55 protein-coding genes and 2 pseudogenes (2 of these 57 only partly in view) are annotated in these 54,921 nt (G+C 71.7%); 31 read left to right on the top strand and 26 right to left on the bottom strand.

Going from position 1 to position 54,921, the window contains the following annotated elements; all coding sequences use genetic code 11:
* The 3 genes in view from ACYQ8Q_RS43380 to ACYQ8Q_RS43390 are tightly spaced (each overlapping or abutting the next) and all read right to left on the bottom strand, a layout consistent with a single transcriptional unit that may run on beyond the window.
* Positions 1-92, bottom strand: the beginning of a protein-coding gene (locus ACYQ8Q_RS43380; protein ID WP_460072759.1) for a hypothetical protein. The gene continues 364 nt to the left of window position 1, outside the view; the window shows 92 of its 456 coding nt (coding positions 1-92); it begins with the start codon at positions 90-92; the stop codon falls past the left edge of the window.
* A complete protein-coding gene (locus tag ACYQ8Q_RS43385) occupies positions 26-178 on the bottom strand; it encodes a hypothetical protein (protein WP_460073749.1) in 153 nt (50 codons plus the stop codon). Before ACYQ8Q_RS43385 ends, ACYQ8Q_RS43380 begins: the two co-directional genes overlap by 67 nt.
* A complete protein-coding gene (locus ACYQ8Q_RS43390) occupies positions 178-492 on the bottom strand; it encodes a DUF4158 domain-containing protein (RefSeq protein WP_460072761.1) in 315 nt (104 codons plus the stop codon). The genes ACYQ8Q_RS43385 and ACYQ8Q_RS43390 overlap by 1 nt, the downstream gene beginning before the upstream one ends.
* Before the next feature lie 313 nt (positions 493-805).
* Here ACYQ8Q_RS43390 and ACYQ8Q_RS43395 point away from each other — a divergent pair, with 313 nt between their 5' ends.
* From ACYQ8Q_RS43395 to ACYQ8Q_RS43405, 3 genes are all read left to right on the top strand, one after another.
* The gene (locus ACYQ8Q_RS43395; protein ID WP_460072763.1) at positions 806-1,414 is read left to right on the top strand and encodes a hypothetical protein; all 609 of its coding nucleotides are present in this window, start codon (positions 806-808) and stop codon (positions 1,412-1,414) included.
* Between the two features lie 255 nt (positions 1,415-1,669).
* On the top strand, positions 1,670-3,088 hold the full coding sequence (locus tag ACYQ8Q_RS43400; protein WP_460072765.1) for a DEAD/DEAH box helicase: 1,419 nt from the start codon (positions 1,670-1,672) through the stop codon (positions 3,086-3,088).
* Between the two features lie 358 nt (positions 3,089-3,446).
* Complete coding sequence (locus ACYQ8Q_RS43405) at positions 3,447-4,130, top strand: hypothetical protein (protein ID WP_460072766.1); 684 nt, start codon at positions 3,447-3,449, stop codon at positions 4,128-4,130.
* A gap of 58 nt (positions 4,131-4,188) precedes the next feature.
* Here the strand turns inward: ACYQ8Q_RS43405 and ACYQ8Q_RS43410 are convergent, their stop codons facing one another.
* From ACYQ8Q_RS43410 to ACYQ8Q_RS43425, 4 genes are all read right to left on the bottom strand, one after another.
* On the bottom strand, positions 4,189-5,211 hold the full coding sequence (locus tag ACYQ8Q_RS43410) for a winged helix-turn-helix domain-containing protein (RefSeq protein ID WP_460072768.1): 1,023 nt from the start codon (positions 5,209-5,211) through the stop codon (positions 4,189-4,191).
* 300 nt (positions 5,212-5,511) lie between these two features.
* Entirely contained in the window at positions 5,512-7,071 is a 1,560-nt protein-coding gene (locus tag ACYQ8Q_RS43415) for a DUF4139 domain-containing protein (RefSeq protein ID WP_460072770.1), read from the bottom strand.
* A gap of 8 nt (positions 7,072-7,079) precedes the next feature.
* On the bottom strand, positions 7,080-9,311 hold the full coding sequence (locus tag ACYQ8Q_RS43420; protein WP_460072772.1) for a DUF4139 domain-containing protein: 2,232 nt from the start codon (positions 9,309-9,311) through the stop codon (positions 7,080-7,082).
* A 184-nt stretch (positions 9,312-9,495) separates the two neighbouring features.
* Positions 9,496-10,740, bottom strand: coding sequence for an MFS transporter (locus ACYQ8Q_RS43425; RefSeq protein ID WP_460072773.1), 1,245 nt, complete (start codon positions 10,738-10,740; stop codon positions 9,496-9,498).
* A 127-nt stretch (positions 10,741-10,867) separates the two neighbouring features.
* Here ACYQ8Q_RS43425 and ACYQ8Q_RS43430 point away from each other — a divergent pair, with 127 nt between their 5' ends.
* Positions 10,868-11,803 carry a LysR family transcriptional regulator gene (locus ACYQ8Q_RS43430; RefSeq protein WP_460072775.1) on the top strand — a complete coding sequence of 312 codons (936 nt, stop codon included), beginning with the start codon at positions 10,868-10,870 and terminating at the stop codon, positions 11,801-11,803.
* Positions 11,804-11,836: 33 nt separating this feature from the next.
* On the opposite strand, the gene ACYQ8Q_RS43435 is transcribed toward ACYQ8Q_RS43430, so the two are convergent.
* Positions 11,837-12,178: a hypothetical protein gene (locus ACYQ8Q_RS43435; protein WP_460073785.1), complete on the bottom strand. Its 342-nt coding sequence runs from the start codon at positions 12,176-12,178 to the stop codon at positions 11,837-11,839.
* Positions 12,179-12,392: 214 nt separating this feature from the next.
* Positions 12,393-12,713, bottom strand: a pseudogene (locus tag ACYQ8Q_RS43440) (MFS transporter); the annotation flags it as partial.
* Here ACYQ8Q_RS43440 and ACYQ8Q_RS43445 point away from each other — a divergent pair.
* Positions 12,595-12,924 carry a hypothetical protein gene (locus ACYQ8Q_RS43445; RefSeq protein ID WP_460073787.1) on the top strand — a complete coding sequence of 110 codons (330 nt, stop codon included), beginning with the start codon at positions 12,595-12,597 and terminating at the stop codon, positions 12,922-12,924. The pseudogene ACYQ8Q_RS43440 and the gene ACYQ8Q_RS43445 overlap by 119 nt on opposite strands.
* Positions 12,925-12,980: 56 nt before the next feature.
* Here ACYQ8Q_RS43445 and ACYQ8Q_RS43450 read toward each other — a convergent pair whose 3' ends face one another.
* Positions 12,981-13,700, bottom strand: coding sequence for an HAD family hydrolase (locus ACYQ8Q_RS43450; RefSeq protein WP_460072776.1), 720 nt, complete (start codon positions 13,698-13,700; stop codon positions 12,981-12,983).
* Between the two features lie 609 nt (positions 13,701-14,309).
* Here ACYQ8Q_RS43450 and ACYQ8Q_RS43455 point away from each other — a divergent pair.
* The 4 genes from ACYQ8Q_RS43455 to ACYQ8Q_RS43470 all read left to right on the top strand — a co-directional run bounded on the left by ACYQ8Q_RS43455 (position 14,310) and on the right by ACYQ8Q_RS43470 (position 16,418).
* Positions 14,310-14,495, top strand: coding sequence for a hypothetical protein (locus ACYQ8Q_RS43455; RefSeq protein ID WP_460072778.1), 186 nt, complete (start codon positions 14,310-14,312; stop codon positions 14,493-14,495).
* Positions 14,488-14,793, top strand: a complete 306-nt coding sequence (locus ACYQ8Q_RS43460; protein ID WP_460072779.1) for a hypothetical protein — start codon at positions 14,488-14,490, stop codon at positions 14,791-14,793. Before ACYQ8Q_RS43455 ends, ACYQ8Q_RS43460 begins: the two co-directional genes overlap by 8 nt.
* Positions 14,784-15,308, top strand: coding sequence for a hypothetical protein (locus ACYQ8Q_RS43465; RefSeq protein WP_460072780.1), 525 nt, complete (start codon positions 14,784-14,786; stop codon positions 15,306-15,308). Before ACYQ8Q_RS43460 ends, ACYQ8Q_RS43465 begins: the two co-directional genes overlap by 10 nt.
* Positions 15,309-15,590: 282 nt before the next feature.
* A complete protein-coding gene (locus ACYQ8Q_RS43470) occupies positions 15,591-16,418 on the top strand; it encodes a class I SAM-dependent methyltransferase (protein ID WP_460072782.1) in 828 nt (275 codons plus the stop codon).
* A gap of 217 nt (positions 16,419-16,635) precedes the next feature.
* Here ACYQ8Q_RS43470 and ACYQ8Q_RS43475 read toward each other — a convergent pair whose 3' ends face one another.
* Together ACYQ8Q_RS43475 and ACYQ8Q_RS43480 are read right to left on the bottom strand one after the other, a co-directional pair.
* A complete protein-coding gene (locus ACYQ8Q_RS43475) occupies positions 16,636-16,992 on the bottom strand; it encodes a hypothetical protein (protein WP_460072784.1) in 357 nt (118 codons plus the stop codon).
* Positions 16,993-17,862: 870 nt separating this feature from the next.
* Positions 17,863-18,648 (bottom strand): ATP-grasp domain-containing protein, encoded by a 786-nt coding sequence (locus tag ACYQ8Q_RS43480; RefSeq protein WP_460072786.1) that lies wholly within the window; start codon positions 18,646-18,648, stop codon positions 17,863-17,865.
* 285 nt (positions 18,649-18,933) lie between these two features.
* Between ACYQ8Q_RS43480 and ACYQ8Q_RS43485 the strand changes: the two genes are divergently transcribed.
* A complete protein-coding gene (locus ACYQ8Q_RS43485) occupies positions 18,934-20,454 on the top strand; it encodes a serine/threonine-protein kinase (RefSeq protein WP_460072787.1) in 1,521 nt (506 codons plus the stop codon).
* Entirely contained in the window at positions 20,451-20,594 is a 144-nt protein-coding gene (locus tag ACYQ8Q_RS43490; RefSeq protein WP_460072789.1) for a hypothetical protein, read from the top strand. Before ACYQ8Q_RS43485 ends, ACYQ8Q_RS43490 begins: the two co-directional genes overlap by 4 nt.
* A 22-nt stretch (positions 20,595-20,616) precedes the next feature.
* On the opposite strand, the gene ACYQ8Q_RS43495 is transcribed toward ACYQ8Q_RS43490, so the two are convergent.
* Positions 20,617-21,510 (bottom strand): MBL fold metallo-hydrolase, encoded by an 894-nt coding sequence (locus ACYQ8Q_RS43495; RefSeq protein WP_460072791.1) that lies wholly within the window; start codon positions 21,508-21,510, stop codon positions 20,617-20,619.
* Between the two features lie 84 nt (positions 21,511-21,594).
* Positions 21,595-23,364 carry an eCIS core domain-containing protein gene (locus ACYQ8Q_RS43500; protein WP_460072792.1) on the bottom strand — a complete coding sequence of 590 codons (1,770 nt, stop codon included), beginning with the start codon at positions 23,362-23,364 and terminating at the stop codon, positions 21,595-21,597.
* Between the two features lie 1,308 nt (positions 23,365-24,672).
* Between ACYQ8Q_RS43500 and ACYQ8Q_RS43505 the strand changes: the two genes are divergently transcribed.
* A complete protein-coding gene (locus tag ACYQ8Q_RS43505) occupies positions 24,673-25,089 on the top strand; it encodes a hypothetical protein (RefSeq protein WP_460072794.1) in 417 nt (138 codons plus the stop codon).
* 135 nt (positions 25,090-25,224) lie between these two features.
* Here the strand turns inward: ACYQ8Q_RS43505 and ACYQ8Q_RS43510 are convergent, their stop codons facing one another.
* The 3 genes from ACYQ8Q_RS43510 to ACYQ8Q_RS43520 all read right to left on the bottom strand — a co-directional run bounded on the left by ACYQ8Q_RS43510 (position 25,225) and on the right by ACYQ8Q_RS43520 (position 27,111).
* Positions 25,225-26,022, bottom strand: a complete 798-nt coding sequence (locus ACYQ8Q_RS43510; protein ID WP_460072796.1) for a ferritin-like domain-containing protein — start codon at positions 26,020-26,022, stop codon at positions 25,225-25,227.
* Between the two features lie 142 nt (positions 26,023-26,164).
* The gene (locus ACYQ8Q_RS43515; protein ID WP_460072797.1) at positions 26,165-26,848 is read right to left on the bottom strand and encodes an SMI1/KNR4 family protein; all 684 of its coding nucleotides are present in this window, start codon (positions 26,846-26,848) and stop codon (positions 26,165-26,167) included.
* 32 nt (positions 26,849-26,880) lie between these two features.
* Complete coding sequence (locus ACYQ8Q_RS43520; RefSeq protein WP_460072799.1) at positions 26,881-27,111, bottom strand: hypothetical protein; 231 nt, start codon at positions 27,109-27,111, stop codon at positions 26,881-26,883.
* Positions 27,112-27,648: 537 nt separating this feature from the next.
* Here ACYQ8Q_RS43520 and ACYQ8Q_RS43525 point away from each other — a divergent pair.
* Genes ACYQ8Q_RS43525 through ACYQ8Q_RS43535 form a run of 3 tightly spaced genes read left to right on the top strand, consistent with a single transcriptional unit; the run spans position 27,649 to position 28,595 of the window.
* Entirely contained in the window at positions 27,649-27,888 is a 240-nt protein-coding gene (locus ACYQ8Q_RS43525; protein WP_460072801.1) for a hypothetical protein, read from the top strand.
* Positions 27,888-28,265 (top strand): fic family toxin-antitoxin system, toxin component, encoded by a 378-nt coding sequence (locus ACYQ8Q_RS43530; protein ID WP_460072803.1) that lies wholly within the window; start codon positions 27,888-27,890, stop codon positions 28,263-28,265. The genes ACYQ8Q_RS43525 and ACYQ8Q_RS43530 overlap by 1 nt, the downstream gene beginning before the upstream one ends.
* Before the next feature lie 48 nt (positions 28,266-28,313).
* The gene (locus ACYQ8Q_RS43535; RefSeq protein WP_460072804.1) at positions 28,314-28,595 is read left to right on the top strand and encodes a hypothetical protein; all 282 of its coding nucleotides are present in this window, start codon (positions 28,314-28,316) and stop codon (positions 28,593-28,595) included.
* A 40-nt stretch (positions 28,596-28,635) separates the two neighbouring features.
* Here the strand turns inward: ACYQ8Q_RS43535 and ACYQ8Q_RS43540 are convergent, their stop codons facing one another.
* The 7 genes from ACYQ8Q_RS43540 to ACYQ8Q_RS43570 all read right to left on the bottom strand — a co-directional run bounded on the left by ACYQ8Q_RS43540 (position 28,636) and on the right by ACYQ8Q_RS43570 (position 34,306).
* Entirely contained in the window at positions 28,636-29,046 is a 411-nt protein-coding gene (locus tag ACYQ8Q_RS43540; protein ID WP_460072806.1) for a hypothetical protein, read from the bottom strand.
* Entirely contained in the window at positions 29,031-29,387 is a 357-nt protein-coding gene (locus ACYQ8Q_RS43545; RefSeq protein WP_460072808.1) for a hypothetical protein, read from the bottom strand. Before ACYQ8Q_RS43545 ends, ACYQ8Q_RS43540 begins: the two co-directional genes overlap by 16 nt.
* 624 nt (positions 29,388-30,011) lie before the next feature.
* Positions 30,012-31,151, bottom strand: coding sequence for a lytic polysaccharide monooxygenase auxiliary activity family 9 protein (locus ACYQ8Q_RS43550; protein WP_460072810.1), 1,140 nt, complete (start codon positions 31,149-31,151; stop codon positions 30,012-30,014).
* A 209-nt stretch (positions 31,152-31,360) separates the two neighbouring features.
* Positions 31,361-31,558: a hypothetical protein gene (locus ACYQ8Q_RS43555; protein ID WP_460072812.1), complete on the bottom strand. Its 198-nt coding sequence runs from the start codon at positions 31,556-31,558 to the stop codon at positions 31,361-31,363.
* A gap of 112 nt (positions 31,559-31,670) precedes the next feature.
* Positions 31,671-32,105 carry a VOC family protein gene (locus ACYQ8Q_RS43560; protein WP_460072814.1) on the bottom strand — a complete coding sequence of 145 codons (435 nt, stop codon included), beginning with the start codon at positions 32,103-32,105 and terminating at the stop codon, positions 31,671-31,673.
* Between the two features lie 346 nt (positions 32,106-32,451).
* Positions 32,452-33,435: an Acg family FMN-binding oxidoreductase gene (locus tag ACYQ8Q_RS43565; RefSeq protein WP_460072816.1), complete on the bottom strand. Its 984-nt coding sequence runs from the start codon at positions 33,433-33,435 to the stop codon at positions 32,452-32,454.
* Between the two features lie 166 nt (positions 33,436-33,601).
* Complete coding sequence (locus ACYQ8Q_RS43570; protein WP_460072817.1) at positions 33,602-34,306, bottom strand: response regulator; 705 nt, start codon at positions 34,304-34,306, stop codon at positions 33,602-33,604.
* 315 nt (positions 34,307-34,621) lie between these two features.
* Here ACYQ8Q_RS43570 and ACYQ8Q_RS43575 point away from each other — a divergent pair, with 315 nt between their 5' ends.
* The 10 genes from ACYQ8Q_RS43575 (at position 34,622) to ACYQ8Q_RS43620 (ending at position 47,012) form a co-directional block, all read left to right on the top strand.
* Positions 34,622-36,112: an APC family permease gene (locus ACYQ8Q_RS43575; RefSeq protein WP_460072819.1), complete on the top strand. Its 1,491-nt coding sequence runs from the start codon at positions 34,622-34,624 to the stop codon at positions 36,110-36,112.
* A gap of 25 nt (positions 36,113-36,137) precedes the next feature.
* Positions 36,138-37,352, top strand: coding sequence for an arginine deiminase (locus ACYQ8Q_RS43580; protein WP_460072820.1), 1,215 nt, complete (start codon positions 36,138-36,140; stop codon positions 37,350-37,352).
* A 19-nt stretch (positions 37,353-37,371) separates the two neighbouring features.
* Entirely contained in the window at positions 37,372-38,373 is a 1,002-nt protein-coding gene (gene argF / locus ACYQ8Q_RS43585; RefSeq protein WP_460072822.1) for an ornithine carbamoyltransferase, read from the top strand.
* 4 nt (positions 38,374-38,377) lie between these two features.
* The gene (locus tag ACYQ8Q_RS43590) at positions 38,378-39,301 is read left to right on the top strand and encodes a carbamate kinase (protein ID WP_460072824.1); all 924 of its coding nucleotides are present in this window, start codon (positions 38,378-38,380) and stop codon (positions 39,299-39,301) included.
* Between the two features lie 460 nt (positions 39,302-39,761).
* Positions 39,762-40,391: a hypothetical protein gene (locus tag ACYQ8Q_RS43595; RefSeq protein WP_460072826.1), complete on the top strand. Its 630-nt coding sequence runs from the start codon at positions 39,762-39,764 to the stop codon at positions 40,389-40,391.
* A 152-nt stretch (positions 40,392-40,543) separates the two neighbouring features.
* The gene (locus tag ACYQ8Q_RS43600; protein ID WP_460072827.1) at positions 40,544-41,449 is read left to right on the top strand and encodes a universal stress protein; all 906 of its coding nucleotides are present in this window, start codon (positions 40,544-40,546) and stop codon (positions 41,447-41,449) included.
* 56 nt (positions 41,450-41,505) lie between these two features.
* Positions 41,506-42,528 carry a zinc-dependent alcohol dehydrogenase gene (locus tag ACYQ8Q_RS43605; protein WP_460072829.1) on the top strand — a complete coding sequence of 341 codons (1,023 nt, stop codon included), beginning with the start codon at positions 41,506-41,508 and terminating at the stop codon, positions 42,526-42,528.
* 5 nt (positions 42,529-42,533) lie between these two features.
* Positions 42,534-43,433 (top strand): universal stress protein, encoded by a 900-nt coding sequence (locus tag ACYQ8Q_RS43610; RefSeq protein ID WP_460072830.1) that lies wholly within the window; start codon positions 42,534-42,536, stop codon positions 43,431-43,433.
* 99 nt (positions 43,434-43,532) lie between these two features.
* The gene (locus tag ACYQ8Q_RS43615) at positions 43,533-46,256 is read left to right on the top strand and encodes a bifunctional acetate--CoA ligase family protein/GNAT family N-acetyltransferase (RefSeq protein ID WP_460072831.1); all 2,724 of its coding nucleotides are present in this window, start codon (positions 43,533-43,535) and stop codon (positions 46,254-46,256) included.
* Between the two features lie 12 nt (positions 46,257-46,268).
* On the top strand, positions 46,269-47,012 hold the full coding sequence (locus ACYQ8Q_RS43620) for a CBS domain-containing protein (protein ID WP_460072833.1): 744 nt from the start codon (positions 46,269-46,271) through the stop codon (positions 47,010-47,012).
* 6 nt (positions 47,013-47,018) lie between these two features.
* Here the strand turns inward: ACYQ8Q_RS43620 and ACYQ8Q_RS43625 are convergent, their stop codons facing one another.
* Positions 47,019-47,600 carry an Rv1733c family protein gene (locus tag ACYQ8Q_RS43625; RefSeq protein WP_460072835.1) on the bottom strand — a complete coding sequence of 194 codons (582 nt, stop codon included), beginning with the start codon at positions 47,598-47,600 and terminating at the stop codon, positions 47,019-47,021.
* A 179-nt stretch (positions 47,601-47,779) separates the two neighbouring features.
* Between ACYQ8Q_RS43625 and ACYQ8Q_RS43630 the strand changes: the two genes are divergently transcribed.
* The 6 genes and pseudogenes from ACYQ8Q_RS43630 to ACYQ8Q_RS43655 all read left to right on the top strand — a co-directional run bounded on the left by ACYQ8Q_RS43630 (position 47,780) and on the right by ACYQ8Q_RS43655 (position 54,295).
* On the top strand, positions 47,780-48,787 hold the full coding sequence (locus ACYQ8Q_RS43630; RefSeq protein WP_460072836.1) for an Acg family FMN-binding oxidoreductase: 1,008 nt from the start codon (positions 47,780-47,782) through the stop codon (positions 48,785-48,787).
* Between the two features lie 83 nt (positions 48,788-48,870).
* Positions 48,871-49,941: a zinc-dependent alcohol dehydrogenase family protein gene (locus ACYQ8Q_RS43635; protein ID WP_460072837.1), complete on the top strand. Its 1,071-nt coding sequence runs from the start codon at positions 48,871-48,873 to the stop codon at positions 49,939-49,941.
* 107 nt (positions 49,942-50,048) lie between these two features.
* A complete protein-coding gene (locus tag ACYQ8Q_RS43640; protein WP_460072839.1) occupies positions 50,049-50,489 on the top strand; it encodes a pyridoxamine 5'-phosphate oxidase family protein in 441 nt (146 codons plus the stop codon).
* A gap of 70 nt (positions 50,490-50,559) precedes the next feature.
* Positions 50,560-51,390 carry a universal stress protein gene (locus ACYQ8Q_RS43645; RefSeq protein ID WP_460072841.1) on the top strand — a complete coding sequence of 277 codons (831 nt, stop codon included), beginning with the start codon at positions 50,560-50,562 and terminating at the stop codon, positions 51,388-51,390.
* Between the two features lie 48 nt (positions 51,391-51,438).
* Entirely contained in the window at positions 51,439-52,293 is an 855-nt protein-coding gene (locus ACYQ8Q_RS43650; protein ID WP_460072843.1) for a universal stress protein, read from the top strand.
* A gap of 283 nt (positions 52,294-52,576) precedes the next feature.
* A pseudogene (locus ACYQ8Q_RS43655) lies at positions 52,577-54,295 on the top strand (sensor histidine kinase).
* A gap of 520 nt (positions 54,296-54,815) precedes the next feature.
* On the opposite strand, the gene ACYQ8Q_RS43660 reads toward ACYQ8Q_RS43655, so the two are convergent.
* Positions 54,816-54,921, bottom strand: partial view of a CBS domain-containing protein gene (locus ACYQ8Q_RS43660; protein WP_460072845.1) — the final stretch only. Its footprint extends 551 nt past the window's final position; the window shows 106 of its 657 coding nt (coding positions 552-657); its start codon lies beyond the right edge, outside the window; its stop codon occupies positions 54,816-54,818.

Genomic DNA, 54,921 nt, shown 5'->3' on the forward strand with positions numbered 1-54,921 from the left:
CCCTCGGGGACGACCAGCAGCGTCTTCAGCGCCGGTGCGAGCTCTTGGCCGACACGGTGCGCGGCCCGCGCGCCACGGGCTGGTACAAGCACCGCTCGGTCGTCGTGCGGGCCTCCGACACCTGCCGGGCCAGCACCAAGCCCCCCGGCAGCAGCACCCGGTGGCGGCGCAACCACATCACCGCGTGATGGAACAGCGCCACCGGCCCCTCGGCATGCGTCCGCGCCCGCCCGTACGGGAAACTTCGGAACGCGCCGCTCCGGGTACCGCTTCACACGACGTGTCCTCGATGCCGAGTGGTACGGCCAGGTACTTCACGACGTCCCACGGCACGGCCAGCGGGTCATCCCCGAGGAACCGGCCGATCCAGCGGACCGTCCAGATCTGCACCGCCATGCCCAGCCGGTACCCGTCCGAACGGCGTAGCGCGATCAGATCACGGTCCGCGTCGTCCAGGAAGAAGGAGCGCTCCGGCTCCGCACGCGTCGGCACCTCGGCGAGGGCGCCGTACGCCTCGGCCTGTGTGCTCGCCGACCATGATCAATCTCAGCGGCGCTTCCTGTACCGCAACTGGTCACGCTCGTCTACGGCAACCCGCCGCGCCTGTACGGCAAGACCATCACCACCGTCAGCAGCCTCTACGGCAGCGTGCCGCAGGGCGCCCAGTTCGCAGCCGACCGCACCAACGCCGCCTGACCGGCCGACGCGACGGTCTCCCTCTTCCTCCGTCGCCCACCGGAGGTCCTGCCTGCCCCCATGGTCACCCTCCGCCGCCGGTGACGAGCGGGGCTGGGACGATGCCCCCGTGAACTACTTCCTGTCTGCCGGCCTCGGTCCTGATCATGACCGGAGACATGTCCCGGAACCCCGGCCGGCCGAGCCCGGGCAGTGGCCGAAACTGGAGGCCGCGCTCGCTCTGGTCAACCGAGACCTGATGGCGACCCTGCCCGGTCAGGAGCCGCTGATCCTGATGGTGGACCCGCCTCGGCAGCCCTCGACCCCGAGCGGAATCGCCGGCGGACAGGTCTATGTGGCGATGTCCGACGGCCGCTGGCACGGCAATCCGGTGAACGCGTGCGACCTGGACGAGGGCGACCCGCCGGAGCCGCACGACGCGGCGACGGTCCTGACCGTGGTCGCGGATGCGGCGCAGTCGACCGTGATGGAGTTGCTCTGGCAGGCCTGGCCGGTCTGCCAGGAACACAAAACCGGAATGCACCCTCGTCCCGCCGGGACCACTGACGACCGGTACGAGGCCGGACCGGACGCGGCCGGCCCACCGGTGTGGTGGTGCAGGGGCCGCGACGGCACGAGCCACGACGTTTCCCCGGTGGGCGAGCTGGCCGCCACCCTGCCCGGCAAGCAGCGGCGCGCACTGCGGCACAGCGAGCGCAAACGGGACGCCCGTCCGTAGCCGCGTGGCGGGCACATGGCCGCCGAAGCCCCGCCGAGGTCCCGGCGGAGGCTCACCGGGACGGTGCCGATCGTGCAGCAGAGCGACCTGCCACGATCAACGGCGTTGCGACCTGGTGCCGGGCGGCGGCACACGTCGCGCACCGGCGTCCGGCCGCGCGCTGGTAAAATGGGGGAACGCTTCGACACCGCCGGGGCCCGTACCGAGGGGTACGGGCCCCGGCGCGTTCCGGAGACCCGACCAGAAAGGCTCCCCATGGACGCGAAGCAGCCGGACCCCGTGCTCGCCCCCCGCCCCGATGATTCCCCGCAGGGGACCGAGCCCCGTACGGACGCCTCGGCCCCGCGGAAGGCGTCCCCGGGCCTGCCGCCGACCACGTCCTTCGACGCTCTCGGACTGCCCCCGGTGCTGGTGGAGACGATGAGCGGCCTGGGGGTGACGGAGCCCTTCCCGATCCAGGCGGCCACCCTGCCCAACGCGCTCGCGGGCCACGACGTCCTCGGGCGGGCACGGACCGGCTCCGGCAAGACGCTGGCGTTCGGCCTGGCCCTGCTCGTGCGGACCTCGGGGCGGCGCGCGGAGTCGAAGCGGCCGCTCGCTCTGGTGCTCGTACCGACCCGGGAACTCGCCCAGCAGGTGAGCGACGCGCTGGCGCCGTACGCGCAGGCGCTGAAGGTACGCCTCACGACCGCGGTGGGCGGGCTCTCCATCAACCGGCAGCAGGCGGCGCTGCGGGCGGGCGCCGAGGTCGTCGTCGCCACGCCGGGACGACTGACCGATCTCGTGTCCCGCCGCGACTGCCACCTCAACCACGTACGGATCACCGTGCTGGACGAGGCCGACCAGATGTGCGACCTGGGGTTCCTGCCGCAGGTCTCGGACATCCTGGACCAGGTCCCCTCCGACGGGCAGCGGTTGCTGTTCTCGGCCACGCTCGACCGCGACGTCGAGCAGTTGGTGCGGGGCTACCTGCACGAGCCGGTCACCGTGTCGGTCGACCGGGCGGCGGGCTCGGTCGCCACGATGGAGCACCACGTGCTGAACATCCATGCCGCCGACAAGTACGCGACCGCCACCGAGATCGCCGCACGGGACGGCCGGGTCCTGATGTTCCTGGACACCAAGGCCGGTGTGGACCAGTTCACCCGTCATCTGCGGGCCAGCGGAGTCCGCGCCGCCGCCCTGCACAGCGGAAAGTCCCAGCCCCAGCGCACGCATGCGCTCGCCCAGTTCAAGGAGGGCGGGATCACCGTCCTCGTGGCCACCAACGTCGCCGCGCGGGGCATTCACATCGACGCGCTCGACCTGGTCGTCAACGTCGACCCGCCGGCCGATGCCAAGGACTACCTGCACCGAGGCGGTCGCACGGCACGCGCCGGGGAGTCCGGGAGGGTCGTCACCCTGGTCACGCCCAACCAGCGGCGCGAGGTGAACCGGATGATGTCCGAGGCCGGGATCCGGCCCATGGTCACGCAGGTGCGCTCCGGTGAGGAGCGGCTGACCGCCATCACCGGCGCGAAGCGCCCGCCGACCGGGACCAAGCCCGGCGGCGGCAACGCCCCCTTCCGCGGCCTCGGCACGCGCCCGGGCCGCGCCAAGGAGTCCCGCAAAGCGGCCGAGGCCCGCAGGACCGCGGAGGCTCGCGCGGCGGCACGGGTCCGCAAGGGCCGCTGACGCCGAACCGGCGGCGCCTCGCCTCCCCTTCACCTCCCCTTGCCCGATGACCCGGACTCATCGGCGGCCGCGGAGCCGCCGTACCAGCTCCCGGGCCTGAGCGCGGCGGCGTGGGTCGGCCGCGGACCGGCGTACCTGTTCGATCGTGCGCCGCCCCTGTGGGCTCCTCACGAATGCCTTGATGCGTGCGACGACTCCGGCCACATGACCCCCTCCGCCTGGATGATCCGTTCTTCTGAGACACCGTCGTCCTCTCGACTACCCGGTGAGCGATGGTCCATCCCGACCCCCGGTTGGCCGGAAATCGTTTGTGTCTGCGACAGTCACCGCGAACTGCCGCCCACCAGACAGGAACGTCATGGCCACCTCCAAGAAGTCGAACCGGCACAGACCCGGCACCCTTCTCCGTACGACCGTGATCAGTGCCCTTGCCGCCGTCCTCACGGTGGTGCTCACGGCCTGCAACGGAGATGGGACCTCGACGGCAGCCCCCGCCGGCGGGATGACCACGAAGGCAGAGTCGACCGGCGGCGCGCAGACCGCTTCCCCGTCGGCCGGCGCCAAGCCCGCGGACCAGTCCACGACGGGCACCGGCAGCGCCGGTTCGCCGGATTCCGCGGCTCCTCAGCCCGCCCCCTCGGCCCCCGTACCGGCCGGCCCGCTCGCCTCCGCCAGTACGGACGATGACGACGGTTGCGACCACAAGATGCCCATCTCACCCGACGAGGTGGCCGTCTACCGTTACACCCCCGAAGGGGGCTCCCTGAGTCTCATCGTCAAGTACGGCAACTGGGGCTGCGCCCCCGCGGACTCCGACGGCGCGCCGTTCGAGACGGTGGGCAAGGAAACGTACATGGCCATGGACCAGGCGGCGTACGTCACCGTCACCACCCCCATCGTGGAGAGCACCGAGAACCAGCACATCGGCGTCCAGGAGTTCCTGGACTGGCTGGAAGCCAACCCGAACAGCGGACTGGTGTTCACGTACCACCTGGGCGCAGACGGGGCGATCGACCGTCTGGACGAGGAGTTCACTCCCTGAGAGACCACGCCGTGGTCCGTGCCCTACGGCCAGGTGCTCGCCGCCCGGAGGCGGACGTTCAGGGCGTCCGGGGCGGCGAACCTCCGTTCAGGAGGTCGAGTCCCAGCAGACTGGGGTTGTGCAGTGCTGTGTTGCCGAGCCGGACGGTGGTGACGAGCCCCGCATCCCGCAGGACGGTGGCGTGTTCGCTGGCGCTGGAAGGGGCCAGGCCGGCGAAGGCCGCGAGCTCGCGCGTCGAGCAGCCGGGGTGCTCGGCGATGGTGGTGAGGACGACGGCTCGTGTACGCCCGAGCAGGGCGGCGAGGGGAGCGGAGCCTGTGGTGCGCGCTTCCCTGGGCGCGAAGGTCGTGAACCGGCGTAGCGGCTGGTCATGGCGGGCGGGGTAGGTGATGGCGGGCTGGGGCTCGGCGTCGTAGTGGATGACGGGTGACGCGAGCATCAGTGAGGGCACGAGCAGCAGGCCTCGGCCCTCCAGACGGAGGTCGTACTCGTTGGTGTCCCCCGGCGTGGGAATTTCCAGCACCGGAGCATTCCAGCGCATCCGTCGCGGATTGGCCTGGCTCAGCAGGTGCTCCACACCGCCGTGCAGCATCTGCCGCATACGCACCGATCGGTCGGCTGCGAGGACGTCGGTCATCTCCGCCCAGTACGGGGCGAGAAGAACGTCATGGAGAGCGGCGAGACCGTCGCACAGCTCGCCGAGGAAGGCGGGGTCGGTGAGGCGGTGTGTCAGAGGCGGGACCGCCCCGGCCCTGTTGTGGGGGAGGATCGTGTCCAGCGCTGTGCGAATCTCACGGGCGGGTGTGGCCCGTACCTGTTCGATGAGTTCCGCGGGTGAGCCGGTCCGCGGCGCACCGATGAACGTCGGTGACCAGCCGACGCGCGGAATGAAGCCGAGGGCCAGCCGGGCCGCGGCAGGCAGTTGTCCGAACGCATGCCGGCGCCAGGCGCTCAGGCGGGCCGACGGCCTGCGCTCTTGCAGGGCCCGCGCGGCCTGCTTCAGCTCCAAGAGGGGCATCGGCGCTTCAGCCACCCGTGTGCGGGCCAGGTCCTCGGCCGTGAAGTGGATACGAAAGACCATGGTGCCCCCCGGCAGGGTGACGCGCGGTGCTGATGATCCTGCCGTTGTGCCGTTGTTCGGGCCAGACCGAATCAGGTCGTGGCTCCCGCGACGGCAAGCCAATCTGGACGTGGCCGGACGGCCGTGACACACAGGGGAAGCCGCGGCCGTCCGGCATCGACGCGGCGCCGTCCGCGAAGCGGTACGGAGTAGTTCCCCGGGGGCGCCGCCTCCAGCCCTCCGCCCACGCCACGTCGCCCACTTCGACGACGACGGCGATCGGCTCTTCTGACGCGACCTTCGACGCGGCCCCGCCCGTCGTCAGAGACCGGCCACCTTGGCGCTCGCCGACAGCTCGTAGACCAGGGTGACCGTGCGCCGGCTGCCCGGCGCGAGCGTCAGCTTCCAGTGGGCGACGCCGTCGGGGTCGAGCAGATCGGGCGCGGGGGAGCAGGCCTCCTCGCGCAGACGCACCTGCACCGCCGAGACCTCCGAGACCGGGATCCGCTCGCGCAGGACGACCACCCGGTCGTCCCCCTCGCCCGGGGCGGAGAACCGGGACACATGGAGCCGGACGGTCCGGGTCAGCACGGTCCGCTGGGTGAGCGCGGCGGTGTCACGGGACTCCTCGGTGTCCCGGACGACCCGCAGGTCGTCCCGGCTGCCGTAGGCGAGTTCGACGGAAGCACCGGGGGCCGTGAACTCCAGCGTCCCGCGGCCGGTGAACCCGCCGCCCCGCAGGAGGTCGACGGGGCCGGCGAGCAGGGCGTGGCCGGCCAGGTTGTCGAACCGCACCACCTGGGTGACCAGCGGAGACAGCTCGGGCGCGCAGCCGTACTCGCTGCTCGCGGTGGTGGTGAAGACGGAGAGCGGTATGCGGTGGGCGCGGCCGTCGGCGGGCACGGAGACCGGCGCGGGGGAGCGCAGCACCCGTACCTCGCCGCCGTCGTCCACACCGGGCAGACCGAGCACCGGAGCCGGGCCGAGGTCCGCGATCTCCTCCTCCCGCAGCTCCACGTCGATGCTGCGGCGTTCGGCGGCCGGCCGGTCCTGCAGGACCAGCCGGTCCTCGTCGAGCCGCGGCGGTTCGGTGGCCAGCGCCGAGCGCGCCGTCGACAGCGTCAGCCGTACGCCGGACCAGTCCTCGCCGGTGCGCTGCCAGACCATCGCCTCGGTCTCCACCGTGACGGCGTCGCCGTCGAGCACGGCCCGGTAGGCGGGCCGCCACAGCGCGCAGGGGGTGAGGTGGGTCAGGCGCAGTGCGGCCGGTCCGGCGGTCGCGGCCTCGACGGTGAGCTCGATGTGGCCGGTCAGCTCGGCCGGTTCGTCCTCGGCGAGGTCCAGGGCCCGTCGCGCGGCGTCGAGTTCCGCGGCGAGGGCGGCCAGCCGGGCCTCCGCGGCACGCAACTGCTCGCCGCAGGAGTCGCGTTCGGCGTCCACCCGGTCCAGTTCGCTGCTCCAGCGGGGCTCTTCGTCCTCTCCGGTGCCCGCGCCCTCACCGATCTCCCGCAGCAGGTCGGCCGCGAGCCGGCCGAGCGTGTCGAGACGGGTCCACAGCCGGTCGCGGCGCTGCTCCAGGGCGAGCCGCTCGTCCTCGAGCCGGGCCGTGTGGTGGCGCAGGGCGGAGTCGTCGTCGGTGGGGCGCGGACCGCGCGGCTGCCAGGCGCGGACGATCCGCACGTCGAGCACGGTCGCCGGGTGGTCGGTGGTCAGCTCGGCCTGGAGGGTGCGGTCGACGGCCAGTGCGCTGATCGGCCCGAGGCGCAGTCGCTGGACGCCTGCCGCCAGGTCCAGGACGGTCGTGCGCTCCACGTGGGCGCGGTCCTCCAGGCAGGTGACGGCGGTGACGGGGAGGGGGATCGGCTGCGGTGCCGTGGGCATGGGGTGGGTCAGCTCCTGCGGTTGCCGCCGGCCAGGGACTTGCCGGAGGGGATGCGGATCTCGTAGCCGCCCTCGAGGGCGGTGGTGCCGCCGGCGGGCAGTTCCACCCGCCACAGGCGGGTGCCGGGCGCGTGGTGGTCCGGTCCGGTGCCGTCGCGGGGGGCCGTCCAGTCGGCGCGCTCCTCGACGCGGACGTCCGTGTCCGAGGTGACCGGGACCCGTTCACGGACCTCGACGGTGACCGGCCTGGCGAGCCGGTTGGCCAGTTCGACGTGGACGCGGTGGTCGAGCACGGTGGTCTGGTTGCGTATCCCCGCGGTCGACTCGCGCAGGTTCGTACGGCGGGTGACCCGGACGCCCTCGGCCGGACCGAGCCCCACCCTGCACACCCCGCCGGGGGCGAGCGTGGGCAGCGCGGCGGTCACCAGGAAGTCGTCCCCGACCGTGACCTCGACCGGACCGGCCAGCAGTGCCTGGTCGGTCGCGTTCGACACGATGAGCGTCGCGTAGACGGTCTGCTCCACGGACGGCACGCAGAGGTGCTCGACGCGCAGGCCGACCGGTATCTCACCGACGGTGACGGTGTGCCAGGCGCCGTCCGAGGGGATGTCGGCGCGGGCCACCGCGTCGAAGCGGTGATCGAAGGAGCCGGCCGACTCACGGGGCCGCACACAGCGGCCCGGCAGCGGCAGCGCGGCCACCGCGTCGGCGCGCCGACGGTACTCGGCGGCCACCGGGTCGAAGGGAGCGTCGGGAAACAGCAGGCCTCGGCGGCCGCTCTGCTCGTCCGGCCCGCACAGGACGAGAGCGGTGTAGTCGAGTTCGGCGCCACCGGGCTGCGGCGGGCCAGCCGCCGGGGACGGCCGCACCGGCGCGGCCTTGCCCAGCGGCGCGGCGGGCCCCACGGGCGCCGCACCGCCTCCGGGCGCCGAGGGGGGCAGGGCGCGGGAAGCCTGGGCGACGGGGGAGGGGGAGGGGGAGGGCGGAGCCAGGCCGGCGGGGACCGCGGCCGACCTGCCACCGGCACGCGGCCGGTTTCCCGCCGCCGGCGGGACGGGGGGCACGAAGCGGTCCAGGTCGCCGCCCAGGACCTCCGGCTCCGGGTATACGCCGCCGGGCGGGAAAGCGGGGGCTGGAACAGGTCCCGGAACAGATCCTGGAACAGATCCCGGAGCGGGCACACCGTACCCCGGCGGTGCCGTGGGGACGGGTGCGCCGTAGCTCTCCGGATGTGGCGGAGGCGGCGGAGGCGGGAGGGGACCGGCGGCCCCGACACTCACGGGCCCGGTGGTCGGCCCGGGACGGCGGCCTGCCGCCTCGTACCCGGCGAACAGATCGGCCAGACCCGCCGGGGGCTCGCGCCAGCCCGAGGGTTCGGGCCCGGGCTGCAAGCGCCCGATCCGGATCGAGCGGAGCCTGGGCAGATCGGTACGGCGGCGCAGGTCGGCGGTGGCCAGTGCGATCCGCACACCGGTCCAGTCCTCACCGGTGCGCTGGGCGACGGAGGCGCGCAGCACCATACGGCCGCTGTCCTCGTCCTGACGGTGGGTGAGCCGGTAGGCAGGCACCCATACAGCGCCCGGCACCCCGTATTCCAGCTCCACCTCCACCTCCACCCCGCCCGCGGCCGCCCCGCCACCGTCGAGCGTCAGGACCGCGGAGACGGTGGTCTCCACGTGCGCCGCCGGTGCGTCGGTGGAGGCGCGGGCGAGCCGGTCCTCGGCGAGGGAGAGCTCGTGCTCGGCACGGCGAAGTGACTCCCCCTGTTCGACGAGGCGGGCGTGCGACGCGGTGAGCCGCGCATCGACGAAGTCCGCCAGCCGAAGCCAGGCGTCGACCGGGGTACGGCGGTGCGGATCGTCCTTCCCGCGGGTCGGCGGAACCGGGCGCAACGCCCCGACCTCCGCGATCAGACCGAGCTGACGGTCACGGCGCCCCCGTGCCGCCGCGCACTCCTCCCGCAGCCGCTCCACCTCACGCCGCAGTCCTTCGGGTGCCTCGGCGGCGAGCGGTTCGGCCGCTACCTCAACCCGGGCCTCGCTCACGCGCACCCCGGACCCGCCCAGGACACGAGCCCGCAGCGACCCCCCGTCCAGCGACCGCGGAAGTCCCGTCACCCGCACCCGGCCGTCCGGCGGTACGACACCCCGGGCCAGCCGACGGCACACCGCGCCCTGCGCGTACACCACGACCGAATCGAGACTCGACTCCCACCCCTGTGCCGTCTCCGACGCCGCCATCCGCTCCCCCGGGCTGTGCCTGTGCTGTACGCACCCTACGCCCGGCCGGCCGGCCGTCCTTGGCCGAACCCCGGGTCGGCGCACCTTCTGGTCGAGGTCGGTGGTGTGGCTGGTCGACGAGGACTCGTGCCGCCGGACCAGGACCAGCAGTGGCTCGCGGGCTTCAACGGCGCGCCGCCGCACGTCATGAGGGGCTACGGGCCACCTCCTGCGCGTGCTGCCGCGCGTGGTCGCGCCGGGGCAGCAGGAGCGGGCTGGTGAGGATGAGCAGTCCCGCCGCCGCGAGGGCGGTGCGCGGGCTGGTGACGTCGGCGAGCAGTCCGGCGAGCGCGGTGAGGACGGCGATGGACGCCTGCTGGCCGATCGACCAGGCCGACAGGGTGCGGGCGAGGAGATGCCTGGGGGTGTGTTCGAGCCGGTAGGTGGCGAGCACCGGGGTGTACAGGCTCATGCTGACGATGATCGCCAGCTCGATGGCCATCACGGTGACGAGGCCGACGACGCCGGGACGGACGAAGGCCAGGCCGATCAGCCAGACGGCGCGCAGGGTGCCAACGGTCCGGAAGACCGCGTGGCGGCCGTAGCGGGCCACGACACGGCGGGCCAGCCGGGAGCCGATGAGTCCGCCGAGGCAGGGTGCGGCGAAGGCGAGGCCGTACTGCCAGGGCGGGAACCCGAGTTGGCGCAGGAGGAGCACGGCCAGCAGCGGCTCGGTGGCCATGATCAGACCGGAGACGAGCAGGTTGTTGAGGTAGAGCGCCCGCAGGCCGGGATGGCGCATGATGTGTCGCCAGCCGTCCAGCATGGCACCCGCGCCGGCCGGCCCTTTCCCGGTGGGGTGCGGCGCGTCCTCCCGGCCGCGGATCGCGGTGATGCTCAGCGCGGAGAGCAGATGGCTGAGCGCGTCGGCCACCACGGTGGCGACCGGCCCGAACAGAGCGATCGCCGCCCCGCCCAGCGGTGGCCCGACCGCGATGGAGCTCCAGTTCGTGGACTCGAACCGGGCGTTGGCGACGAGGAGATCGTCCGGCCGGACGAGGGCCTTGAGGTAGGCGCCGCCGGCCGCGTTGAAGGCGATCTTGGCTGCGGCGACCAGAGCCGAGATCACGAGCAGCTGGACGAAACCGAGCCGGCCGAAGGCGTAGGCGAGGGGGATCGTCGCCATGGCCGCGAACCGGATCAGGTCCATCGTGATCATCACGGGGCGCTTGCGCCGGAACTCCACCCACGGCGCGAGCGGCACCGCGATCAGCGCGCCCACCGCAGGCCCCACCGCCGACAGCGCCGACACCTCGGCGGGACTGGCGTGCAACGCCAGCACGGCGATCAGCGGCAGCGCGCCGAACCCCAGCCCGGACCCGTAGGCACTCACCGCATAGGCCGCCCACAGCCACCCGAACCGCCGACCCAGGGGTCTCCTGCGCACCATGTTCAGCACTCCCGCCCGAACAAACCGACGTTGACCCGGAGGAGCTAAGCGAGCACCACAACAGCAGGTCAAACAACCATTCCGCCGACCATCCACAACCATGAGTTGTTCACTAGGGTGGATCGCCGTGGACCTCGAAGCAGTACGTACCTTCGTCGCCGTCGCGGAAGCGGGCCAGTTCCAGAAGGCCGCCGCCGACCTGTCGATCACCCAGCAGGCCGTGTCCAAACGCATCGCCGCACTGGAGCGCGGCCTCGGCGTGCGGTTGTTCACCCGCGCTCCACGCGGCGCCGAGCTCACGATCGACGGGCAGGCGTTCCTGCCCCACGCGCGCGAGCTGCTCCGCGTCACCGAGCGCGCGGTCGCGTCCGTACGCCCCGGCCGCCGTCCGCTGCGCGTCGACGTGATCGCTTCGCGCGGCGCGGCGGCGGGCCTGATGCGCGACTTCCACCGCGTGCATCCCGAGATCGAGCTCGACGTGGTGATGCTGTTCGAGATCGAGACGGCCGTCGCCGCCATCCGCTCCGGCACCATCGACGCGTCGTTCCGCGCCGTCGCCGTGCCCGGCCGTCCTCTCCCCGAGGACATCGCGTGCCTCCGGGTGCTCGACGAGCCGCTCCAGCTCCTCACCGGCCCCGCCCACGCGCTGGCGAGCGCCCCGTCGGTGACCCTCGCCCAGCTCGTCGGTCACCGGATCTGGATGCCCGGCATCGTGCCCGGCACCGAATGGGGCGCCTTCTACGACGACCTCGTCGCCGAGTTCGGCCTCACCATCGAGGCGACCGGCCCCAACTTCGGCTCCGACGCGCTCCTCGACACCATCGCCGACACCCCGGCCCTGGCCACCTTCATGGGCGAGCACACCCGCCTCATCTGGCCTGCCGGCCACGGCCTGCGCCGCATCCCGGTGACCGACCCGACCCCCGTCTACCCGCACTCGCTCCTCTGGCACCGAGACAACCCCCACCCGGCGCTGGCCACCCTCCGAGCCCACCTCACCACCACGACGGCCGCCCGTGACGCCGTCGCGACCTGGAAACCGGGCTGGGTGATTCCACGCTGAACGGCTCGCTCGCGTCGTCGGGGCAGCGGGGCCTCACGGCGCCGAGTCCGAGTGCGTGGTGCCCTCCGGCGAAGGCGGCAGAAGGAGTACGGCGATGAGTCCTGCGATGAGTCCTGCGATGAGTCCTGCGATGACGAGTGCGGCGCCGGTCAGGGCGAGGCCCGTAAAACCGGCAAGGTGAAGGACGAGTCCGCCGGCGGCTGAACCGCCCGCGATGCCGCCGTTGAAAACGGAGGTGTTGGCCGCTGCGGCGATCTCGGTGGCGGGATGGGCTTGCCGGGACACGTTGACCTGGGCGGCGGTACTGAAGACGTTGAAGGCTGCCACCCAGATCAAGGCGGTGACCCGGATCAGGACGGGTCTGGTCATCGCCACGGGGATGACGATGAGACTGATGGCCAGCAGGGCCGCGGACGCCGTCGCAGTATGCCGGGGGTGTCGGTCGGCGGCTGTGCCGCCGGCGATGGTGCCGACTGTCCCGGAAGGAAACCGTGTAGTGGCCTGCGGTGACAACGGCATTGCCGGCGAAAGTGACCAGCAGCCGCGCCTCGGCCAACCCGTTGAGTTGGCTCGAGAGACCGACAGTCGGCTCCGGTACGGGTTCTGGCACCAGGCGGACGGCTGCCGTCAGGACACCCAAGGTCAGCTTGGCCAGAGCGCCGTAGACGGCACGCCAGCCGAACACACCTCCCAGCAGAGTGCTCGCGGGAACCCCGACGACGGCGGAAACGGTGATCCCTTCGAAGACGACGGCCACGGCACGTCCTCGCCGCGCAGGTCTGGTCAGCGCCGTGGCCAGGTTCAGCGCCGTCACCGCATACACTGCCGCAGCGCTGCGGGTGAGCGCCCTGGCCGCCAACAGCGCAGAGAAGCAGGTTGCTACAGCGGTGACGCCGTTCCCGACAGCCAGCGCCACCAGCAGGGCGACGGCGACGGCGTACACGGAGACGAGCGTGCCTCCCGCACCGGTGGAAACCTTCAGGTCGGCGCCGATGGCGGCCAGCAGCCCCGCGACGCCGAGTGGCGTCGGGGCGCCGATCTCGGCGTACGACGGCAAGTGCCGAGGCCGACCAGCCGACTTGGACGACGAACTCCCCGCAGCGAGCATCGAGTTGCAGTAGGACGCCGCCGACGGCTCCTGTTACACGGCGTGGAAGGTCGTTGATACCTGTGGGATTCAGCAGGCGAGGGCGTCTGGAAGCTCGTCGAGAGAGTTGATGACGCGGATGCCGTCGTTGGTGACGGCTCTGGAGCCGGTGCTCGCCCGGTCGAGCCACACCGCGTGCAGCCCGGCGTCGTGGGCCCCCACGGCGTCGAGCGTGTACTTGTCCCCGACGTAGGCCACTTCGTGCGGGGGCAGGCCGAGGGACGTACAGCCCGCGAGGAAGATGCTCGCTGACGGCTTGGCGGCGCCGTGCTGCTCGGAGCAGATGAGCACATCACCGAAGTAGCGCAGCAGGTCGATGGCGTGGAGCTTGTCGCGCTGGTGGTCGACGGACGAGTTGGAGACGATCCCGAGGCGGTAGTCCGGCGCCAGTCTCCTCAGGACAGGCTCTGCATCGGGAAACCCCGCCCAGGCGGCGTTGCGGTGCGCTTCGTAACGGGCGAACCAGGAGGAGGCCTCGTGGTCCGGCATGGCGGAGGTGTCCCGCCCGACATGGGAGAGGAATCGGCGTGTGCGTTCGATCCGCATTTCGGAGAAGGTGAGCTCGCCGCCGAGGAAGCGTGCGTACTGTACTTCCATGATCTTCCGCCAGAACGCGAGCGCCGTGGCGGGGTCGGGAAACCGATCGAGCAGCCGCTGCTCCCGCAGGTGGGCGAGCACGCCTACTTCTTCCGAGGTCGAGTAGTCGAACAGGGTGTCGTCCACGTCGAAAAGCACACCCTGGATCGGCATGAGAACGTCCCCTTGGCCCTGATGGAATCCGCTTCCGGCACGGGTGAGCATCCCACGAGTGCGGTGAGGCTGGGCGCTTCTTTCCCCGCAGGGGGTGGCGCAGCGGTGCGAGCACGGCGGCGGCCGGACCCCAAAGCCGATGCTTGTACGGCTGGACCACTCACCTGTCGTTGTCGACCCACACTGCTGCTCTCGTAGTAGTCCTTGTTGCAGACGGACCAGTCCCACAGATCGCCGTTGTCGTTGAAACCCTCGCCCTGTCGATAGAGGATCCACGATCCGGACGCGTGCCTGAGGCGTTTGCTCCACTGGTGAGCAACAGTCCTCGGGTTCCGTGTTCCTCCGCAGCTCCCTGGCACCGCTGAGAGTGCCTGGACCTGGGCCAGTTACCTCGTTCGGGTGACTGCTGGCCGCTCTGACCCAACTTCGTCCGTAGTGCGTAAGCCGCATCCCTGTCGAGATTCCTTCAGCCTGGGTGAAGTCGAGGAGGCGTGGGTTGGCTCTGGCCGTAGTCGCGCGAGCCTCGGCCGGTCTGGTCGACAGCACGATTCGCAACGACACCAACCACCTGGAGCTGATCCGGAACTGGTTCGGCCGTCCGCTGTGGGAGTGGAGCCGTCTGACGCCGACGCCGACGCCGACGTCCACTTCGGCAAGGTGCTCCGCAACGCCAAGCCCTCCACCCGGACCGGTCGGGCGGGCCCGCTGGCGGTGTTCTTCCAGTTCCTTGAGCTGCGGCACAAGGTCGAGCTGCACAATCTCACCGGCCGTGTGGTCGAGTGCCCGCTTGGATGAGATGAACCGGCCGCGGGCCTCCGTGGAACCGCAGCTGCGGATCCCGCCCAGCGAAGCGGAGATCGAGGCGCTGTTCGCCGGATGGCGCGAGGAGCTGGTGACCTGCCGCAAGTTCGGTCCGGCCGCCCGCAACTACGCGGTGGCCCGGCTGGCGGCGGACGTGGGACTGCGGATCAACGAGGCACGGATGCTCGACCTGGCGACGTCCGGTGGCAGCTGGGCCGGTTCGGCAAGCTCAACGTCCGGCACGGCAAGGGCTCCCGGAGGCGTGGGCCGAAGCCGCGGCTGGTGCCGCTGATCAACGGCGCCGACCGCAACCTGCGGTGGTTCATCGAGGACGTGTGGGGCCACTTCGACGCCGACCACACCCGGCCCGGTGCCCCGCTGTTCCCTTCCGAGCGCAAGAACGGGGACGGCTCCTGCTCGCGGGCGACCGCCGACGTCTTCCGCCGGTCGCTGGCCGATGCCGCCGCCCAGCACCTGCCCACCTGGGCCGGGAAGCTTACCGCCAACCCCACCACCCGCCTGAAAACCGAAGACATCCAGTGCAGCTTGCTGCCGATGACCGACGCCGAGGTCCTCGCCGTCCAGCGGGTCGCCGTCACGCCGGCGCAACGGCTGACCGTCGCCCTGGCCGCCGTCCACGCCACCCGCGCTACGGCCATCCGACGCCTCACGTTGGACGACCTCGACCTGCCCAACCGCCGGATCCCCATCGCCGGACACGCCCAACGGCTTGGCGAACTGCCTCATCAGACCCTGCTGGCCTGGCTCGCCCAGCGTCGCATCACCATTACCTGCACGAAGAACTGACCGTCGGCGCTGACCCGTTGCACCTCACCCTGGTCTTCAACCTTTCCCATACCGCCGCGAGCAGCTACGCGACCATCGCCCAGAACCTGCTCGACGACCAGACGGGAGTCCACCGAGATGCGGTCGGAAGGGAGATCGGGCGCTCCTGACGGCTGCCCGCAAAGGGATCCCCGACCGAACGATGCTGGCGGAGCAGACAGAAGAGACCGGCACGGCTGCTGTCGAGGAGCTGCCGTTAAACCAGTGGCGTCCCCGTGGACGAACCTCATAGCTTGTGCACTCGTGACTGATGCTCCGAGGATGCGCCCGAATCCACACGACCTCGGCCGGGTGTTCAACGAGGTGCCGGAGCTCTACGACCGGGTCCGGCCGGGATACCCCGACGAGCTGTTCGCGGACCTTGTCGCCGACACCGGCATGGACGACAAGTCGTCGGTCCTTGAGGTGGGCTGCGGTACCGGTCAGGCGACGCGCTCCCTGGCAGCGCTTGGATGCTCAGTGACCGCCATCGAGCCGGGCCTGGAAATGGCTGCACTCGCTCGCGACCGGATCAGCTCCTTCCGTAACGTCGCAGTCGAGACGTCGACGTTCGAGGAGTGGGACGACCGCGGCCGACGCTTCGATGCTCTCGTGGCCGCGTCGTCGTGGCACTGGGTCGACCTGTCGATCGGCTGGCAGCGAGCGCACGACGTGCTCTGTCCCGGGGGCTGGATGGCGCTGCTCGGCCACGTCGTTGTCCGCCGGCCGGGAGAGCCGGAGGTGTACGCCGAGACCGCCGATCTCCACGAGCGGTTCTGCCCCGGGAACCCCGACTGGGGTCATCCTCCCCTGGAGGACGACGTGCGCACCACCGACGAGGGCTGGGGCCTGGTCGACGATCCTGGCGGATTGTTCGGCCCAACGATCGTGCGCTGGTACCCAACCGTTCAGTGGTTCAACGGGGACGGCTTTGCCGATCACCTTCGCTCGTTGTCGCTATACCGGAGGCTCGACCGCGACGTCCGCGAGCCCCTGCTCGACGCAATCGCCGAGCGCATCCGCACGCGGATGGGCGACCGGGCATCACGCCGTTACCTGAGCGTCCTCCGTGTCGGACAGCGCGCCGAGTGAGGACGGTGGTGAGGGCCCTGCCGAATCAGCGGCAACGGACCCACCGCACTTTCGTGCCTGCCTGCCGACAACGCCGCGCGTTCCCGGTGAAAGCATCTCCGTCACGCTGAACCCACGGCCGACACAGAGGCAAGAACCGCGTCACCAGCCGCAAACGGGCGTCTCGTGCGATCGTTCGTCGAGCCGTGCATGACGGACCTGGGATTCACCGCCGCACTCAGGGCCTGAGCCGGTTCTCTTGCACGTCGAAGCAGACCAGCCCCATCAAGTCTGCAAGGTTGGCCGCGTAGGCCGAGGCTTCCTCGGCCATGCTCCAGCCCATTCCGAAGTAGATGAGTGGACCACCTGCGCCGTCGATCATCGGTCCGACCGACCAAGGCGAAGTCCCTTCGCTGTCCTCGGTGATGTCGCACCACGGCTCAAGAAGCGCGGCGACGTAGGCCGAGATGCGCTCGGACGGAGGCTCCTGCGTCTCGCTGTCGAGGCAGCGGTCGTACAGGTCGTTGAAGATCCGGCCGGCGATCTTGTCATTCGCCGGCCGTTCGCCTTCCCAGACAGCCAGGTCGTAGCTCATGCCTGGAGGTTTTCACACCGCGCTGACAGACGTCCGGGTCAGCCCACAGCGCTTGCAGTGGCCAAAGGATGATGCCGAAGACCACGACTGCCAATACGCCGGCCCCGGCCAGCGCAACCGTCAGCGGCTGCGCGAGAGTCAGGTACTGGTGGACGACGTACGCCAGACCGCTGACGACGAGGTACCCGGATCCGGGAGTGTGCAAGGGCCCCACTTGGTGCGAGCCGCTGTGGCGCCGGCGGTGCCGTTTCTGATCCGGATCGGGACCGACCCGCGGGCCAGTCACCGTGGTGGGGCGCTGGCGGTGACGGCGGAAGCGGCGCGCATGCGGCACCAGGGTGTGTGCACGCGTGCCGACATGTTGCGGTTGCGCGGTGTTGACGCATGGTTCTTCGAGCCCACTGGCTATGTGCAGAGCTGGTCGGTGCAGGCTGCCAACGACGCGATCGCCGGGGACAGCCCTCTTCTCCTGCCTCTGCTGGCCGACCCCGACCCCGAAGTGCGCATCGCAGCCGCCTACGCGCCGGCGGCCTCCTCCGCTCGCGCGCAGCACATCCTCTCCGCGTTCCACGCCCGCCTGCCCGCCGAGCACGACCCGGCCGTACGCGCGCGGGCCTGGTGCTGGCGATGGCGCAACTGGCCCGGGCACCGGGATCCGCGGACTGTGGTGTGGACGACTGCGCCCCCCCGGGACAACCCGGCTGATGGCGCCGCTGCCGTGGATGCGTGCAGCCGGGACCGCCCGCGGCGACGGCCTGCTCCGTTGCCTGCGCGCCATGCTCCACCCCGACACGCCTGACGCCGAAGACCGCTGGGGGCGACCCGTGGGCCTGACCGCGCCCAGGGTGGTGGCCTCCTCCTGACGCACTGTCACTCCTGAATCCGTTCCGGACGCGCCGCAGACCTGTTCAGGTGCGGCCGGTCCCGCTCGGTGACCGCGGAGACCGGGCCGGCGGCGCGGAGCACCGTGTCGAGGACGCGGTCCGGTTCGGCGGCGTAACAGTGGGCGAACCACGCCATGTTGGCCTCGACCACCGCCCAGCCGCCGTCGGCGAGCCGACCGATGTCCAGGCACACCGCGCTGGGCAGGCTCGCGGTCGTGGCATGGAGGACCGCGCGGGCGAAGGCACGGCTTTCGTCGTCCAGCGGCGCCGGGTCGAGCCTTCCGTGGACGGCGTAGCGGCTTCCGGTGACGGCCACGCCGTCGAGGACGAACAGCCGGTACTCGGCGGTGAACTCCACCACCCCGCTCACCAGGACCGGCGTGGAGCCGTCGAGCGCGCCGGGCAGGCTGGTCCCGTCCTCGTGGACAGCTGCGGGCAGCACGTCGATCTTGGCCGAGGGCGGCTTCACGAAGGCCCGCTCCCGCAGCGCCCGGGCCTCGGCGAGGGTGGTCAACCGTACACGGCGCCGCAGGAGGAGGCGCGGTACGTGTGTCAGCCAGTCGTCGGCCGGTTCGAGCAGCCCGATGCCCAGCGGACCGGCGAGTCGTGCGGCCACGCGGGGGCCTCCGTACCAGTGCACCCGGCGTCCTTCGGCAGCCGTCGCCCGGTCGGTCACGTCGTAGCCGCGCCAGGCCGCTGCCCGGGCGAGGAGTTCGGCGGTCGAGGTGCGGGGCGCGGGCAGGAGGAGGACGGGCGGGGTACGGGCTTCCATCCCGGCGACTCCATCGGACTGAGCTACGGACCAAGCAAGATCGCAGGAATCGTACGTGTCTGGAACGCGTGCCCGGAAGGCCACCAGAACCCGAGAGTGATTCCGTCCCTGCCGACCGGCGGATTCGGCACCGGCGTCACCCCGGGTAGCAGAGCTGTTCGAGACGTGCTCATCCCCGGGAAGCCGGTGCTCTGTGCCGTGTGAGCTGTCAGAATGGCGGCGCCGTCACGACAGGGGAGCAGGCGGCGGAGGGGGCGAGGTGCCTGCCGTGGAACGGACGGTGCGATGAAGCCGCTGCGGGACAGTGATCCGCGCACACTGGGGCCCTACCGGCTCCTGGGCCGGCTGGGACTCGGCGGGATGGGCCAGGTGTTCCTGGCCCGTGCGCAGGACGGCCGGTTCGTCGCCGTCAAGCTGATCCACCCGCACCTTGCCGAGGAGCCGGAGTTCCGGCGCAGGTTCCGGCGCGAGGTCGCCGCCGCGCGCCGGGTGTCCGGGGCCGGTACCGCGTCCGTGGTCGCCTCCGACACCGAGGCCGACACCCCTTGGTTCGCCACGGAGTTCGTGCCCGGTCCGTCACTCCAGCAGGTGGTGGACGAGTGGGGTCGGCCTCTGCCGACCGCGTCGGTGTGGCATCTGGCGCGTGGGCTCGCGGCGACCCTGGGGGTCATCCATGGCGCCGGCGTCCTGCACCGGGACCTCAAACCGTCCAATGTGCTCATCACCCTGGACGGCCCCCGGGTCATCGACTTCGGCATCGCCCGGGCCGTCGACTCCAGCGTGGCCACCCGCACGGGTGCCGTCATCGGATCGCCCGGGTTCATGTCTCCCGAACAGGCGCGAGGGGAACGGCTCGGCGAGGCGAGCGACGTGTTCGGCCTCGGCGCGCTGCTGGCCTACGCCGCGACCGGCCGCGGCCCCTTCGACGGGGAGGACGACGCGCCGCACGCGGTCCTCATCAGGGTGATCTCCCAGCCGCCCCGGCTCGACGGCGTCGACGGCACACTGCGCACCCTGATGGAGCGCTGTATGGCCGCGGACCCCGAGGACCGGCCCTCTCCGGCCGAGATCGAGGCCGAGGCGATCCGTGCGGTGGGGGCAGAACTCCCCGACGACGGCTGGCTTCCGCCGGAACTCACCACCCGGCTGGGCCAGGAGGCGGTACGGCTGCTCGCACTGGAAGGCCCGGTCCCCACCCAGGTCGACGGGGCCGCCCCTGCCCTGCACCACGCGCCCACCTCGACCTCCGCCCGTGTGCCCGGCCCCACCCCGGCGACGCCACCGGCACCGGCCTACGCACCCGTGACGCCGGTGTTCATCTCGCCCACGTCCACGTCCGCGCCCACACCCACGGGCCGCCGCACCCTGGCACCGCTGCTTGCCGCGCTGGGGGTCGTCCTCGTCGGGGGGATCGCCCTGTCCGTCGTGCTGATGACGCGTGACGACGGCGACGACGAGGCCGGCAGCCCGGGCGGGACGGCGACGACGGCACCGTACGGCGCCGCGACCGGCTCCACGGCCCAGCCGGCAGCATCGCCCATCCCCTCCGGCTCGCCGTCCCCTGCTGATCCCGCCCCTGCTTCCGAGGAGACTGGACGGATCACGTCGGCGCCGCCCTCGCCGCAGCAGTTCGACTTCACCGGGACATGGCGGGGGATCGTGAACCAAGGGGACGGGGCCAGTGTCTACGACGTTCAGATCGAGTACACGGGGGAGCACGGGGCGAGCGCGTCGCCAAGGCCGACTACCCGACGCTGGGCTGCGGCGGGTACTGGACGCTGCGGAGTCGTACGTCCGACCGTGTGAACGTCGTGGAGCACCTCACCTACGGCGCCGGAAAGTGCCTGGACGACGTCGACATCTCCCTGACCCGGCTTCACGACGACACCGCCCGGTACCACTTCGACGACGCAGGGTCAGGCGAGGGCGAACTGGCGCGCGACTGAGTGCGCGCGGTGCGCTGTGCGGTCAGCAGGGTTGCTCACCTTCGGCGGCCGCCTCGGCCCACGCCGAGAGGAAGGGCTCCGTCAGATGGGGCGTCGCCACGTGCAGCGTGGTGCCGGTTCCGTGGCCGAGCATGCGCTCCCTCGAGTGCCTGGCCGCCTCCGGGTCGGCCTCGTGCGCGTAGGCGAGCTCGGGGTGGAGCAGCTGGAGCGCGTGCACCAGGAGGTCGCCGGTGACGAGCGCCAGCTCGCCTCCGTCGGCGACCAGCACGCTCTGGTGTCCGGGCGTATGACCGGGCGTGGCGACCACGCGCCCGGCGCGCAGCGGGGTGTCCCCGTCGAGGAGCCGGAGCCGGCCGGCGGCCGTGAGCGGGTCGGTGAGGGTCTCGCGAAGCTGTGGGTTGAGCGCGTCGAGGGCGTCGAACTCGGCCTGCTGGAGCAGGTATTCGGCGTTCGGGAAATAGGGGCGGCGGCTGCCGGTCGAGGCGTTGCCGTCCACCGGGCCCTCCGATGAGGGCACGGCCGTCTCGGTCACGACCGCCCACCCGACGTGGTCGGTGTGCAGATGGGTGAGCACCACGGTGTCGACCTCCGCCGGGTCGATGCCCGCGGCGGCCAGCGACTCGGGGAGCGCACCGGGCACGGGCGCCCACGAGCCGGCCGGGCTGTCCGCCGGACCGATCCCGGCGTCCACGACGGTGAGGCCCTTGTCGCCGCGGATCGCGTACGCGCGGAACTGGAGCCGCCAGCGGCCCTCGGCGTCGACCGCCCCCGGGTCGTAGCGGTCGACCTCGGCCCACTGGGCGGCCGTGGCCTCCGGGAAGGCCTCGGCGCGCGGGGAGAAGAACGGCCCCTCGCCGTCGGCGAGAGCGATGATCTCGGTCGAGCCGATCCGGAGGCGGGGAACGCTGAGGGACATGGACGCGATCCTGTCATACCGTCGAGGAGGTCCCTCGGATGAACAGTCGGCAGTGCTGGGGTTGTTGCTACCCCTCTCGGTGGGTCACGTGACCAGCCCCGCGTTGCGCAGTGCGTCGTAGCCCTCCGGATAGTTCGTGCTGATGTGGGTCAGGATCTCGGCGTCCGAGACGGTGATCTGCTGGTGGGCGGCGCACTCCTGGAGCCAGACGATTCCGGGCTGGACGCTCAGACTCCTGAAGCTGCTCCTGCCGTCGCTGCCCTGGAACCCGTACTTCTTGTGGTTGCCGGTGAGCCACTGGATGACCGCGGCGGTGTCCTTGGGAAGCGGTTCGAGTGCGGTGACGCCAGGTATTTGAGCCCTGTCCGCGATCGTGGTGGCCACCGCGGACGCGCTGGAGTCGCCGGCGAGCACTCCGGCCTTGTAGAGCGCCAGGCAGGCCCTCATGTACTCCTGGCGGCGTGCCGCGTTCACGTTGCCCGTGACGTTGTCGGCCGCGTTCCGGGCGTGGTCGAGGAGGGAGGGGGAGGCCTGGAGGATGTCCTGGCGCATGACGTTCATGGTGACCTCGAACCGCCCGCGTTCCACCCAGTAGTTCGCGAAGATCATGGGGTCGTTCGTGATGGCGGGGCTGCCGTCGCTCTGCCACTTGGCCGAGTTCGCCTCAACTGTCTGTGCGGTCACCTGCGGATAGGCGATCTCGGCCACGTACGGTTTGGTCTGCCAACCGGAGCCGTCCTTCTGGAAGATGTGGCCCAGGCTCCTCGCGGAGGTGATGTCGTACCAGGCGACCTCGCTCCCGTTGAGCCGGAGGACGACATCGGGTCGGGTGTTGCCATGGGTGACCTGCATGGCGACGGAGAACGCGAGACCGGACGCCGGACCGGTCCAGGACTTCCGTTCGGTGAGGAACACCTTGGTGGCGAGGGACTCGATGGCGTAGCCGGCCATGGCGGGGACCAGCGCGGCTATCTCCAGCTTCTTCGCCGAGGCGGCCTGGAGGTATTCCTGCCACTGCTCCGCCCATCGGCCCAGATATCCGTCCGTACGCGCGAGATTGGCGTCGGTCGGATTCTGGGTGGCCTGGAGCCAGGCGATCTGGACGGCGGCGTCGAGTTTCTCGCCGAAGCTCACCAGATCCTTCCCGACCTCCTCGCTGGGGACCTGGCCGGACGTCGGGTAGGGGTGGATGGAGCGCTGGACGGACGTCGGATCGCCGCCGGTCCGTTCGGCCGGGCCCTGCGTCGCCCGGCCGGGCACCGGTCCGCTCAGGGCCCTGGTGGCGTTGGCCTCCGCCTCCCGCTCGAAGCGGTCCGACGGATCCGAGACGCGTAGTCCCGACCCGTTGTCCGTGCCGGCGACCGGACCCTGCCGCTGCTGGATGACGTGGGTCAGCTCATGGGCGAGGGTGTGCCGGTCGGCGCCGCCCGCGCCGATGACGACGTGGTTGCCGGAGGTGTAGGCACGGGCGCCGATCTCAGTGGCGGAGGCGCGGGCCGCCTCGTCGGTGTGGATCCGTACGTCGGAGAAGTCGGTGCTGAGGCGGGCTTCCATCTCGGTGCGGGTGGCGTCGTCGAGGGGGCTGCCGGGCGTGCGCAGGACGTCGTCGACGGTGGAGCGCTGGACGGGGTGCTCGGTCTGCTGGTGGTGGCAGCCGGGGCCGTGCCGGTGCCGTTGCGGTTCCCGGGTTCCTGGGTGTCCGGCCTGGCGGAGCAGCTGGACTACTGCCGCGTTGCCGATGGTGTTCTGCAAGGTGAGGAGACCTGGAGGCGTCGGGCTCACGGCCTGGCGTTGGCGGGCAGCCACTTTGCCCTCCCGTACCTCGGCGGACCTGGCCCGATCTTCGGTGTGCATACGACCTCTTCCTCGGCGAGCGGACGACTTCCTCTGCATATCCACGGCGCGGGTGTTCGGACCATGGACGCGAGGGCAGAGCAAGGGGGCAATGTGCGTGGGTCGTACGGGCGCGTGACCATGGCACGCCAGACCATCGGACCGAATCGCACCGACCCGGCGGACGACCAACTCGGAGTGTTGCGGCGGCCACCGCCCACCCGGCCTCGCGGACAGGGTCCTGTCTGATCATCACCGAACTGGTGACGAATGGCGTACGGCACGCTGCTGTCGTATCGCCTCATGCCCTCGTGACCCTGGCCGGCTCAGGGCGTGTGGGAGACGTTGGCCGCTGTGCCGGTGTCGTTCCCCTGGTGGGGAGCTTGAGCGTGGTCACGGCGCCCGCCTCGCGGCTGGCTCCGCCTTCGGGGGCCGGGATGGTGGTGCTGGGCGGGTCGGCGATCGTGACGGCTAGTCGGTGCCTCCCGCGGACGCCGGTGAGAGCGGGATGGACGAGATCACCTCCGCTGCGTTCGTCGTGCAGCCGCCCATCTGCGCGTGCTCACCGCGGCCAGGGGAAAATTGCGGACCTTGAGGGCATCTACGGTTCCGATCGGCACGGTGGCTGGGTGTTGAGCCGGGCAGTGATGCCATCCGGCGTGCCGCGGTGATCTGCGCCGCGGCACGCTCAGGGTGGGCGGGCCGTGCTTGCGTGTGGTCGGCCGGCTCGATGCCGCGATACGGCCACAGGTCCGACCCGCAGATGCACAGAGGCATCGATGCAGGTCCGAGCCGTATCCGAGGTCACGATCCAGGGGGCCGGTGGCGCCTGCGTGTCCAAGAGACCTCCTCTTCCAGGGGCGGAAAAGGTCGGGCTTATCGGGGGTACAAGGTCGACCTCCCTCCATCGTGGTACGCCATTACCCTCCCGATCTCCACCCTTGAGGCGCACTCCCTGACCATCTGCACCGCCCAGCCCGGCACCCCCGACGCGGACCGGCTCCAGCTCCTGGCCAGCTGGGCCGCCACCGGCACCCGGCACCGGAACAACACCGGCGGCCGCGCCCCGTCCCCGTGACCTCAGGCACTCCGGATCAGTCCGCCTCGGGGGCGCCCGGGTCCGCAATGGACCACAGACAGACCCCGGCCGGGGCCGCCGAGGGCGATGGCGAATGGTGGGTTGTGATCCCCGGCAGGCTGGGCCGTCCTTGGCCGCGCGGTACGGTGCCACGTCCGCGCGGAGCCGATGCATCGCGGAGGGGGAATCACGCGGCGCGTGGCATGCTCGTTACCCGTTACCCGTTACCGCCCGGCCGGACTGGAGGCGATGTGACTCAAGCGGACGATCCTGACACCGCTGCGGGAATTCCCGAGTTGATCCGTGTCGAGGACCCCTGGCCTCCCGATGAGCCCGGACTCGCCCTGCAGCTTCGTGTCTGGCGCACGGCCCCCGGCCGGCTCGCCGTCATGTTCGCCGACTACGCCATGGCCAATGACCGACTTGCGCCGCTGATGCACAAGGTGCTGGCCGAATACCCCGGCGAATCGATCACCTTCTACTACGACGAAGTCACCAACCCGGTCTCCCAGGGCTATTACGCGACCCTGACGCTGACGGACGACGGTCGGCTCAGCGAGACCGTGTTCGAGGGTGCCGCAACGTGGGACCTGCACCACATCCTGGGGCCCACACTCAAAGAGACCAGCCGCCCCGACGACGACCGGCCGCTGTGGGGCGGCCCGTAGGGCAGACGCATCGTTCGCATCCGAGTGCACCCGAGCCGGGCACCCCGAAGACCGGCGCCACCGCCCCCGCCTGCGTCAACGCCGACATCCTCCGCGGCGCTTGCCCGAGCTCGCGCCGGCGCTCCGAGCTGCCGGTCACGTCGCCGTGGCTGTGCGAGCGCCGGGGCCTGGACGACCGGGCGATCCTTGCTCGGAGTCGATACTCTGTCCTTGGGGAACCCGCAGCGGGGCGGTCCCGAGGATCGCCGCGACCGCCGGACCGCCCGACCGCAGCACGTCCGCGACGAAACGTCCTCGCCCGACCCCGAGCGTGCGCAGTGCCCGCCCGTGGTCGGCGGCTACGACCAGAGCCGCGCCGAGGAGCATCACCCGCCAGCCTGCCAGCACCGGCCGCCGGGCCGCGCGCGGCAGCTCCGCGACCGACGCGCGCAACCGCGCGCAGTGGAACGGCACATGCCGCTCCTCGTCTGCGAGGATGCGGTCGGCGACCTCGGACGTCAGCGGATCGTCGGTCCCGTCACGCAGCGCCCGGTAGTAGCGCAGGGCCACCACCTCCGCGACCATCAGGAGCAGCAGCTCCGGCACCAGCCCCGGCACGCGACGCAGTCGCGCGAATGCCGTGTCGCTCCAGTGCCCGGCCTGCGTCCTCGCCCCGCCCGCCTCGAGCAGCCGAGCGAGGAGCCGCGCGTGGTTCTTCTCCTCGGCGACGAACAACCGCAGCGCCGCCGAGTACTCCGGATCACCTGCCGCGTCCGCCTTGGCGAACAGGGCCGAGCTGTCGCCGTCCTCGCCGGCCTGGAATCGCCGCACGCTCGCCCGCACCGCCGGGGGCAGTGCGGCACCCGACTCCCAGCGAGGATCGGGCGCGGCCGCGCGGCGGTCCCGTTCGGCCTCGAAGTGACGCGCCCATTCCGCGAATCCCGATGCACTCATGCCGCTTCCCCGTCCCCCGCCCCCGCCTGGTCGGGGCGGGGTCTCCTCGGTCGTGAGGACGCGGCCGGGCGTGGCGCAGTTCCGTCCCGGACCGGCCGCCCGAGGCGGTGGGTCCGGCACGGCCCGGGAGCTGTGGTGGTGCCTACCGACGCCGCGCGGCGACCTGGGTACTCTCCACCCAGTGGAGGTACCAGCGTGCGAATCCGACGGGCGTCCGTGGCGTCCCCATGGGGCTGAACTCGCCGTCCCCCGGGCGGTCGTCCGCCCACATTCCGCCATGCTCCGGTCCCGTCAGGACGAGCCAGTGGCAGTAGCCGCAGCCCTCGTGACTGAGCTTCAACGCACCGCGCGTGACCCGGTCGAAGAGTTCGTCACCCGCTGTCATCCAGGCGCTGTATGCCGCGTAGGACGCCTCTTCGCCGTCGAGGTCGGACGGCAGGGGCCTCTGGTCCTCGTGCTCGGCCAGCATGCGCCATCGTTCCTCCGTCGTCAGAAACGGAAGCCTCAGGTAGTCGTGCCGCATGGGGTGGTCCACATTGGTCCACAGCCATCCCGCGTCCGTCCGGCGCAGGATGCTGAGCCCGTAGCCCGGCCCCGCCCCGCCGGCCCCGACCTCGAGAAGGAAGCTTCGGTATTCCGCCGGGAGCGAGACACCCCACTGGGCCTCCGCTTCGGCGACCTCCGACTCCGACAGCGGATCCGCGAACCGGAAATGATGACCCGATCCTCCGGACAAGTCCCAGGCCCCGAAGACCTGCTGTGCCTCATCCACCCGGGCCAAGGCTTCCACCCGCTCGCGGACCCCACTCCAGATCGTTGCCCCCATGAACCGAACTGTAGGCCAGAGCAACAGCGTTCTCACCCGTTGAAGGCGTTCCGGTTGCGTAGCTGTTCCCCGGCCGCCTCGGGAGTGTACGGCTCGGTCCGATGCGCCGGGTCCAGACGGGCGTGACGCGCCCGCGCCTGACGGACCGCCTGCTCTCCGCGCTCCGTCAGCACGGGCAGCCGCAGAGCGGCGGGCTTGTCGTCGGCCGGAGTGGCCAGTGCCCAGGCTGCCACGACCATCGCGATCGCGGTCCACCCCGCCACCAGTCCGTAGCGCCAGTGCAGGAACAGGAAATGGACACTCCTCTGCCCCGCAAGTACCCCTCTACGAACAGGCTTTGGGCAATCGGATGCGTGACGCTGCGCGGGGCCACGGCGGCGGGGTTGGGTGAGTGGGCGAGGATCCGGATCTGCCGCTCCGTGTCCGGCGCGTCGGGCGCCGGTCTTCTCCGACGACCGGCCGAGCGCTGCGGAGTCGGCTTCCCGTCATGCGTCAGCCTTCGCGTGGACCCTGCCGTCGGGCGCCCCGGCTCCCGCCACGAGGGCCGTACGGCCCAGGACGTAACCAGCCCACGCCAACCAAACGATCACCCCGAGAGTGTCAGGGACATGCTCCGGCAACGACATGAGACAGGCACCGCGCCTCGTCGCAGTCCGGGCGGAAGGCGACGCGGGCGAGAACATCCGCGTCGACGGCGACACTGTCAAGATCGGGGCCTGGGCGGCCAAGGCCCGCATGCAAGACCGCAGCGGGCAGCCGGACGCCGACACGCCGGTGGTAACGGCTGTTACCATGCCGCTATGGCGAAGACACAGCTGGGCGCACGCGTGGACGAAGACGTCGCGGAACTCGCGAAGAAACGAGCCGCCGACCTCGGACTGAGCATCGGCGACTACCTCGCCCGGCTCGTACAGGATGACGCCAGCGGCATGCGCGCCCGCGCGGTCGAGGCAGCCGCCCGCTTTCTGGCCGAACACCAGAGCGTCTTCGACGATGCCGAGGACGCCCAGCGGGCACCACGGGGAGCGCGCGCGGCCTGATGGATCTGAACATCGACGTGCCCTGGATCCTGCGGGTCGCCGAGGCGGCCGGAGCGAACGATCCGGCACCAGACGACTACGGCGTTCCCATCGCGGCGGTGGCCCGCCACCGGGCCGAGCTGCTCGAGCAGCCTGTTTACGACGGCCCCTACGCCAAGGCCGCCGCCCTGGTGCACACGCTGGGCCGGTGCCGCTGGCTGGAGCGCTCCAACCTCGCCGTCGCCGCAGCCACCGGCGTGATGTACCTCGAGGCCGCCGGAATCACGGTCAAACCCACCCGCGAGGACGCCATCGCCCTCAAGGACCTGCTGGTGGACCCGGCCTGCACCGCCGGGAAGATCGCCGTCCTGCTGCGGACCTGGGCCACCACCACCTGAAGCGGCCTCACGGCGGCACGACACCAACCACCGGGAGAGGAAGCGCAGATGGGGGCGGGCTCGGTGCTCGGCGGCATGGGGCGGGTGGCGGCCGGGGTGGGCCGGTTGCTGTGGCAGGTGATGACAGCGCCGACCACGGGTACGGAGGACGACGCCCGGGACGAGATCGGCAGGCTCGCGGAGAAGATCGAAGACGAGGTACCGGAGGAGCTGCGGGACCGGGCGTGGGGTCTGGTCCTGGACGCGCTGCAGGGGGTACCCCGGGAGATCGAGCAGTTGGTGGAAGAACACCAGAGGCCGGACGGCGAGGAGCCGCCGGCCGAGCAGTGATCCCGGAATGCGAAGAACCCGTCCCCCGACCTTGCTGCGATCAGCGGGTTGAGGCCCTGCGCATGATGGCGTCCCGGTCGGTGCCGAGCAGGAACGGCAGCAGTTGCCTCAGTGCGCTCGCGAACGCCCGCACCCTGACCTCCGTCAGACGCGCGTTCTCTGCGTTCTCCGGAAGATGATTCGACGGCCCGAGCCCGCACTCGGCGTAGAGTCTCCCCACTTCAGCCCGGTGGCGTGCGCGTAAGGGTTCCCCCGTCGTTTTCACGAACGCCGACACCGCAACCTCGCCGTTCCACATGTAGTGGTGGACAACGATCTTCAGACCGTGACCGGTGTACTCAAGACCCCCTTCGATGTCGGACGGTATGGCGAACCCCGCCTCGGTCAGGAAGCTCAGAGCGTCCCGCCCCACCCGACGGACCACTTCCTCCCCTGTCACCCGTTTTCCCATCCCGCCACCATCCACCGGAACCGCGGATATCGCCAGAGCTCGCTGAAGTAGTTGTAGCCGTCGAAGCGGCGTGAGGTGCCGTGCATCCAGAGCCGCGCTCGAAGCCGATGGCCTTCGAGGACCGCTCGCCGATGGAGCGGCCCTCCAGCGGATGCCTGGCCCAGGCCACCGCGCGCGGCGGCGTAGCGGAGGGAGCCGATGACGTCGCGGTACTCGGTGAGGCTGATCGTGCAGATGCCCCCGTTGCCGTGGCCGCTCATGCCGTGATTGCGCAGGTCGTAGGTGAGGGCGAGAAGTGGTTGTGGATGACCGGCCGGTTCGAGTCCGCCGGGATGAACCACCCTTCGAGGGCGACGCCGTCCATCGACGGGAACGTCACGTCCTCGTAGGTCAGGCCCGGCTCGGAGGGGCGGCGCAGCAGCGGAGCGCGCCGGCCGTCGGTGGGTGGACGTACGCCTGGGGGTCTCCTGGCGGTGTACTCGCGCCCGGCCGCCTTCCAGCGGGCACGCCGATGAGCATGCGGCGCCGCCGGGCGAGCGCCCAGGGAGAGAATCAGCCCCTGTTCGCTGTTCCTGCTTCTGGTAGGGGGCAGGCTCGGGCACCTGCGACCACGGCCGTGCCCGCACCCCGTGCCCGCACCCTCGAAGGCCGCTTGAGTACGCCGAGCCCCTCTCCGACCGACGCCCCGGCGGATCCCATGACCCTGAGCACCCGGACCGGCCTTGCCCGCGCCGCCCCGACCGCCCCGCGCGGCATCCGGATCAACGCCGTCTGCCCCGGCACGATCGACACCCCGTGGTGCGCGACATGATCGACAGGGGTGATCGGCGTCGCCCTGCCCGTCGACGGCGGCTACGTCGCCCGATGACGGGACGGGAGCCGCCGTCACAGAACAGTCGACGGCTCCCACCGCGGCTTCCGGCGTCGGCCTCCAGGTCGTGGCCGCACGGCGCGACCACGTCAGATCACGCGAAGACGACGTCCGAGACGGACACGAAGAACTCGCCGGTCATCTGCTGCTCCTCGTCGACGTGGTCGCAGCGCTCATCCGGATCGCCGGTGGTGCGGACGCCGCCGTGCCCGCCCCAGATGTTCACGATCGCGTGGCGGCCCGTCTTGCGTCCGGCCAGCGCTGCCGTGGTCCAAGCCTGTTCGGGGCTGCGGCCGTGGAGGACCACCATGAAAGGGGTCGGCTCCAGATCGGCCCAGGACAAGGGGGCCGAGGCGTTCCAGCCGTCCCTGGTGACGAAGAACTGGTACGTCCACGTCGGTCCGACGTGGTTGGCAGTGTGCTCGTAGGTGAAAGTGAGCTCCTGGGCACCTGCGTCGAGGGTCGCGGTGGGCCAGTCGCCCACGAGGTCCAGGCCGGCGAAGCGGGGGTTGCCCGCGGAGGCCACCTTGCCGTCGTCGTCGCCGGTGCTGAACTTCCGGTACTCCAGGTAGTGGCCGTGCCGGTTCCACGGGTAGTCCGCGCACATCCGCTCCTTGCCGGGGACGACTTCCGCCCACCAAGCGTCCGGGGCGCAGGCCGCACGCACCTGGTCGCAGAAGGTGGTCGTGCAGGCGTGACCGCCGCCGCCCTGCGCGGTCTTGAGGGTCAGAAGGGATCGTCCCGGCGGTTCGGCCATGTTGCCGTGCCTCGGCTGCGCGGTGTCCCCGGTGCGGTTGTCGGGCACCGCGACGGGGATCGGCTGGTACGGGTCGTCGGCCCGGCCGGGCACGCTGCACTCCTCGGAGAACGGGCTCCAGCTTCCGTCATCACGCCGGGCCCGGATCTTGACCTGGTAGGAGTCGGCCGGGTCGGATCCCAGGGTGACCCAGTGGTTGGCGGCGAGTTTCCAGCCGCCCCACCAGTCGGGCCAGTCCAGATGGACGGTCTGGGCCAGGCGGCCGTCGAGCCACACCTCGTACGCGTGCGGGTAGGGGGCCCGGCCGTCGTCCCAGTCCGGCGGGGTGGTGTCGCCGCCGGAGTTGCCTCCGGTGGTCCACCGCAGGGAGATGCCGTGGAGGATCTCGGCGCCGTCCGTCCGGTAGGTCGTGGCGGCCATGAGGTCCTTGGGGTCGTAGTAGTCGCCGTTGACGGGAGTGCTGTGGTGGGGGGTCACCCGGAATCACCTCGGTCGTTGAGGGCAGCGGAAAGCTGGCAGAGGACGGGGGGTGCTCTCCAGTCCCTCACCCCCGGCTTCCTGAAGCCACTTGGATTCGCCCAGACGGGTGACGTCTCGGTCCCGCCGTTCAGCAGAGGCTGCTCGACCAGCCCAGACCAGCCCAGAGCAGCCCAGAGCAGCCCAGGGCAGACCCGTATGGACCAGGATCAGCTCGGTCGTGTGTAGCCGCCGGTCGCCGTGAACGTGGCGGCGCCGAGGGAGAGCACCGGGGCGAGCACGAAGGCGGCGGTCGCGACGGTCGCGAGGGCGACCACGGGCCACCGGGCCTTCGGCGTCCCTCCGGGGGCGGGGTCTTCGTCCGGCGGCGGCCTTTCGGAACAGGCCATCGCCACGACCACCGTCAAGCGGCGTCCACCACGACGTCCAGCGGCCAGGCCTCCTTGCCCGTGGACGCCGCCGTCGACGCCGAGCTCGAGCGGGTCGCTGAAGGTCCCCGGGTGCCGTCGCGGGGGACGATCAGTCGAGGCAGAACTCGTTGCCCTCGATGTCCTGCATCACGATGCACGACTCGTTGTCGTCGTCGGCGAGCAGTGTTCGCACGTGTACCGCGCCGAGGTCGACCAGTCGTGCGCATTCGGCCTCCAGGGTGGCGAGGCGCTCTTCCCCCACGAGTCCGGTGCCCGCCCGTACGTCGAGGTGGACGCGATTCTTGACGATCTTCCCTTCGGGAACGCGTTGGAAGAGCAGGCGCGGGCCGGCGCCGGAGGGATCGCTGCACGCGAAATAGGTGACCTGATCCTCGGGCGGCAGCGAACGATGGTGGTCCTCCCAGGTGGCGAACCCCTCGGGGACGGGCGGTACGACGTACCCCAGCACCTCGCACCAGAACGCGGCGAGGCGTGCGGGCTCCGCGCAGTCGAAGGTGACCTGGAACTGCTTGATCGATGACATCGGCGCACCATAACAGAGGGGCACTGGCGCTCATCTTCCGCTCTGCGTCGGCATGTTGCGGGAGAACGGCCACCCGCAGCGCGCGGCGGAGGGCCCGGTGCGGACACCGGGCGGCGCGGTCACGACCGAGGTGGTCGCAGGGCGCCGGCGATGACGGTGGTCACCATCGTGTGGACGGCGGCGGTCTGCCGTGGGGCGCTCGCCCGGTCGGCGAACAGCAGGCGCCCGGACCAGCCAGACGCACCAACTCCCGCTCGGCGGTGAGACAGACGGCGATCATGGCGGTGCCCTGCACGGCCAGTGGGATGCCGATCAAACCGGCCTCGCGCAGGCACTGCCTGACCCGTCATGCGTCGGGGTCCGACCCGATGGCGCGGCCCTGGTCGGCGCGCGGGGAGGGAGGACCCTCGGGGCCGTACCCGAGGCGGATCACCATCTGCGCGTGGGTGTGACGGGCGTCCGTCGACGAGGTGAGCTGTCCGCGCAGGTCGGGCCATTCCAGTGCCTGGTGCAGGAGGGATGCCCGGATGCCGTGAGCGGTGGCGAGCAGCAGGACCCGTTGGAGTGCCTGCCCCGCTCGCAACCAGTCCGCTCTGCGATCGTGCGGGGTCGAGAGCACGGCGATGGCGGGCCGTTTCTCGAAGACGCGGGCGGGCAGGCTGTCCGGCGTCCGGTGCGCGCCGAAGTCGCGCAGGGGGACGATGTCCCGGAAGTCCTGCGGACCGATCGCCTCCGGCGGCACGCCGAGACCGCTGCCGTCCCAGGCCCGCACCCAACGGCGGCTCTCCGCGGCTCGGTCGTGATCTGTGACGTTCCGGTGCTCCGCCTCGCGGGTGAGTCGGAGAAGGCGGTCGGCAACCAAGAGGGAGGAAGGGGTCAGGATGGCTCCTTCGGCCTGGGCCGCCTCGGTGAACTCCGCCAGTGCCGCCATGGGCAGCGGGCGTTCGGAGAACGGGAAACGGCTGCTGTGCCGGCGCCAGACGGCGTCGTACAGACCGGGAAAGGAACCCCGGGCGCTGCCACCCAGTCGTACCGTGGCGAGCAGGTCGGGCCGGTCGGGGTGGGGCAGCAGCCGGGTCACCGGCTCCCACCCGAAGTGAGTGATCGCCACCCTGAGGTTGAACACCGCGCAGCCCGCCGAGAGGAGAAGGGCGCGGCCGGCCGGGTCGGTGTGGGGCAGCCCCCGGCCGGTGTTCGCATGGATCCGCAGGGTGGGTGACTCCGCGTCGAGCCGGAAACGCCAGGGCTGGGTGTTGTGGATCGAGGGGGCCGCCACCGCGGCGGAGACCATCGTCTCCAGGGTCTGGACGTCGAGGACGACGGAGGACATCGGGGCCTCATCCCCTCACTCTGCTGAAAGGCGACGCCGGTGTCGGCGGTCGTTTCAGCGTGCCGCGCGAGGTGCCGGCGGGGCAGGGTCCGTCCGGCCCGTCGTGCGGTACCGATGGGCCCCTCCTTCATGCGGATCCTTCCTGTGGGCCCTTCCTGTGGGCCCTTCATGTGGTGCGGGGGTTCGCCGGATCCGGCTGCTCCAGGTGGGAGGCGAGGACCGCGGCCTGGACCCGGCGTTGCACGCCGAGCTTGGCCAGGAGGCGGGAGATGTGGTTCTTGACGGTCTTCTCCGAGAGGTACAGCTTCTTGCCGATCTCGCGGTTGGTCAGTCCGTCGCCGATCAGGGCCAGGATGTCCCTCTCCCGCGGCGACAGGCTCGCCAGCTCGGACGGCACGGCGGGCGTGGTGTGCGTCGGTTCGGCACGCAGTGAGCGCATCAGGCGCGCCGTGGTCGCGGGGTCCAGCATCGACTGGCCCGAGGCCACCGTGCGGACGGCCGAGACGAGGTCGGATCCCTTGATCTGCTTGAGGACGTACCCGGAGGCGCCGGCCATGATCGCGTCGAGCAGGGCGTCCTCGTCGTCGAACGAGGTCAGCATCAGACAGGCCAGCTCCGGCATCCGGCTGCGCAGCTCACGGCAGACGGAGATGCCGTCGCCGTCCGGCAGCCGTACGTCGAGGACGGCGACATCGGGGCGTACGGCGGGGCCGCGCGCCAGCGCGTGGTCGACGGTGCCGGCATCGCCTACGACGCAGATGTCGGGCTCGGCGTCGAGCAGATCGGCCAGACCACGACGGACGACCTCGTGGTCGTCCAGCAGGAACACCCGGACCGGGTTCTGTTCGGTGAAGGTGCGTGGCTCCGGCATGGTGACCCCTCGTTCCCCGGCGGCGGACAGACCGTCAGCTGTCCATGACGCCGATCATCACGCGTGGAGAACGCAGGGACCAGGGCCGACCGGCCCCCCACACGGGGAGGCGGAAGTCCCGGCCGCCCCACGGACGTCGGTGGGTGATCGCGCCGTTCGGTACCGGACAGGGCGAGTTGGGCTGCACGGACCTGTCGTATCGGGACCTTCGGCGCCACCGCGGGCCCCGGGTGGCCGCTGCCGCGATCCTGCGTGGCGCAGAAGCATCGTTCGCGGTTCGGCTCATCCGCAGCGACATGCACAAGGAGCACAGAAATGCCCAGGACTTCAGCTACTGGTGACCGGGCGGCGCCCGAGCCGAAGGCGGCGCTCGGTCTTCCGGCCGCGTCCGCGCTCGTGATCGGGACCATCATCGGCACCGGCATCTTCGCCCTGCCGTCCGCCCTCGCCCCGTACGGGCCGGTCGCGTTGGTCGCCTTCGTCGTGGTGACCCTGGGCGCGCTGGCGCTCGCGCTCACCTTCGGAGCGTTGTCGAAGCGGGTGCCTGCGAGCGGCGGGCCGTACGTCTACGCCCGGGAGGCCTTCGGCGAGTTCGCCGGATTCCTGAACGCATGGTCGTACTGGATCACCGCGTGGGCCGGGAACGCGGCGATCGCCGTGGCGTGGGTCGGGTACGTCGAGGTGTTCGTGAACACGGGGCACAAGACGTGGATCTCGATGAGCCTGGCGCTCGGTGGGCTCTGGGCGGCGGCCGCGATCAATCTCAGCGGTGTCCGCAACATCGGCGCGTTCCAGGTGGTCACCACCGTGCTGAAGTTCGTGCCGCTGATCTTCATGGCGACGGTCGGGCTGTTGTTCATCGACCCGGACAACTTCGGTGAATTCAACTCCAGCGGGCAGTCGGCGCTCGGCGCGATCTCCGCCGCCGCGGCCATCGCCCTGTTCAGCTACCTCGGGCTGGAGGCCGCATCGGTGGTCGCCGGCCGAGTGCGCGAGCCGGAGCGCAATGTGCCGCGTGCCACCGTCTACGGCACGCTGCTGTGCGCCGTCATCTACATCCTGGGCACGCTCGCGGTCTTCGGCACCGTCTCGCACGGGGCGCTGGGCGACACCGTCGCACCGTTCACCGACGCCGCGAACAACATCTTCGGCGGTACCTGGGCAGGAGACGTCGTGGCGGTCGCCGCGATCATCTCGGGCATCGGCGCCCTCAACGGCTGGACGATGCTGTGCTCCGAGATGCCCTACGCCGCCGCCCGCGACGGACTCTTCCCCGACGCCTTCGCGAAGCTGCGCGGTGAGAGCGGCGTCCCGGCCTTCGGCGTCATCGCGTCCACCGTGCTGGCCTCGCTGATCACCGTGTTCAGCTACACCCGCTTCGAGGACGTCTTCACGAAGATCGTGCTGCTGAGCGTGCTCACCGCGGTGATCCCGTATCTCTTCTCCGCCGCCGCCCAGCTGTACTGGCTGCTGGTGCGCGGCCGGGAGACCCTCAGCCCGCGGCGCCTGGCCCGCGACGTCACCGTCGCCGCCCTGGCACTGGCCTTCTCCTACTGGTCGATCCAGGGCAGCGGCTACCAGACCGTCTACTACGGGCTGTTCGTGCTGCTGCTCGGGGTGCCGGTCTATGTGTGGCTGAAGCGGGGGCAGGGCCGGTACGGCGACGAGGCGGCCGCGGCCATTCCCGTTACGCGTGAGGCGCGGGCCCCCGAGACACCGGCACCGCCGAAGCGGCTCTCCCGCGGGCCGGGCGCCAACCGCGTCCGCGGCCCCCGCAAGCGCGACGCCCACCGCCACCAGGACTGACCCCCCTCACCATGGAGGAAACGCCATGAGCACGTTTCACGTCGACTCCGAGGCCGGCCGCCTGCGCCAGGTGATCCTGCACCGTCCCGGCATCGAACTCTCCCGCCTCACCCCGCGCAATGTCGACGCGCTCCTCTTCGACGACATCCTGTGGGCCAAGCGCGCCCGCGAGGAACACGACGCCTTCGCCCAGGTGCTGCGCGACCACGGCACCCGCGTGCACTACTTCGCGGACCTGCTCGCCCAGTCCCTCGACGGCGACGAGGCCCGTGACTGGCTGCTCGACCGGGTGATCACGCCCGCCACCGTCGGACCGGCGCTCATCGACCCGGTGCGCGAACTGTGCGCCGAACTCGACGGCGAGACCCTCGCCGGACACCTCATCGGCGGACTCCTCAAGAGCGACCTGCCGCTCGCCACCGCGCACAGCCTGGTCTGGAACGCGCTGGACGCGGACGACTTCGCCCTCGCCCCCCTGCCCAACCACCTCTTCCCACGCGACAACTCCTGCTGGGTGTACGACCGCCTGTCGGTCAACCCGATGGCGAAGACCGCCCGGCGGCGTGAGAGCCTGCACGCCGAGGCCATCTACCGCTTCCACCCGATGTTCGCCGGCATCGCCCCCGCACCGCTCCTCGACGGCTCCGTGGGCACCCTCGAAGGCGGGGACGTCCACGTCCTGGGCAACGGCGCCGTCATGGTCGGCATGGGGGAGCGCACCACCGCGCAGGCCGTGGAGAACCTGGCCGCCCGGCTGTTCGCCGAGGGCACGGCACAGCGGCTCGTCGCCGTCCAACTCCCGGCGGCGCGGGCCTACATGCACCTTGACACCGTGCTGACCATGCTCGACCGCGACACCTTCGTCATCTATCCGGGCCTGGCCGACTCCCTGCGCTCCTGGACGCTCACGCCCAGCGGCTCCCGCGAGTGCGGCTTCGACGTCGCCCCGAACTCCGACCTGGGCACCGCCCTCGCCGAGGCCCTCGACCTCGACAAGGTCCGGATGCTCTCCGCCCCGCAGGACATCCGCAACGCCGAGCGCGAGCAGTGGGACGACGGCAGCAACTTCCTCGCCCTCGCCCCCGGTGTGGTCGTCGGCTACGAGCGCAACGTCACCACCAACACCTACCTGCGCAAGCAGGGCATCGAGATCGTCACCATCGCCGGCGCCGAACTCGGCCGCGGACGCGGCGGACCGCGCTGCATGAGCTGCCCCGTCGAACGCGACCCGGTCGCCTGAACACCCAGGGGGAACCACCATGACCATCGACCTGCGCGGCCGCTCCTACCTGAGCGAACTCGACTTCACGGCCGCCGAGATCCACCATCTCCTCGACCTGGCCGCCACCCTCAAGGCCGCCAAGCGCGCCGGCACCGAGCAGCCCGGGCTCACCGGCCGGAACCTCGCGCTGATCTTCGAGAAGACCTCCACCCGCACCCGCTGCGCCTTCGAGGTCGCGGCCGCGGACCAGGGCGCCGCCACCACCTACCTGGGCCCCGGTGACACCCATATCGGCGCGAAGGAGTCCATCGCCGACACCGCCCGTGTGCTCGGTCGTATGTTCGACGCCATCGAGTACCGCGGCTCCGCCCAGTCCCTCGTCGCCGCACTCGCCGCCCACTCCGGCGTCCCCGTCTACAACGGGCTCACCGACACCGCGCACCCCACCCAGAGTCTGTGCGATGTCCTCACCATGCAGGAGCACAGTCCCAAGCCCCTGTCCGACATCGCCTACTGCTACCTCGGCGACGCCCGCAACAACGTCGGCAACTCGCTGCTGTCGATGGGCGCCCTGCTGGGCATGGACGTGCGCATCGCCGCCCCCGCCCGGCTGTGGCCCGACCCCGCCCTGGTCACCACCTGCCGCGAGGTGGCGGAGCGGAGCGGCGCCCGGATCGTCCTCACCGAGGACGTGGAGACCGCCGTACGAGGTGTCGACTTCCTGCACACCGACGTCTGGGTGTCCATGGGCGAGGCCGCCGACACCTGGCGGGAGCGGATCGAGCTGCTGTTGCCGTACCAGGTCAACGACAAGACGCTCGCCGTCACCGGTAACCCGGACGTGAAGTTCATGCACTGCCTGCCGGCCCTGCACGACCGCCGCACGCGCCTCGGCCAGGACCTCTTCGACCGCTACGGCCTGGACGGGCTCGAAGTCACCGACGACGTCTTCTCCTCACCCGCGTCGATCGTCTTCGACCAGGCCGAGAACCGGCTGCACACCATCAAGGCCCTGCTCGTTGCCACTCTGGAGGACTGAAGCCATGCGTATCGTCGTCGCCCTCGGCGGCAACGCCCTGCTGCACCGTGGTGAACGCCCCGACGCCGCCGTACAGCAGGCGAACATCGACCGGGTGGCCACCGCGCTGGCTGCCCTGGCCCACGAGCACGAGGTCGTCCTCACCCATGGCAACGGCCCCCAGATCGGCCTGCTCGCCATGGAGAGCGCCGCCGACCCGGCCCTCAGCGCCCCCTACCCGCTGCATCTGCTCGGCGCCCAGACCCAGGGCATGATCGGCTCCTTGCTGGCCTGCACGCTGCACGACGCCCTCCCGGGCCGCCCCATCGCCACCCTCGTCACCCACACCCTCGTACGGGCCGACGACCCGGCGTTCGCCCGGCCCACCAAGTTCGTCGGCCAGGTCTACCCGCGGGAGGTGGCCGGCGCCCTCGCCCGCAAGCGCGGCTGGCACATCGCGCAGGACACCACCGGCTGGCGCCGCGTCGTCCCCTCCCCGGCACCCGAACGCATCCTGGAGACCGGCACCGTCCACGAACTGCTGAACAGCGGCACCCTCGTGATCTGCGCGGGCGGCGGAGGCGTACCCGTCACGGCGGACGCCGACACCGGCGCGCTGACCGGCGTCGAGGCCGTCATCGACAAGGACCTCACCGCCGCCCTGCTCGCCGAGGACCTCAAGGCCGACTTCCTGCTCATCCTCACCGACGTCCCGTGCGTCTATGAGGACTACGGGACCCCCGACCAGCAGCCCGTTCTCGACGCCACCCCCGCCGAGCTGCGCCGCACGGGTTTCCCCGAGGGCTCGATGGGGCCGAAGGCCGAGGCCGCGGCCCGGTTCGTGGAGCGCACCGGTGGGCTTGCCGCGATCGGGGCGCTGGACGCGGCGTACGAGATCGTGCACGGCCGCTCGGGCACCCTGATCCGCCCGGACCTCACGGCCGGCTGACGGCCCGGCCGTGGGACGCCCGAGCGCAGCCCACCCGACGAACGGCCGGGACCGGCACGGGGTGGCCGCCTCCGCCCTGCCGGGCGCGAAGCCGCCGTACGAGGAGACACGCGGCGTCGCCCGGGTGCTCAACGCCCGGCGCGGTGAGGTAGGCGGCGGCGCAGGCCGCCCTCAGCACGCCGGGCGCGCGGCCCCGAGTCCACGACCGCCCTCATGACGGCCACCGTGGTCACGGCCGGGCCGCTCTGCCCGGTCGCCCGCGCGGCCGGCCGGGCCGCCTCGCGGACCTGCTGTCCCGCCTCACGGGCCCGGAGTGCGGCACCCGGCCCAACGGCCTCTGACACCAAGGCCGTTCGGCCCCGTGGCCGCGGACCTTCGGCATCCGGCGCCCACCGGCGCGCGCGGCCAGAGTGAGTGGTGTCAGGCACCGACCCGACCGCCCCCGAAGGGAACCACGACCATGGCCGTGCACGAGCACCCTCACCGGAGCTCCGGCTTCCACCTGCCGTCGTTCCGCAGGAACCGGAGCGCCTCCGCATCCGAGCCGGCCGTGTCGGCGGATGCCGGCACGCACACCGCGCGGGCCTACGCCTTCGCCGCCCTGCGCCTGCTCACCGGGTTCGTCTTCCTGTGGGCCTTCCTCGACAAGACCTTCGGCCTCGGCTACGCCACCCCCTCCGGCAAGGGCTGGATCGACGGCGGCTCGCCGACGAAGGGCTTCCTCGGCTCCGTCGCCGCCGGACCGATGGAGTCCACCTTCCACTCCTGGGCCGGCGACCCCTGGGCGAACTGGCTGTTCATGCTCGGTCTGCTCGGCATCGGACTCGCCCTCGTCGCCGGGGTCGCCCTGCGGCTCGCCGCCGTCGCCGGCACCGTGATGATGGCGCTGATGTGGATCGCCGAATGGCCGCCCGCCAAGCACCTCTCCGACGGCTCGGCGAGCATGTCGACCAACCCGTTCGCCGACTACCACCTGGTCTACGCCCTCGCCCTGATCGTCCTGGCCGCTGCCGCCGCCGGCGACACCCTGGGCGCGGGCCGGCTCTGGGCCAAGCTGCCCTTCGTCCGCGACCACAGCTGGCTGCGCTGAGTACCGACGGCGCGGTGGGCCCGTCACCCGGCCCACCGCGCCGAGCCGTGCAGGGGGGCGGTCGGCCCCGATCCGGGACCTGTGGCCCCTGCACGGGCAACCACCCGAAGACGACTCTGGAATCGGATACCTCGCCCCAGGAGGTGGAGATCATGCTCCGCAGCATCACCGTAGGTCTCGACGGCTCGCAGGAGAGCCGCGCCGCCGCAGAATGGGCGGCCCGTGAGGCCGAGTTGCGCGACCTGCCCCTGAAACTCGTCCACGTGTGGGAGCCGGTACCCGAGCCCATGGCTCAGGCGCCTCACCTCGGAGCCGAGACCCAGCAGCACTGGACCGAGCGCATTCCCCGGGAAGCCGCCCAGGGCATCGGTCTGCGCCACCCCGGCGTCGAGGTGATCCGTGAGCAGATCGCTGGCCATCCGCACGACACCCTCGCGGAGGCGGCGAAGGGCGCCGAGCTGATGGTCCTGGGATCCCGCGGTTTCAGCGGCATCGGCGGGTTCATGGTCGGCTCGGTCGGCCTGTCCGTCGTGGCGCACGCGGACCGCCCGGTGGTGCTGGTCCGCGCGCTGGAGGCGGCTGCCGACGAGCATGAGCCGGACCCGGCGGGCATGCCCTCCGCCACGACCCCGTTCCTGCCCGTGCTGCTCGGCCTCGACATCGAGCACCCGGACGAGACGCTGATCGAGTTCGCCTTCGACGCCGCCAAGCGCCGCGCGACGTCCCTGAAGGTCGTCCATGGCTGGAACCCGCCGCCCTACTACGCGTACAGCGCGCCCGCCAACCCCGCGCTGCACGAAGGACTGGCTCTCGCTGACGCCGAGGCCCTGGCCAAGGTGCTGCGGCCCTGGCGGGAGAAGTACCCGGACGTGGACGTCGTCGAGGTGTCCCGCTTCGGCAGCCCGGCCGTCCACGTCGTGGAAGCCTCTCGCGACGCCTCTCTCGTCGTCGTGGGCCGGCGCATCCGCCGCAGCCCGTTCGGCGCCCACATCGGACACGTCACGCACGCCGTCCTGCACCACTCCACCGCCCCCGTCGCCGTCGTCCCCCACGGCTGACCCACCACCCCCACCACCACCCGCACCACCACCCCCTTGCACGAGGAGAGAGAACCATGAAGGCAGCGGTCGTACGAGCGTTCGGCGAGCCCCTGGTCATCGAGGAGCGCCCCGACCCGGAGCCCGGCCCCGGCCAGGTCCGCGTTCGTCTGGAGGCGTCCGGCCTGTGCCACACCGACATCCACGCGGCGCACGGCGACTGGCCGGTCAAGCCGAACCCGCCGTTCGTCCCCGGCCACGAGGGCGTCGGCCTGGTGGAGGCGCTCGGCGAGGGCGTCACTCATCTGTCCGTCGGGCAGCGGGTCGCCGTCCCCTGGCTCGGCAAGGCGTGCGGGCGGTGCGAGCACTGCCTGTCCGGCTGGGAGACGCTGTGCGAGCAGCAGGTCAACACCGGCTACGGCTGCGACGGCGGCTACGCCGAGAAGATGCTGGCGTGGGCCGACTTCGCGCAGCCCGTGCCCGACGGGATCACCGCCCTGGAAGCCGCGCCGCTGACCTGCGCGGGCGTCACGACGTACAAGGCGCTCAAGGTCGCCGACGTCAGGCCCGCCCAGCTCGTCGCGATCTCCGGCATCGGCGGCCTCGGGCATCTCGCCGTGCAGTACGCGAAGATCGCCGGTGCCACGGTCGCCGCGATCGACGTCACCGACGACAAGCTCCGCCTGGCCGCCGAACTCGGTGCGGACATCGTCATCGACGCCCGCAAGGAGAACGTCGGCGAGGTACTCAAGCAGCACGGCGGCGCCCATGCGGCGATCGCGCTCGCGGTCAACGACGCGGCCTTCGAAGCCGTCAACGCAGGCCTGCGGCGCGGCGGCAAGCTGGTCATGGTGGCCCTGCCCGCGCACGGCACGGTCCGGGTCCCCGTCTTCGACACCGTCCTGAACGGAACCTCGGTGATCGGCTCCATCGTCGGCACCCGGCAGGACCTCGCCGAGGTCTTCCAGCTGCACGCGGCCGGCCGCACCAAGGTCATCTACGAGGCCCGCCCGCTCGCCTCCGTCAACGACTCCATCGACGAGGTGCTGCGCGGTGAGGTCAAGGCCCGGATCGTCTTCGACCTCGGCGCGGGACGGTGACCACGATGGTCCTCCCGATCGTCGTCGGCGTCGACGGCTCCGAACCCAGCCTGCGGGCCGTCGACTGGGCGGCCGACGAGGCCGCCCTGCACGGGCTCCCGCTGCGGCTGGTGTACGCCTCCCTCTGGGAGCGGTACGAGGGCTCGTCCCTCGCGGACGACTTCGGCAAGCCGTCCGGGCAGGTCACGGCCGCGGACATCGTGAGCACCGCCGCAGAGCGGGCCCGCCTGCGCCGACCCGACGTGCGGGTCTCCACCGACGTACTGCCGGAGGAGCCCGAGTACGCGCTCGTCCACGAGGGGCACACCGCCTCCGCGCTCGTGCTCGGCACCCGCGGCCGCAGCGGCTTCGTGGAGATGCTCCTCGGCTCGGTCAGCCTGGCCGTCGCCGCGCACGCGGACTGCCCCGTGATCGTGCTGCGCGGCAGCCACGACAACCAGGTCCGGGCAGGCGCGCGCGGCCGGGTCGTGGTGGGCATCGGCGAGAAGGGCACGGACTCCGCCGCCCTGCGTTTCGCCGCCGAGGAGGCGAGGCTGCGCCATGCGACGCTGGACGCCGTACGGGCCTGGCGGTGCCCCGCGCACGAGACCACCGACCACCCTCTGCTCGCCGGTGAACCCGCGCGGCTGCACGAGCAGCACGCCATGGACGTTCTGGACAAGGCGCTCAAGGAGGCACCGGCGGATGTGGTCCTGCGCCGACGTACGGTGGAGGGTCCCACCCGCAGGGTCCTGCTGGACGCCTCGCACGAGGCGGACCTGCTGGTGGTCGGTGCCCGGCGCAACCAGGGACACCTCGGGCTCCAGCTGGGGCGCGTCGCCCACGGGGTACTGCACCATTCCGCCTGCGCCGTCGCGGTCGTACCCGAGGCCGTCGATTCCGCTGTGTCCGCGCCCCGGTCCTGACGGCCCTGGCGGCGGACGACTGACGGCTGGACAGCCCATCGGCCGGCACTGTGCTCCGCCGGATGACCGAAGGACCCGAAGCAATGGAGGAGACCTGCGATGACGGACGACCGGCTCGACCGGCCCCCGGTCCACGCCCTGCTCGCGGACGGCACCACCGTGTGCATCCGGCCGGTGCTGCCGGGGGACCACGGGCAACTGCAGGGGCTCTACGAGGAGATGTCGCCCGAGAACCTGCGCCTGCGCTTCTTCGCGCCGAGCCGGCGGTCGGCCGCCCAGGCCGCCGACCGTGCCTGCGCGCCGGCCCGCCCGGGCTACCGGGCGCTGCTGGCCGAGGTGGACGGACGGGTGATCGGTCTCGCCGAGTACGACACCGGCGCGGAGAAGGACGGTGAGGAGAAGGACGGTGAGGAGAAGGACGGCGCGGAGATCTCCATCGCCGTCGCCGACGGCCTGCACCACCGCGGTGTGGGCACCCTTCTCGTCGAGCACCTGGTCTCGGCGGCGCGAGGGGCGGGCATCACCACGTTCACCGCCGACGCGCTCAGCGAGAACCACGAGGTGCTCCGGCTCTTCTCCGATCTCGGCCTGCGCACCTCCCGCCGTTTCGAGGGGCCGGAGGTGCGGTGCACCATCCACCTCGACCAGGACGACACCTACCTGTCGGCCGTGGAGGCCCGGGGCCGGGCCGCAGACGTGGCCAGCCTGCTGCCCCTGCTGCGGCCGTCCGCCGTCGCCGTGGTCGGGGCGGGACGTACCCCCGGATCGGTCGGCCGGGCCGTCCTGCACCATCTGCACACCGGCGGCTACACCGGGCGCCTGTTCGCCGTGAACCCGAAGGTCACCTCCCTGCTCGGCGTGCCGTGCCACCCCTCGGTGGCGGCGCTGCCGAAGACACCCGACCTGGTGGTCGTGGCCGTGCCCGCCGGCGCGGTACCGGCGGTCGCCGAGGAGTGCGGCCGGGCCGGGGTCCGCGCCCTCGTCGTCGTCACCGCCGGCCTCGACCACCAGCAGGCACAGTCCCTGCTGGCCGCCTGCCGCGCCTACGGCATGCGCCTGGTCGGCCCCAACTGCCTCGGCGTCTCCCACACGGAAGCCGGCCTGAGCCTGGACGCGACCTTCGCGGCCGAGCACCCCCGCCCCGGCACGGCCGGTGTCGCCGTGCAGTCCGGAGGCGTGGGCATCGCGCTGCTCGACGGCCTGTCCCGGCTGGGCATCGGCGTGTCGTCCTTCGTCTCGCTCGGCGACAAGTACGACGTCAGCGGCAACGACATGCTCCAGTGGTGGGAGAGCGACGGCCGCACCGAACTGGCCCTGCTGCACCTGGAGTCCTTCGGCAACCCGCGCGCCTTCTCCCGCACCGCCCGGCGGGTGACCCGCCGCATCCCGGTGCTGACCGTCGACGCAGGCCGTACCGAGGCGGGGCGCAAGGCCGCGGCCTCCCACACCGCGGCCGCCGCCACCCGCACCATGACCCGTGGCGCGCTGTTCACCCAGGCCGGCATCACGGCGACCCGGTCGGTGGGCGAACTCCTCGAAACCGCGGCCCTGTTGCACTCCCAGCCCCTGCCGGCAGGCAGCCGCGTCGCGATCGTGACCAACGCGGGCGGGGCCGGAGTACTCACCGCCGACGCGTGCGCGGAGGCGGGGCTGGCCCTTCCCCCGCTCACCCCCGCGACGACCGACGAACTGCTCGGTGTGCTGCCGGACGGCGCCGCCGTCGGCAACCCCGTCGACGCCACCGCCGCGGTCTCCGAGGAGCAGCTCACCGCCTGCGTCGACCGCCTCACCCGGTACCCCGGCATCGACGCCGTGATCGTGGCCCTCGTGCCCACGGCGGTCGCCGCGGCCACCGGTGACGACCTGGTGCGGGCCGTCACCGCGGCCCCCGGGCGACGGGCGCGGCCCGTGGTCGCCGTACGCCTGGAGCAGGACCAGTCGGTGCGGCTGCTGCCCGCCGACGGCGGCGGCACGATCCCCTCCTACGCCGAGCCCCGGGCGGCGGCCCGCGCGCTGGCCCACGCCGCCGGACGCGCCGCCTGGCTCGCCCGGCCCGCCGGCGCCGTCCCCGCACTCGACGACATCGAGCCCGATCGGGCCCGCACGGTCGTCGAGGACCACCTGGCGCGGGAGCCCGACGGGGGCTGGCTGGACCCGCGCACCTGCGCCGACCTGCTCGCCTGTTACGGCGTCCCGCAGATCCCGTGGGCCTGGGCCGAGAGCGAGGACGAGGCCGTCCTCGCCGCCGACCGGCTGCGGGGCTTCGACGGCCGCGTGGTGATGAAGGCCCACTGGCCCGGGCTCCTGCACAAGTCCCAGGAGCGCGCCGTCCACCTCGACCTGCGCGGAGACGCGCAGGTCCGGGCCGCCTTCCGCGACCTGGAGACCCGTTTCGCGGGCCTCATGACCGGAGTGGTCCTGCAGCCCCTCGCCGCCCGCGGCACCGAACTCCTCGCGGGCGTCGTCCAGGACGAGGTCTTCGGCCCGCTCGTGCTGTTCGGGCTCGGCGGTACCGCGACCGAGGTCCTCGCCGACCACGCGGCCCGCCTCGCCCCGCTCACCGACCGCGACGTCCACGAACTGATCACCTCGCCGCGGTGTGCCCCGCTGCTGCTGGGCGCGAACGGAAACACCCCCGTCGACCTCGGGGAACTGGAACAGCTGCTCCTGCGGCTGTCCCGGATGGCGGCCGACCTGCCGCAGCTCGCCGAGGCCGACTTCAACCCGGTCCTGGCGACACCGGGCGGCGTCACCGTGCTCGACGCACGGATACGTCTGGCGCCGCGTCGCCCCCAGGACCCCTATCTGCGCAGACTGCGCTGAGGAGGAACGGCCATGAGGCACGACAAGGTCGGCTCCGTGATGACCACGGACGTCGTACGCGCCGAGTACGGCACACCGTTCAAGGAGGTCGCCCGGCTGCTCGCGACGCACCGGATCAGCGGACTGCCGGTCGTGGACGAGGACGACAAGGTCATCGGTGTCCTGTCCGAGACGGACCTGATGATGCACCAGGCGACCGCTCCCGACCCCTGCGAGCCGAAGCACCGCACGAGGCTCGCCGAGCTGACGCCCGGCGCCAGGCGTCAGGCCGCCAAGGGCCAGGCCCGCACCGCGGGCCGGCTGATGACGGCACCGCCCGTGACCGTGCACGCCGACGACACCATCGTCCAGGCCGCCCGCATCATGGCCCAGAAGCACGTGGAACGGCTCCCCGTGCTCGACGAGGAGGACCGGATCGTCGGGATCGTCACCCGACGCGACCTCCTGCAGGTCTTCCTGCGGCCCGACGCCGAGATCCGCAACGAGGTGATCGAGGAGGTCCTGGAACGCGCGCTGTGGCTGCCGCCGCGCAGGGTCGAGGTCTCCGTGACGGAGGGGGTCGTCACGCTCACGGGGCACATGGAACGCAAGAGCGAGACCGAGATCGCCGTGGCCATGACCCGCCGGATCGACGGCGTGGTCGACGTGGTCGCCCACCTCACCCACCGACTGGACGACGCCCACCTGCGCACCGGGCAACAGGCAGAGGCACAGGCAGTGCACGGCGTGGCCGACGACTGGCTGCGCCGGCTCTGAGACCGTTCAACCCGTCTTGTGGCCCCACCGTGGTCCCACCTGATCCCATTCCCTGCCCCACTCGTCGACGCGGCGCCGGTCGAGCCGCCACCGTGCGAGCGCCCCGCCACCGAACACCGGACCGGCAAGGCCGGCGGCGGCCGCGGTGCCCAGGAATCCCGCTTCGATCGTCGCCTCGGTGGAACTCGGTGGCGCGGCGGCGAGACGGCCCTGGCGGTCCTGCCAGACCGTGACCTCGGATCCTGCCTTGAGGCCGGTGTCCACCAGGGTCCGGCCCGTGCGGGTCGCGCCGTCGGGTGCCGTCCAGCGCACCGTGGCCATCCGGCGGTCGGAGGCGCCACCGACCGCGAGGGCGGTGCGCGGGACGTCGCTCAGGAGCACGGCACGGACGGACTGCCGTTCGGCCCGCTGCCGTGCGAACACCTCGTCCGCGGCATGGGCGGTCACGAGTCCGGCGACGGAGCCGCCCACGGCGAAGACCGTCCACACGGCCAGCACGATCCAGGCCTCGACGATGTCGTCGCGTCGTCGCAGCGGGTTGCGGCGCCACCGCCACAACCACTTCCTCGCGTATCGGGCACCGAGCATCGGTCAGCACCTCCTCGTCGTCGTGGTGACACCTCCGAAGGTGACAGTCGAGGCAGGGCAGCGGCAGGGGCCGCCCGGGCCCCCGCCCAGGCCGTTCGCCCCCTGCCGTGGGCAAGGCGCGGCGCCCATGCTCGTGGAACAGCGTCAGTTGTCCGACGCCTCCGTACGAGGAGGGCATCATGGAGAGCACAACGTTCGGTGCCGCGCTCCTGGAGACCTGTGTCGCCGCCGCAGTCGCGGCGCCCTCGATCCACAACACCCAGCCATGGCGCTTCGGGGTGGACTCCGAGACCGCGACGTTCGAGGTGCGTGCAGATACCGGCAGGGGCATGCGGCACGTGGATCCCTCGGGCCGGGCCCTGCTCCTGTCCGTTGGTGCTTGCGTGTTCAACCTCCGGGTCGCGCTGGCCCACTTCGGTTGGTCACCTGTCACCCGTCTGCTGCCCAGCCCCGACGACCCCGACCTGCTCGCCACCGTGCGTCCCTCGGGGCTCACCGCCGGGAAGGGCGAGGAGCGGAACGCGGATCTCTACGAGGCGATCTGGCGCAGACACAGCAGTCGTTTCCCCTTCGCGCGCAGGCCGCTCCCCGCGGCCGTGCGGGAAGAACTCGGAGCGGCGGCCCAAGCGGAAGGCGCATCGCTGCGCTTCTTTGAAGGGGTGGACGTGACCCGTGTGCTGCGGCTGACCGCCGAGGCCGAACGACGCAACCGCCTGGACGCGCGCCGGGCGGCCGAGGGCCGACGCTGGGTGCACCGGGACCTGGAACCGGCGCCCGACACAGGTATGCCGAGAACCGCGCTGGGATCACAGGACGCCTGGGAGAGGCTCCCGTTGCGCGACTTCACCGCACAGCGGCATCCCGAACAGCTCCTCGCACGGCCCTTCGAGGTGAACCCGGTCATCGCCCTGCTCACCACCGAGCACGATCGCCGAGTCGACTGGCTGCGCGCCGGACAGGCCCTCGAACACGTCTGGCTCGTCGCGACGGCGCACGGGCTGCGCGCGTCTTTGATGCATCAGGCAGTCGAATGGGCGGACCTCCGTGACGCGCTGGCCGCCGCCCCCGGCGGCACCGCGCATCCGCACGTGCTCATACGCCTCGGATACGGCCCGCAGGGACCCGCCACCCCACGCCGGCGCAGTCGGGGTGCAGGGAAGGGCCGTCCGCCGGGGTGTGGGGCCTGACGGCCCAAGCGAAGCGGATGAGAACCGGACAAGCTGGATGTGCAGGACAGTCTCCGCACTCGAAAAGGACGGGGAGGAGCGTCATGAAAGGCTTCGTTTTCCACGGTCCCGGGCAGTCCGCCTGGGAAGAGGTCCCGGATCCGGCCGTCAAGGAACCCACCGACGCGATCGTGCGGGTCGACGCCGTCACGATCTGCGGCACGGATCTGCACATCCTCAAGGGCGACGTCCCCGAGGTGCGGCCGGGCACGGTCCTCGGCCACGAGGCCGTCGGTGAGATCGTGGAGGTCGGCAGCGACGTGCGGACCGTGCGTCCGGGCGACCGGGTGCTGGTGTCCTGCATCAGCTCCTGCGGCCGCTGCCGCTTCTGCCGCGAGGGCATGTACGGCCAGTGCCGCGGCGGCGGAGGCTGGATCCTCGGTCATCTGATCGACGGCACCCAGGCCGAGTACGTCCGCGTCCCCTACGCCGACCTGTCCGTGCACGCACTGCCCGGAGCGGTGGAGAGCAAGGACGCCGTGCTGCTGGCGGACATCTTCCCGACGTCGTACGAGGTCGGCGTCCTCAACGGACACGTGCGGCCCGGCGACACCGTCGCCGTCGTCGGCGCGGGACCCATCGGCCTCGCGGCGATCGCCACGGCACGTCTGTTCTCGCCCGAGCGGATCGTCGCCGTCGACCTGGCCGCGTCCCGGCTCGAGGCCGCCAAGCGACTGGGCGCCGACGCGGTGGCCGACGCCGCCGAGGACCCCGGGCAGCTGATCGCCGACCTCACCGACGGGCTCGGCGCGGACGTGGTCATCGAAGCGGTCGGGGTGCCGGAGAGCTTCGAACTGTGCACGCGCATGGTCCGCCCCGGCGGCCATGTGGCCAACATCGGCGTCCACGGCAGGCCCGCCACCCTCCACCTCGAAGACCTGTGGATCAAGAACGTGACCATCACCACCGGCCTGGTGGACACCCACTCCACCCCCACCCTGCTGCGCATGGCCGCCGCCGGCCGGCTGCCCACAGCGCAGCTGGTCACCCACACCTTCCCCCTCGACCGGATGGAGGAGGCGTACGACGTCTTCTCCCGGGCCGGCGACACCGGAGCCCTCAAGGTGGTACTGGGCGGCCAGCCGCACGACGAGGTCGCCGTCCCGGCCGCGTGACGGGCCATGGCCGAACAGGCCCAGGTGAACGTGACCGGGGGCGCGCCCCCGGGCGACCTGGACCGCCGCATCGCGGGTTGAGCAGGGACTCAGAGACGAGAAGGCAGATGGACGCCAACGACGGATTCCGCGAACTCGACCGGCAGGAGTGCCTGCGCCTGCTGGCCGGTGTGCCTGTGGGGCGCATCGTGTACACCCGGCAGGCGTTGCCCGCCGTGCTGCCGGTCAACTTCTGCCTGGACCACGACGACGCGGTGCTGGTGCGCACCTCGGTCTCCTCCGAACTCGTGAGCGCGATCGACGGAGCACTGGTCGCCTTCGAGGCCGACGAGGTCGACGCCGCCGCCCACTCCGGCTGGAGCGTCGTGGTCATGGGGTCGGCGACCCTCGTGAGGGACCCCGCCGAGCACGCGCGGCTGCTGCGGGCCGGGCCGCGTTCCTGGGCGCCGGCACCGCAGGAGGTCTTCGTGCGCATCGATCCCGAGCTGATCACCGGACGCGATCTCGTCGGCGGACGCACCCTGTACGGGGTGGACCTTCCCTCCTGATCGCCATGCCATCACACGATCCGAACGGCCCTTGGAACAAGGACCGTTCGGCGAAGGGGCGGGTACGGCCATGACATCGCGTCACATCGTCGTCGGAGTGGACGGCTCCCTCACGTCCGTAAGGGCGCTGGACCGGGCCGCGGCCGAGGCCGTCCGGCGCGGCAGCGCGCTGCGTGTGCTGTACGCGGTTCCCGACCGCGACGAGGCCGCACCGGTCCTGGGCTACGCCGTGTCACGCGCACACGCGCGGCATCCGGACCTGCCCGTGGAGAGTGTCGCGGCGGAGGGCGGTGCGGTGCGTGCGTTGACGCGCGAGAGCGCGGACGCGGACCTCATCGTCGTGGGAACACGCGGCCTGGGCGCGTTGACGGGCCCGGCGTTCGGTTCGGTGAGTCTGAGGCTGGCCGCGCTCGCGCAAGGACCGCTCCTGGTCGTCCGTGGGGACCACGCGGCTGACGACGGCCGGGACGTGCTGCTCGGCCTGGCGGACGACACGGACGAGCAGGCGGCGACGTACGCCTTCCAGGAGGCCGAGCGACGCGGTGCGCGGCTCCGTGTCGTGCACTGCCCGGGTCGTCGGCACATCACCCCCGAATTCCCCTCCCCGGTGCCGGCACGCAGTCCGGGCCGGGAACGGCCGGCCATGGAGGCCCGTGCGGAGGAGGCCGTACCGCGCCACGCCCTCGCCCGGCTGCAGGACCGGCACCCCGACGTCACGGTGGAAACGCTCACGGTGCGCGGCGCTCCCGCGGTCGAACTGCCGGCCGCGACCAAGGAGGCCGCCGTCGTCGTCATCGGCGCCCACCGCCGGACGAGCGCGCTCGGGCGGCGCCTGGGTCCCGTCGCCCACACACTGGTGCGACGGGCACACTGCCCGGTGGTCGTCGTCCCCCACGGATGACCGGCCCGCTCCACGTGATCACGCACCTTCCTGGAAAGGGGCTCGCTCATGGCGCGTACCGTCACCGTCGGTCTGGACGGCTCGGACGAAAGCCTGGCCGCGTCGCAATGGGCCGCGCGTGAGGCCGCGCTGTGCGGGATTCGGCTCCGCGTCGTGCATGTGGGGGAGCAACAACCCCACGACTACGTGCCGTTCGGCGGCGAACCGATTCCGCCGCCGGGGGTGGACCGGTCGGCCCGGCTGCTGATCGAGGCGAGGGCCCGGCTCGCCCACCGCCACCCCGGCGTACAGGTGAGCGCCGAGCAGATTCCCGGCCAACCGGTGCCGACCCTGGTCGCCCTCACGAGGCAGGCCGAGCTCCTGGTGCTCGGGTCGCGAGGCCTCGGCAGGGTCGCGGGCGTTCTCCTCGGCTCCGTGGCCCTGGCGGTCGTGGCCAGGGCCGAGGGACCGGTCGTCCTGGTCCGTGGAGTGGGGAGCGCGGGAGAGGAGTGCCGTCCGGGCGTCTTCGACAAGTCCGCCGACGCGACGCCGAACCGTGATGTGGTGCTCGGACTTGACCTGCGTGGCCCCGACGACCGTGTCCTCGCATACGCGTTCGCCGCCGCAGCCAGGCGGGCCGCAAGGCTGCGTGTGGTCCACGGCGGCGAACCTGCGGCCGACGCGAGGGAGGGGCCGGCCGAGGTGCTCCGTCCCTGGCGGGACAAGTTCCCGGGCGTCGAGGTGACCGGAGAAGCCGTGACCGGGGATGCGGGCGCACACCTGGTGGACGTCTCGCGTCATGCCTCGCTGGTCGTCCTGGGACGCCGCAAACGCGAGGGCGTGCTCGGCCCGCACATCGGCCCGGTGACACACACCGTCCTGCAACACGCGGCCGCGCCGGTCGCCGTGGTCCCGCACGGCTGACGCCGTTCAGGCCGACGGTGACGGACCGTCGACTGCGAGGCGGACCCCGGTGACCGGGTCGGGGCTGATGCGGACGGCATGGTCCTTCATGTGCGCGACCCGACGCCCATGACCGTGCCGCCGAGCATCTGCACGAGACGCCGGTAGGAGTCCCAGGCCGAGCACGGACGCGTCGTTGAGGGCTCGGTCCGATGCGCTGTCGCATCCCGCAGCCGACCACTACCGTGGCGCATGATCGGACCGGTGGGTGTCCGCGCGTTGAGGGGAACCTGGAGGAATACCGGTGGGAAGCCCCGAGGAGGCCCGCGTCCGGCTGCCTCAGCTGCGGCTGGACGAGCTGCTGGAGGAGCTGCAGGCGCGCCTGGACGCGGCTCGCGGCACGCGCGACCGGGTACACAGCCTGCTGGAGGCGGTGCTGTCGGTCGGCCGGGAGCTGGACCTCGAGCAGGCCCTGCACAGCATCGTGGAGGCCGCCGCCGTACTGGTCGACGCGGAGTACGCGGCGCTCGGCGTGATCGGCCCGGACGGCAGGAGGCTGTCCGCGTTCCACACGGTCGGGGTCAGCGAGGAGCAGATCGCCCGGATCGGCCCGTATCCGGAGGGGCACGGCATCCTGGGGGAGCTGATCCGTCATCCCGAGCCGCTGCGGCTGGCGAGGATCTCCGAGCACGCGGCCTCGCACGGCTTCCCGGCGCACCACCCGCCGATGAACACCTTCCTCGGCGTCCCGATCCGGGTGCGCGACCAGGTCTTCGGCAACCTGTACCTGACCGAGAAGCGGGGCGGCGCCCGGTTCGACTAGGAGGACGTCGCGGTCACGCTCACCCTGGCCGTGGCGGCCGGAGTCGCGATCGACAACGCGCGTCTGTACGAGGAGTCCCGGCTGCGGGAGCGCTGGCTGCGGGCGAACGCGGACATCACCCACAACCTGATGTCCGGCGGTGACCGCACCGAGGTCCTCTCGCTGATCGCCGAGCGGGCCCGCGAGATCACCGGAGCCGCCCTGGCGGCGGTCGCGCTGCCCATGGAGGACACCGGGACCCTCGCCGTGGAGATCGCCGTGGGCATGGACGCCGAGGCGCACCGGGGCCTCGTCCTGCCGATGGACAGCAGCCTGATGGGGCTGGCCTTCTCCGCCGCCGCCCCGGTCTCCACCGCGGACGTCGGCCATGACAGGCGGATCACCCTGGATCCACCGCGGTTCGGCGGGCTCGGCCCTGCCGTGGCCGTACCCATCGGCGCGGGCGAGGCGGGTCCGCAAGGCGTGGTCCTGCTGGCGCGGCAGGCCGGTCAGCCGGTGTTCTCGGTGGCCGAGACCGAGCCCCTGAAGGCCTTCGCCGCGCAGGCCGCCGTCGCGATGGAGCTGGCGCAGCGCCGCCAGGACGCCGAGGAGGTCGCGGTGCTCCAGGACCGCGACCGGATCGCCCGGGACCTGCACGACCTGGCGATCCAGCGGCTCTTCGCCACCGGCATGACCCTGCAGAGCGCCGGCCGCTTCATCGAGCACGAAGAGGCCTCCGCGCGCGTGGTGCGCGCCGTCGACGACCTCGACGAGACCATCAAGATCATCAGGTCGACGATCTTCGGCCTGCGCGCCCGGGAGGGCGTGGGGGAGGCCGGCCTGCGGGCGCGTGCCGTACGAGTGGTCGGCGAGGCGGCGCCGATCCTCGGCTTCGCCCCCAGTGTGCGCATGGAGGGCTTGCTGGACACCGATGTGGCGAAGGAGATCGCCGACCATGTGGTGGCGGTGCTCTCCGAGGCGCTGACCAACATCGCCCGCCACGCCCGGGCGGACCGGGCCGAGGTGCTCCTGGCCACGGACGGCCGGGAGGTGCGGCTGTCGGTTGGCGACAACGGCGTGGGAATCCCGGAGAGCGGCCGCCGCAGCGGACTGCGCAACATGGCCGAACGCGCCGAGCAGTTGGGTGGCCGTCTGGAGCTGGGGAAGCCCGAGGGCGGCGGCACCAGGCTGGTGTGGCGGGTGCCGGCGCAGAAGCGGTAGGGCCCCGGCGGGGTCGGAGGTCGGGTCCTTCCCGCCATCTTCAGCACACCACCAAGGACCGTACGGCCACCAGGGCCGACCGGCCCCTCGGACAAGGGTCGTTCCGGACCTCCGTACGGTTCCCTCGGCTCATGCGCCCGGCCGTGTCACGGAGTTTGCTGGTAGCAAGGAGAACGACCCCGACGAGGGAGGGCGAGCACAGTGGGTACCAGCCTCACACCGGAGTTCTGGGAGCGGTTCGCGGTACTGCTCGTGTTGGCGGCGGGCCTGACATGTGTCCTCGCCGCGGCCTTCGACGGTCTTGCCGTCCGGCTGTTGAGCCGTCGGACGCCCAGGACGCTGCCGCAGGCACCGCAGGCACCGCAGGCACCGCAGGCACCGCAGGCACCGCATCGGCCGGTTCGGAAGGAGCACCGCGCGTCGGTGCACTCATGACGTACCGGGCAGCCGTCGCTTCCGTGGGCCGGGGACCAAGTCCCCGGCCCACGCCGACACACCGACGGGCACACGGCACCGCGTCCTACGGGGTGCCGATCGGGCCGGTGAGATGACAGCGGACGTCGACGATTCCCTCGACGGCCCGCGCCAGACGTTCGGCCACCGGTATCAGCTCTGCTCCGTCCACC

The organism is Streptomyces sp. YKOK-I1 (assembly GCF_054660435.1).

Coding starts and splice junctions, on each gene's coding strand:
- ACYQ8Q_RS43385 (WP_460073749.1), bottom strand. CDS start 178: ATGTGGTTGCGCCGCCACCGGGTGCTGCTGCCGGGGGGCTTGGTGCTG.
- ACYQ8Q_RS43400 (WP_460072765.1), top strand. CDS start 1,670: ATGGACGCGAAGCAGCCGGACCCCGTGCTCGCCCCCCGCCCCGATGAT.
- ACYQ8Q_RS43405 (WP_460072766.1), top strand. CDS start 3,447: ATGGCCACCTCCAAGAAGTCGAACCGGCACAGACCCGGCACCCTTCTC.
- ACYQ8Q_RS43410 (WP_460072768.1), bottom strand. CDS start 5,211: ATGGTCTTTCGTATCCACTTCACGGCCGAGGACCTGGCCCGCACACGG.
- ACYQ8Q_RS43415 (WP_460072770.1), bottom strand. CDS start 7,071: ATGCCCACGGCACCGCAGCCGATCCCCCTCCCCGTCACCGCCGTCACC.
- ACYQ8Q_RS43420 (WP_460072772.1), bottom strand. CDS start 9,311: ATGGCGGCGTCGGAGACGGCACAGGGGTGGGAGTCGAGTCTCGATTCG.
- ACYQ8Q_RS43425 (WP_460072773.1), bottom strand. CDS start 10,740: ATGGTGCGCAGGAGACCCCTGGGTCGGCGGTTCGGGTGGCTGTGGGCG.
- ACYQ8Q_RS43450 (WP_460072776.1), bottom strand. CDS start 13,700: ATGCCGATCCAGGGTGTGCTTTTCGACGTGGACGACACCCTGTTCGAC.
- ACYQ8Q_RS43475 (WP_460072784.1), bottom strand. CDS start 16,992: ATGAGCTACGACCTGGCTGTCTGGGAAGGCGAACGGCCGGCGAATGAC.
- ACYQ8Q_RS43480 (WP_460072786.1), bottom strand. CDS start 18,648: ATGGAAGCCCGTACCCCGCCCGTCCTCCTCCTGCCCGCGCCCCGCACC.
- ACYQ8Q_RS43485 (WP_460072787.1), top strand. CDS start 18,934: ATGAAGCCGCTGCGGGACAGTGATCCGCGCACACTGGGGCCCTACCGG.
- ACYQ8Q_RS43495 (WP_460072791.1), bottom strand. CDS start 21,510: ATGTCCCTCAGCGTTCCCCGCCTCCGGATCGGCTCGACCGAGATCATC.
- ACYQ8Q_RS43500 (WP_460072792.1), bottom strand. CDS start 23,364: ATGCACACCGAAGATCGGGCCAGGTCCGCCGAGGTACGGGAGGGCAAA.
- ACYQ8Q_RS43510 (WP_460072796.1), bottom strand. CDS start 26,022: ATGAGTGCATCGGGATTCGCGGAATGGGCGCGTCACTTCGAGGCCGAA.
- ACYQ8Q_RS43515 (WP_460072797.1), bottom strand. CDS start 26,848: ATGGGGGCAACGATCTGGAGTGGGGTCCGCGAGCGGGTGGAAGCCTTG.
- ACYQ8Q_RS43525 (WP_460072801.1), top strand. CDS start 27,649: ATGGCGAAGACACAGCTGGGCGCACGCGTGGACGAAGACGTCGCGGAA.
- ACYQ8Q_RS43530 (WP_460072803.1), top strand. CDS start 27,888: ATGGATCTGAACATCGACGTGCCCTGGATCCTGCGGGTCGCCGAGGCG.
- ACYQ8Q_RS43535 (WP_460072804.1), top strand. CDS start 28,314: ATGGGGGCGGGCTCGGTGCTCGGCGGCATGGGGCGGGTGGCGGCCGGG.
- ACYQ8Q_RS43540 (WP_460072806.1), bottom strand. CDS start 29,046: ATGGGAAAACGGGTGACAGGGGAGGAAGTGGTCCGTCGGGTGGGGCGG.
- ACYQ8Q_RS43560 (WP_460072814.1), bottom strand. CDS start 32,105: ATGTCATCGATCAAGCAGTTCCAGGTCACCTTCGACTGCGCGGAGCCC.
- ACYQ8Q_RS43565 (WP_460072816.1), bottom strand. CDS start 33,435: ATGTCCTCCGTCGTCCTCGACGTCCAGACCCTGGAGACGATGGTCTCC.
- ACYQ8Q_RS43570 (WP_460072817.1), bottom strand. CDS start 34,306: ATGCCGGAGCCACGCACCTTCACCGAACAGAACCCGGTCCGGGTGTTC.
- ACYQ8Q_RS43575 (WP_460072819.1), top strand. CDS start 34,622: ATGCCCAGGACTTCAGCTACTGGTGACCGGGCGGCGCCCGAGCCGAAG.
- ACYQ8Q_RS43580 (WP_460072820.1), top strand. CDS start 36,138: ATGAGCACGTTTCACGTCGACTCCGAGGCCGGCCGCCTGCGCCAGGTG.
- argF (WP_460072822.1), top strand. CDS start 37,372: ATGACCATCGACCTGCGCGGCCGCTCCTACCTGAGCGAACTCGACTTC.
- ACYQ8Q_RS43590 (WP_460072824.1), top strand. CDS start 38,378: ATGCGTATCGTCGTCGCCCTCGGCGGCAACGCCCTGCTGCACCGTGGT.
- ACYQ8Q_RS43595 (WP_460072826.1), top strand. CDS start 39,762: ATGGCCGTGCACGAGCACCCTCACCGGAGCTCCGGCTTCCACCTGCCG.
- ACYQ8Q_RS43600 (WP_460072827.1), top strand. CDS start 40,544: ATGCTCCGCAGCATCACCGTAGGTCTCGACGGCTCGCAGGAGAGCCGC.
- ACYQ8Q_RS43605 (WP_460072829.1), top strand. CDS start 41,506: ATGAAGGCAGCGGTCGTACGAGCGTTCGGCGAGCCCCTGGTCATCGAG.
- ACYQ8Q_RS43610 (WP_460072830.1), top strand. CDS start 42,534: ATGGTCCTCCCGATCGTCGTCGGCGTCGACGGCTCCGAACCCAGCCTG.
- ACYQ8Q_RS43615 (WP_460072831.1), top strand. CDS start 43,533: ATGACGGACGACCGGCTCGACCGGCCCCCGGTCCACGCCCTGCTCGCG.
- ACYQ8Q_RS43620 (WP_460072833.1), top strand. CDS start 46,269: ATGAGGCACGACAAGGTCGGCTCCGTGATGACCACGGACGTCGTACGC.
- ACYQ8Q_RS43625 (WP_460072835.1), bottom strand. CDS start 47,600: ATGCTCGGTGCCCGATACGCGAGGAAGTGGTTGTGGCGGTGGCGCCGC.
- ACYQ8Q_RS43630 (WP_460072836.1), top strand. CDS start 47,780: ATGGAGAGCACAACGTTCGGTGCCGCGCTCCTGGAGACCTGTGTCGCC.
- ACYQ8Q_RS43635 (WP_460072837.1), top strand. CDS start 48,871: ATGAAAGGCTTCGTTTTCCACGGTCCCGGGCAGTCCGCCTGGGAAGAG.
- ACYQ8Q_RS43640 (WP_460072839.1), top strand. CDS start 50,049: ATGGACGCCAACGACGGATTCCGCGAACTCGACCGGCAGGAGTGCCTG.
- ACYQ8Q_RS43645 (WP_460072841.1), top strand. CDS start 50,560: ATGACATCGCGTCACATCGTCGTCGGAGTGGACGGCTCCCTCACGTCC.
- ACYQ8Q_RS43650 (WP_460072843.1), top strand. CDS start 51,439: ATGGCGCGTACCGTCACCGTCGGTCTGGACGGCTCGGACGAAAGCCTG.